Raw genomic sequence first — 52,207 nt, forward strand, 5'->3', positions numbered from 1 at the left:
GCCTTGCCGGTCGAAGCAATCGGGGGGCGCCAAAAATCATGCAGTCCCGGACGACACCCCACCCCGCCCCCGCCCCCGACCCCCCGCGCCCGCGCCCACGCCCACCGACTGGCGTCTCACCCGAGCTCCGGGGCCGCTGGCGGCCCAGCGCGGGAGCGCAGCTCGGGGCCGAAGGGCCCCGTCGGGGCGCGGGCCGTGACCTCCACGACCTCGCCCGCCACCAGGCACCCGGTGACCCGAGCGGCCTGCGCCACCGCCACCCGTACCGCCGCGGCACAGGCCGCCTCCGGTCCGTGGGCCCAGGTCGCGGCCGCGGCGAGGGCGGCCAGGTCGGCGGCCGCGGCGGCCCGGTGGCGGGCCACCACCGCCTGCCCGAGCAGGAGCACCCCGCCGAACACCGCCACCAGCACGGTCACCACCACGACACCCCACACGGAGGCGGACCCCCGGTCCCGGTCCCGCGCCCCTGTCACGGTGGCGGCCCCACGGTGTCCTCGGCCAGGGCGGCCGCCTGCGCGGTGAGCCGGACCGGCAGGGCCGCCGGGCCCGGGGCGGGGGCCGAGACGCTGACCCGCCAGAGGTCGCCCGTCCGGGACAGCTCCACCCGGGCCCCGGCCGGGGCGGCGGCCCGCGCCGCCGCCCCCGCCGCCCCCGCCGGCTCCGACCGGGCCGCGGCCCGGGCACCGGCCCGCGCCGCGTCCACGCACCGGATCTGGGCGGCGGCCGCCATCAGCGCCCACACCAGCAGCGCCGCGAACAGCACCAGCGCCGGAATCACCAAGGCCGCCTCCGCCGTCACATATCCCTCGTCAGAACGGCGCATCGAGTGCCTTCCCGATGGTCGATTGAAGTGCCGTCGAAACCACTTCGCTCGTCACCACCTTGTACAGAACCGCCGCGAACGCACACGCCGCGATCGTGCCCATGGCGTATTCCGAAGTGGACATTCCCGCGTCTCCTCCACGGCCGCTCAGCGCCGCCCGCACGCGAAGCCAGATGATCCTCATGACAACCTCCCGTTGGTTCAGCTTTTTGACGTGATCTCAGATGGTGATTTCAGATGGATGTTTGAGATGGAGATCCAGGCGGAGTTCCAGCTCCGCGTGGTGGTGCACGTATTGGTGCACGTGGTGTTTCAGGTGCCGGAGAGGAGACCGGAGGCCATTCCGATCACCACGGGCGCCACCCCGATCGCGAGGAAAGCGGGGAGGAAGCACAGCCCCACCGGTGCGGTGACCAGAACCGCCGCCCGCTGCGCACCGGCCCCCGCCCGACGCGTCCGGTCCGCCCGGAGCGCCACCGCGAGCCGGGAGACGGGTTCCGCCGCCGGCGCCCCCGTACGGGCGGAGCGCTCCAGGCATTCGGCCAGTGCGCGGGCCCCGGGTATCTCCGCCAACCTCCCCCACGCCGCGCCCGGTTCGCCGCCGAGTCGCAGTTCCGCCCCGGCCAGGGCCAGCCGTTCGCCCACGGGCCCGCCCAGCGACTCCCCCACCACTTCGGCGGCGTCCACCGGCCCTGCCCCGGCCGCGAGACAGGCGGCCAGCAGATCGGCTGCGAAGGGCAGTTGCCGTTCGATCTCCGCCGGGTCCGCCCCGGCAGCCGGCCGGGGCCTCGCCAGCCATCGGTGGACCCCAAAGGCCGCCGCACAGCCGGCCGCCGCTCCCGTGAGCCCGCCGATCAGGACCCAGGCCGCCACGAGCGCCCCGGCCGGACCGGCCCATGGGGCCACCGCGCCGCGCAGCCGGGGAGCGAACAGCGGCCGGCGCCGCGCCTGTTCCAGCGCGAGCAGGGCCGTCAGCCGCCGCCGGGCCGCCCGGTCCCGGAACCGGGCCGCCACCGCCGACGCCGTGCACAGGGCCGCGGCGAAGCACAGCGCCATCCCCAGCCTGTGGATCGCGAAGCCGTCCATCACCGCTCCCCCATCCGCACGATCCGCCGGCACCACAGCAGCCCCGAGGCCTCCAGGGCCCCGCCCGCCACCAGGCAGCCCCACCCCACCGGCGTGTGCAGGAGCACCCGCAGCGGGTCGGCCCCCAGCCCGGTGCCGATCAGCAGACCGACCACCGGCAGCAGGGCCAGCACCCCCGTCGTCGATCTCGCTCCCGCGAGCTGGGCGCGCAGCGACTCCTCCCGGTCCCGCTCGGCCCGCAACGCCCCCTCCAGCCGGTCCAGTCCGGCGGCCAGCCCCGCGCCCCCGTCCACCGAGACCCGCCAGCAGGCAGCCATCCCGGCCAGCCCCTCCGCGCCGGGCTCCCGCGCCGCCTGGCGCAGCGCCCCGGGGACGTCACCGCCGAAGGCCGCCGCCGCCAGGAGCCCGGTCTGGGCCGCTCCCGGGCCGCCCGGGCCCGACGCCGTCCGGCGCACGGCCGCGGTCAGCGCCTGGCCCGGCTGCGCGCCGGAGCGCAGCTCGCCCACCACCGCACCGCACAGGGCCACCACCTCGGCGGCCCGCGCGGCCCGGGACCGGGCCCGCTCCCTGGCCCGCAGCCACCGGCGCACCAGCGGCAGCGCCGCCGCACCGGCCAGCAGCGGGATCAGCGATCCGCCCAGCAGCGCGAGCAGCAGCCCGGCCACGGGGCAGGCCCACTCCCGGCGGCCCGCCGCCCCGGCCCGTAAGGCGAGCACCAGCCGCTCCCAGGGCGCGGGCCCGGCCGGCGCCACGGGACCCGCCCCGGCCAGCACCGCCTTGGCCCGCCGGGACACCCGGTCGCCCCCGGCCAGCGCCCAGGCGGCCGCCCCGGCGCACAGCACCCCGGCGAACACCGGCACCGGGACCACCGCCCCCGCGTTCACCGGGCACCTCCCAGCAGCGGGCGCAGCCGCTCCCAGCCCCGTTCCCGTACGAATCCCCGCGCGGCCCAGCGCAGCGCCGGCACGGTGAACACGAGCCCGGCGGGGTCCCGCTCCAGCACGTGCACCTCGGCGACCCTGCGCCGCCCGGCCCGGTCCCGTACGAGGTGGACGACGAGGGTCAGCGCGGCCGCCAACTGGCTGTGCAGGGCGGCCCGGTCGAGCCCGGCGGCGGTCCCGAGCGCCTCCAGCCGGGCCGGCACGTGGGCGGCGGCGTTCGCGTGGACCGTGCCGCAGCCTCCCTCGTGGCCGGTGTTGAGGGCTGCGAGCAGGTCGGCGACCTCGGCTCCCCGGACCTCGCCGACGACGAGCCGGTCGGGCCTCATCCGCAGCGCCTGGCGGACCAGGTCGGCGAGGGTGACCAGGCCGGCGCCCTCCTGATTGGCCGGGCGGGTCTCCAGCCGGACCACGTGCGGATGGTCGGGCCGCAGCTCGGCCGAGTCCTCGGCGAGCACGATCCGTTCGCCGGGACCGACCAGCCCCAGCAGGGCGCTGAGCAGCGTGGTCTTCCCGGTGCCCGTCCCACCGGAGACCAGGAACGACAGGCGGGCCTCGACCATGTCGCGCAGCAGCCTCTGCCCGCCCGGCGGCAGGGTTCCGGCCGCCACCAGTTCCTCCAGGGTGAACGCTCGCGGCCGGACCACCCGCAGGGACAGGCAGGCCGATCCGACGGCCACCGGGGGCAGCACGGCGTGCAGCCGGGTGCCGTCGGGCATCCGGGCGTCCACCCAGGGCCGGGCGTCGTCGAGACGGCGGCCGGCGGCGGAGGCCAGGCGCTGGGCGAGCCTGCGCACGGCCTCGGCGTCGGCGAAGGTCACCCCGGTCAGTTCCAGCCCGCCGCCGCGGTCCACCCACACCCGGTCGGGGGCCGCCACCAGGACGTCGGTGACCTCGGGGTCGGCGAGGAGCGGCTCCAGCGGGCCCGCGCCGACCAGTTCGGAGCGCAGTTCGGCGGCGGCGCCCAGCAGTTCGGCATCGCCCAGCAGCCGGCCCTGGGCCCGCAGGGCCGCGGCCACCCGCGCCGGGGTGGGCTCCGCCCCGCTCTCGGCGAGCCGCCTGCGCACCGCGTCGAGCAGTACGGCGCTCATGCCGTCACCGCCCCTCGGGCGGAGCCGAGCGCGTGCTGCCAGAAGCCGTCGCAGAAGCGGGCCAGTGCGCCCCGCCCGTGCGATCCCGGCGGCTCTCCCTCGGCCACCCGGCCGGGGAGGCCCACCTCGACGGGTACTTCGCCGGCCAGCGGCGCCCCCAGCAGTACGGCGACCGCTTCCGCGTCGAGCCCGCCGGGCACGCGGCCCCGTACGACCACGCGGACGTCGCGGGCCACCATCCGGACCCCGGCCGCCACCCGGCCGGCCGCAGCCACCGCCCTCAGCTCGCCCGGCACCACCATCAGCACCAGGTCCATCTGCGCCAGCACCTCGGCGACGGCCTCGTCGACCCGGCGCGGCAGGTCGACCACGACGACCCCGCCCCGGCGGCGGGCAGCGGCCACCACCGAGCGCATCGCGGCGGGCGGCACCACCACCCGGTCCCCTCGGTCCCAGCTGAGCACCCGCAGGGCGTGCAGTTCGGGCAGGGATTCCGCGAAGGCTCCGGCGCGGACCCTGCCGCGCGAGCCCGCGAAGTCGGGCCAGCGCAGTCCTTCGGCGGTTTCGCCCCCGAGCAGGACGTCCATGCCGCCGCCGAGCGGGTCTCCGTCGATGAGGATGGTCCGCTCCCCGGCGCGGGCGGCCCGCAGGGCCAGGGCGCAGGCGAGGGTGGAGGCCCCGGCGCCGCCACTGCCGCCGATCACGCCGACGGCGAGGGCGGGACGCCCGGCCCCTTCCACGACGTCGGCGATGCGGTCGACCAGCCGGCTCTCGGCGTCGGGGAGCGTCAGCACCTCCTCGGCACCGATCTCCAGTGCCCGCTGCCACACGTGGGGGTCGTCCTGGTCCCGGCCGACGAGGAAGACCCCGTCCCGCCGGGGTGCGCCCCGCACGCGCCGCGCGGCGTCGTCGCCGACCAGGACGAGCGGCGCGGACTCCCATCCGCCGCCGGTGGCGCTCCCGCCACCACCGTCACCACCGGCTCCGCTTTGCTCGGGCACCGCGTGGTGCACATGCGGCTCGACTCCCGCCGCGGCGCACAGCCTCAGCAGATCGTCGAGCAGCAGGGGGTCCTCGGTGATGATCAGCGGCCTTCCGCCACCGGGCACGGGCCCGCCGGCAGCGGGGAGCGCACCGCCCCCGCCCGCCACCACGAGATCCCGGACTTCACACGACTTCGATCCAGCCACGATCTCCGCCTCCTTCTCACCGCATATCCAGCGCCGCGGACTTCGCGGCCGGAATCACCGTGACGGGATCGGGAAAAAGAAGTGGATCTTGCTCGAAAACTGTGGACAACCGGTCCATTGTGAATAACCCGCTCACCCCAACAGGTGAGTTCCGGAGCGCGGCGGAACCACTACGCACAGTTACCGGTTCGAGAGGGTGAGGGTCTTCGCCACGCAGGCCCCAGGAAGAGGAAGGGGCCCGAGGAATGATCACTTGGGGTCGAAGAGGGGACGCGAACCGCGTCCGGACATGCGACGACCCCCGCCGGGGGGGAGAGCGGGGGTCGTCCCCACGGTCCGACTCGGGGGGGGAGGAGCCAGACCGGGTTAGCACGGTCGCGAACGATCCGTGACTTCCATGGTGTACCCGAGAGGCTTCTCAGGCAAACCCACGCGCCACACTTTACGCCGAATGGTGGGCGCATATGCTCGGGTCGTGGAAAACCAGCCCTTGCCGCACTCCTTGCCTCGTACCGCAGCCTTCTTCGACCTGGACAAGACGGTCATTGCGAAGTCGAGCACTCTGACGTTCAGCAAGTCCTTCTACCAGGGCGGCCTGATCAACCGGCGGGCCGTGCTGCGCACGGCCTACACCCAGTTCATCTATCTGGCCGGCGGCGCCGACCACGATCAGATGGAGCGGATGCGCGAGTACCTGTCCGCCCTGTGCAAGGGGTGGAACGTGCAGCAGGTCCGGGAGATCGTCGCCGAGACCCTGCACGATCTCATCGACCCGCTGATCTACGACGAGGCCGCCTCCCTCATCGAGGCCCACCACACCGCCGGCCGCGACGTGGTCATCGTGTCCACCTCCGGCGCCGAAGTCGTCGAGCCCATCGGGGAGATGCTGGGCGCCGACCGGGTCGTCGCCACGCGCATGGTGGTGGGCGAGGACGGCTGCTTCACGGGCGAGATCGAGTACTACGCCTACGGGCCCACGAAGGCGGAGGCCGTCCGCGAGCTCGCGGAGTCCGAGGGGTACGACCTCTCGCGCTGCTACGCGTACAGCGACTCGGCGACCGACATCCCGATGCTGGAGGCCGTCGGCCACCCGCACGCGGTCAACCCCGACCGGGCGCTGCGGCGCGAGGCGCTGGCGCGCGAGTGGCCGGTGCTGGTGTTCAACCGCCCCGTGCGCCTCAAGCAGCGGCTGCCCGGGCTCTCCATGCCGGCCAGGCCGGCGCTGGTCGCCGCGGCGGCCGTGGGCGCGGCCGCGGCCACGGCCGGGCTGGTCTGGTACGCCAGCCGGCGCCGGGCGCTCGCCGCCGCCGCTTCGGCCTGATCCGGGGGCGCTGCGACGACGGTCCGGGCGCTCCGGAGCGGCTCGGGGTGGTCCCGGTCCGCCCCGGCCCCGGACCCTCCGGCTCACGGCCCGAGGGGTGGGCCGGCCCGCCCTGACCTGCACCTTTTCCGGCCGTCCGATATGCCCGGACAAGGCGTGAAAAGCAAAGAAATATGGCCAGGGGTTTCGCTCTGCTCCGAAGCGGAGTACAAAGGAGTCAACGGCCCGCGAGACCAAAGAACATCCGAGAGGATCATCTTTAAAACGCAGTAAGGCCCACGGACCGAAGCATGAACGCCGAGCACCCACGCGACGTCGACCCGTCGATTACGGGCCAGCCGCACCAGGTGACGGGCAAAGTTCCCGACCTGATGGGCAACCATCGAGGACGCTTGGTAACTGGGCGTGAATGCCAGCGGCGACACCAGAGCAGTACGGTGTCGCCGCAACCCATTGTCCGGCCCCCCGCTCGGGCCGGCCGGCTCAGGCCGCGCCGCGCTGGAGCGCCTCGCAGACCGCCGTCGATTCGCGGACTCCGAGCTCGATCGCCCGCCCGCAGTGCGCGATCCAGGCCGACATCCCCTCCGCCGTCCCGGAGACGTAGCCCTCGAAGGCCGCCAGGTAGGCCTCCCGGCCCTGTTCCGCGTGACCGACCTCCGCCGGGCAGATCGCCTTCGGGTCCAGACCGCTGTTGATCAGCACGATCCGCTCCGCGGTACGCGCCACCAGGCCGTTGTACGAGCCGAAGGGGCGCAGGGCCAGCAGTTCGCCGTGCACCACCGCCGCCGTGATCAGCGCCGGGGCGGAGCCGCCCGCGATGATCAGGCGGGAGAGTCCGTCGAGCCGCCCCGCCACCTCCTGGGCGTCCGGGAGCGGAAGGGCGACCAGGGGCTCGTCCACCGGTTCGCCGGCCAGGCGGGGCCGGCCGACCACGTCGCCGTCGGCCGTGGAGCCCGAGGCCACCAGGTGGAGCCGCGCCAGGACCCGGAGCGGCGACTGGCGCCAGATGCTCAGCAGCTGGCCCGCCTCCGCCGTCAGGCGCAGCGCGGCGCCCACCGTGCGGGCCTCCGCGTCCGAGCCGAAGTCGGTGCGGCGGCGGACCTCTTCCAGGGCCCAGTCGGCCCCGGACAGCGCGGCGCTCCCGCGCGCACCGCGCAGCGCGGCCTCGGAGGTGATCTCCGCGGCCCGGCGGCGCATGACGCGGTGGCCGTAGACCCGGTCCACGGCCTTGCGTACGGAATCCACCGACTCGGCGACGCCCGGAAGGGCGGCCAGCGGGGCGAGCGGGTCGGCGGCGGCGGAAGCAGAAGCGCTACTCATAAGTAGGGAGCCTACGCACTGCTCCCCCATAGCACCGACCCCTCCTTGGAGTGGTCTTCTTCACTCAGGCATACAACACAAAGACACCAACCCACTACGCTTCGTGAACATGAAGATCGCTTTCGTGGGGAAGGGCGGCAGCGGCAAGACCACGCTGTCCTCCCTTTTCATCCGCCACCTCGCAGCCAATGAAGCCCCGGTCGTCGCGGTGGACGCCGACATCAACCAGCACCTGGGCGCCGCGCTCGGGCTCAGCGAGGAGGAGGCGGCCGCGCTGCCCGCGCTGGGCGCGCACCTGCCCCTCATCAAGGACTACCTGCGGGGCTCGAACCCGCGCATCGCGTCCGCCGACACGATGATCAAGACCACTCCGCCCGGCACCGGCTCCCGGCTGCTGCGGGTCGACGAGGACAACCCTGTCTACGAGGCATGCGCGCGCACGCTCGTACTCGACGGGGACCCCGTGCGGCTGATGGCCACGGGCCCGTTCACCGAGTCCGACCTGGGGGTGGCCTGCTACCACTCCAAGGTCGGCGCGGTCGAGCTCTGCCTCAACCATCTGGCCGACGGCCCGGACGAGTACGTGGTCGTCGACATGACGGCCGGCTCGGACTCCTTCGCCTCCGGCATGTTCACCCGCTTCGACGTGACCTTCCTGGTCGCCGAACCGACCCGCAAGGGCGTCTCCGTCTACCGCCAGTACAAGGAGTACGCGCGGGACTTCGGGGTCACCCTCAAGGTCGTCGGCAACAAGGTCCAGGGCCCGGAGGACATCGAGTTCCTGCAGGACGAGGTCGGCGAGGACCTGTTGGTCACCGTCGGGCACTCGGACTGGGTGCGGGCGATGGAGAAGGGCCGCCCGGCCGCCTTCGAGCTGCTGGAGGCGACGAACCGGCTGGCCCTGCAGTCGCTGCAGGACGCGGCCGACGACTCCTACGCGCAGCGCGACTGGGAGCGGTACACGGAGCAGATGGTCCACTTCCACCTGCGCAACGCGGAGAGCTGGGGCAACGCGAAGACCGGGGTCGACCTGGCGGAGCAGGTCGACCCCGGTTTCGTACTGCGGGAGCACGCGGGCGCGGACGGGACGCAGGCGGCGCGGGCCGCCGGCTCCGGGCTTCAGGAAGAGGCCGAGGCCGCCGGGCTGCTCACTCCTCGCTCTGACTCGCTTCGGCCGGCTCCGCAGCCGGCTTGACCCCGGCGGGGGCGGCCGGCTTCGCCGGCGGCCCCGCCGTCAGGAACTTGTTCCAGCCCTCCTTCGGCGCCTCGCCGACGTCGAGGGTGCGCATCCACTCGATGGTCTTCGGGTCCTGGGCGTCCAGCCAGTCCGCCAGCTCGCGGAACGGGACGCAGCGGACCTCCTTCTGCGTGCACATGGTCTTGATGGAGTCCTCGACGGCGCGCATGTAGGTGCCGCCGTTCCAGGACTCGAAGTGGTTGCCGATGATCAGCGGCGCGCGGTTGCCCTGATAGGTCCGCTCGAAGGCCTTGACCAGGCCGTCACGCATCTGCTCGCCCCAGTAGGCGTGCTGCGAGGGGTCGCCCTGCGTGGTCGTGCCGGACTGGTTGACGAGGTAGTTGTAGTCCATGCTGAGCGTTTCGAACGCGCGGCCCGGCATGGGCACCAGCTGCAGCGGGATGTCCCAGAGGCCGTCCGTCTTCTTCGGCCAGATCTGCTTGCTGATGCCGCTGGAGTCGTAGCGGAAGCCGCCCATCTCCTTCGCGGCGAGCATGAAGTTCTTCTGCCCCTCCAGGCAGGGGGTGCGGGCCCCGATCAGCTCCTTGTCGTAGTCGAACGGGAGCGCTTCCATGTCCTTGAGGGCGGGCGAGTTGGTCTTCCAGTTCTTGACGAAGGACTTCGCCTGGTTGATCTCGCTCTTCCACTCCTCGACGGACCAGGTCCCGACGCCGCCCTCGGGTCCGCAGAAGTGGCCGTTGAAGTGGGTGCCGATCTCGTTGCCCTCGAGCCAGGCGGCGCGCACCTGGGTGGCGGTGTCCTTGATGCCCTGCGGATCGCCGAAGCCGATGTCCGAGCGGCCCGACGAATGCTGGGGCGCGGTGTAGAGGGAACGCTTCTCCTCCGGGAGCATGTACACGCCGCTGAGGAAGTACGTCATACGGGCGTTGTACTTCTTTCCCACCTCGCGGAAATGCGAGAAGAGCTTCTGGCTGTCCTCGCCGGCCCCGTCCCAGGAAAAGACGACGAACTGCGGCGGCTTCTCGCCGGGCTTCAGCTTCTGCGCCTTCTGGACGTTCGGCTGCAGGCCCGTGTACGCGGTCGAGCCGTCGCCGATGAGCCGCTTGACGCTGCCCGGGGCCGGCGCCTCGGGGGCGGCGGCGCCCTTCTTGGCCGCCTGACCGCCCGGGGCCGGGCGGGGGGCGGGCTCCGAGGTGCTGCACCCGGCAACTCCCAGGACCAGCGCCGTGGCGACCAGACCGCCGGCGATCTTCTTCTTCGCGGCCTTCTTCGTGGTGGCAGTCATCCGCCCACCTCTTCCCTCGCAGTGCCATCGCAGGACTTCCGCGCCGCAACGTCCCATGCGGTCCGTTTTAAGGAAGGTGTGACAAGCCGGACTAAATGCCTAATCACTCTTGAGCGCTAATTCCTAGGCCATTTGCCCGCATTACCCACCACAGGTCTTTACTCTCCATTACCGTTCATTTACCGAGTGTTGATAATCCCGCCGCTTCACCCCTCCCCCGAGAGGAGACGGGACTGATGACAGCCACCCCCACCATCACCACCCCCCACCCCACCGCCCCTCCCCCCATCGCCAAGGACCTCCCCGCCGACCTCTCCGCCTCCCTCGCCGTCTTCCTGATCGCCCTGCCGCTCTCGCTCGGGATCGCCCTGGCCACCGGGGCCCCGCTCCAGGCGGGTCTGGTCGCCGCGGCGGTCGGCGGGATCGTGGCCGGCCGGCTCGGCGGAGCGCCGCTCCAGGTGAGCGGCCCCGCGGCAGGACTGACCGTCGTCACCGCGGAGTTGATCCAGCACTACGGATGGCGCACCACGTGCGCCATCACCGTGCTCGCCGGCTGCTGCCAGCTCGGCCTCGCCGCGCTGCGGACCGCCCGGTCCGCGCTGATGGTGAGCCCGGCCATCGTCCACGGCATGCTCGCCGGCGTCGGCGTCACGATCGCGCTGGCCCAGTTGCACATCGTGCTCGGCGGCACCCCGCAGAGCTCCGCCATGGCCAACATCCAGGCCCTGCCGACCCAGTTGGCCGATCTGCATCCCGGTGCGCTCGGCATCAGCGCGCTCACGCTGGTCACCCTGATCGGCTGGCCCCGGGTGCCCGGCCGGGTGGGGCGCGCCCTGCGCACGGTGCCGGCCGCGCTCGCCGCCGTCGCCGTCGCCACCGCCTTCGCGGCCCTCGCCGGGCTCACGCTGCCCCGCGTGGACCTGCCGTCCTGGCGCAGCCACGCGCTGCCCGAACTGCCCGAGGGGCCGGTCCTCGGCATCATCGCGGCCGTGCTGACCATCACCCTGGTCGGCAGCGTGGAATCACTGCTCTCGGCCGTCGCCACGGACAAGCTGATCGCCACCGAGCGGAGCACGGGCAACCGCCCCGCCCGGGCCGACCTCAACCGCGAACTGCGCGGCCAGGGCGTTGCGAACATCGTCTCCGGGGCGCTGGGCGGACTGCCCGTCGCGGGCGGCGCCGTCCGCAGCGTGGCCAACGTCAAGTCCGGTGCCGTCAGCCGGCGGTCGGTCATGCTGCACGGGCTCTGGGTCCTGCTCGCGGCCGGGCTGCTCGTCCCGGTTCTCGACCTGATCCCGCTCGCCGCACTGGCCGCCCTGGTCATGGCGCTGGGCGTCCAGATGGTCAGTGCCACGCACCTGCGGACCGTCACCCGGCACCGCGAGATCCTCGTGTACGTCACGACGATCGTCGCGGTGGTGCTCGGCGGGGTCCTGGAGGGCGTCGCCATCGGCATCGCGGTGGGGGTCGCCCTGGCCCTGCACCGCCTCGCGCGGACCCGGATCACCGTCGAACAGCTCGACAGCGGGGTCCACCGGGTCTGGGCACGAGGGCAGTTGACCTTCCTCGCGGTGCCCCGGCTGAGCCGGGTGCTCAACCAGATCCCGCACGACGGGCACGCGGTCATCGAGCTCGACGGCTCGTTCATCGACCACGCCGCGTACGAGACCCTCCAGGACTGGCAGGACTCCCATCTGGCCCACGGGGGCTCGCTGGAGGTCACCGGCCGGGCGGGGGCCAGGATCGCCGAGGCCGAGCAGGCCCAGTGGACCGACCGGTCCGAGCGCGCGGAGCGGGCCCATCGCGGTGCGCAGCGCGGGGGACACCAGTGCTGCCGGCCCTGGACTCCCTGGCAGAACCACTGCGACCACCGCGGCACGGTTGCCCGTACCGCCGGAACCGCAGGGACCGCGGGAAGCACCACCGCCACGAACACGGCCGCGCCGCCCGTCCCCGCCGCCCAGGGCGGCCCCCGGGGACGCGGGGCCGGTCAACTGGCCAACGGGATCAGCGCCTTCCAGCGGGACACCGCTCCGCACGTGCGGGACGAGCTGGCCCGGCTGGCCCGCGAGGGGCAGCGACCCTCGCAGCTCTTCCTCACCTGCGCCGACTCCCGACTGGTGACCAGCATGATCACGGCGAGCGGTCCCGGGGACCTGTTCACCGTGCGCAACGTCGGCAATCTCGTCCCGCTGCCGGGCGCGGAGTCCACGGACGACTCGGTCGCGGCGGCCATCGAGTACGCGGTGGACGTCCTCCAGGTCGACAGCATCACGGTGTGCGGGCATTCGGGCTGCGGGGCCATGCAGGCGCTGCTCAACTCCTCGCCCGGAGCCCCGATGACACCGCTGCGGCGGTGGCTGCGGCACGGACTGCCGAGCCTGGAGCGGATGGCCAGCCGCCACCACGCCTGGGCGCGGATCTCGGGCCGGCTGCCGGCGGACGCCGTGGAGCAGTTGTGCCTGACCAACGTGGTGCAGCAGCTGGAGCACCTGCGGGCCCACGAATCGGTGGCCCGGCGGCTCGCCGAGGGCACGCTGGAGCTGCACGGGATGTACTTCCACGTCGGAGAAGCGCAGGCATACCTGCTGTCGGAGGGGGAGGACTTCTTCGACTGCCGGGTCTTCGACACCGTCGGCGCGGGGTCGGTGAGCGGCTGAAGGCCGGCCGGCGAGTCGTCCCGCCGGGCTCCGCCGTCGACCGCCGGCCACCGGGAGCCGGCCGCGGGGAGCCCGAAGGGCGGCCGGAAACGGTCGTGGCCCGGGCCGCCGGGGGACTTTGAACCGATACCCTCCCGTATCCGTGCCACTGAGTGGCCCCTTTCCGCACCCTGCAGCGGGAAGGGGCCACTCGTGCGTGGGCCCAGCCGAATAATAGGTCTACACCAATTTCCGGCAACCCCTTGTCACCTGGGCCATTGACTGATGAGCTATGCCCGGGGACACAACGGACACCCTGGGAAAGGGAGATGTCGTGAGCAATGAAAGCCTGGCCAATCTGCTCAAGGAGGAGCGGCGGTTCGCACCGCCCGCCGATCTGGCCGCCGCTGCCAATGTGACTCAGGCTGCGTACACACAGGCCGACGCGGACCGGCTGGGCTTCTGGGCCGAGCAGGCGCGGCGGCTGAGCTGGGACACCGAGCCGACCGAGACGCTCGACTGGACCAACCCGCCCTTCGCGAAATGGTTCGCGGACGGCAAGCTGAACGTCGCGTACAACTGCGTGGACCGCCACGTCGAGGCCGGCAACGGCGACCGCGTGGCCATCCACTTCGAGGGCGAGCCCGGCGACAGCCGCTCGATCACCTACGCCGAGCTCAAGGACGAGGTCTCCAAGGCCGCCAACGCCCTGACCGAGCTGGGCGTGCAGGCGGGCGACCGGGTCGCCGTCTACCTGCCGATGATCCCCGAGGCGGTCGTCGCGATGCTCGCGTGCGCCCGCGTCGGCGCCGCGCACTCCGTCGTCTTCGGCGGTTTCTCCGCCGACGCCGTGGCCTCCCGCATCCAGGACGCCGACGCCAAGCTGGTCATCACCTCCGACGGCGGCTACCGCCGCGGCAAGCCTTCGGCCCTGAAGCCCGCGATCGACGAGGCCGTCGCCAAGTGCCCGCAGGTCGAGCACGTCCTCGTGGTGCGCCGCACCGGCCAGGACACCGCATTCACCGAGGGCCGCGACGTCTGGTGGCACGAGATCGTCGAGCGGCAGAGCACCGAGCACGCGCCGCAGCCCTTCGACGCCGAGCACCCGCTCTTCATCCTGTACACCTCGGGGACCACGGGTAAGCCCAAGGGCATCCTGCACACCTCCGGCGGCTACCTCACGCAGGCCTCGTACACCCACCACGCGGTGTTCGACCTGAAGCCGGAGAGCGACGTCTACTGGTGCACCGCCGACATCGGCTGGGTGACCGGGCACTCCTACATCGTCTACGGGCCGCTCTCCAACGGCGCCACCCAGGTGATGTACGAGGGCACGCCGGACACCCCGCACCAGGGCCGGTTCTGGGAGGTCGTGCAGAAGTACGGCGTCACCATCCTCTACACCGCGCCCACGGCGATCCGTACGTTCATGAAGTGGGGCGACGACATCCCCGCGAAGTTCGACCTGTCGAGCCTGCGCGTACTGGGCTCGGTCGGCGAGCCGATCAACCCCGAGGCCTGGATCTGGTACCGCAAGCACATCGGCGGCGACCGCTGTCCGATCGTGGACACGTGGTGGCAGACCGAGACCGGCGCGATGATGATCTCTCCGCTGCCGGGCGTCACCGAGACCAAGCCCGGCTCCGCGCAGCGCGCGCTGCCCGGCATCGGCGCCACCGTCGTGGACGACGAGGCGAACGAGGTCCCGAACGGCGGTGGCGGCTACCTGGTCCTCACCGAGCCGTGGCCGTCGATGCTGCGCACCATCTGGGGCGACGACCAGCGGTTCATCGACACCTACTGGTCGCGCTTCGAGGGCAAGTACTTCGCGGGCGACGGCGCCAAGAAGGACGAGGACGGCGACATCTGGCTGCTCGGCCGGGTGGACGACGTGATGCTGGTGTCCGGCCACAACATCTCCACCACCGAGGTCGAGTCGGCGCTCGTCTCGCACCCCTCGGTCGCCGAGGCGGCGGTCGTGGGCGCGAACGACGAGACCACCGGACAGGCCATCGTGGCCTTCGTGATCCTGCGCGGCAGCGCCTCGGAGACGGAGACCCTGGTCGCGGAGCTGCGCAACCACGTGGGTGCCACGCTCGGCCCGATCGCCAAGCCGAAGCGGATCCTGCCGGTGCAGGAGCTGCCGAAGACCCGCTCGGGCAAGATCATGCGCCGCCTGCTGCGCGACGTGGCCGAGAACCGCGCGGTCGGTGACGTCACCACGCTCGCGGACTCCTCGGTCATGGACCTGATCCAGAGCAAGCTGCCGGCCGCCGGCAGCGAGGACTGAGGTCCCGGCGCCACCCGTACGACACGGTGAAAGGGGCATCCGGCGCGGCGCGCCGGATGCCCCTTTCGCGCATAAAGTGATGATCACCGGATACGCCCTTGCGTACACCCTGTAAAGTATTAGAAGCGTAAAGAATTACTCCACAGGGTGCGCCGGGAAGTCTGGTCGGCAACGTGCTTCGTCATGCCGTCCAACCCACCCCGGAGGTGCCACCCGTGGCCGCGCCCACCCCCACCGACAACCACAGCCGCAAGCTCCTCGGCCGCCTCTCGCTGCCCGAGCGCCGCTTCGTGGCCGACGCCCTGCGCGCCGAAACGGTGGGCGGGGTACTGCTCCTCGTGGCCGCGATCGCGGCCCTCGTCTGGGCCAACGTCCCGGCCATCTCGGACAGCTACGACAGCGTCCGCTCCTTCCACATCGGCCCCGCCTCCCTCGGCCTGGACCTCTCGCTCCAGCACTGGGCCGCCGACGGCCTGCTCGCCGTGTTCTTCTTCGTCGCCGGCATCGAGCTCAAGCGCGAGCTCGTCGCGGGCGATCTGCGCGACGCGAAGGCGGCCGCGCTCCCGGTGATCGCCGCCGTCTGCGGCATGGCCGTGCCCGCGCTGGTCTACGTACTGGTCAACGTGCTCGGCGACGGATCGACGGACGGCTGGGCGGTCCCGACCGCCACCGACATCGCCTTCGCGCTCGCCGTCCTCGCCGTCATCGGAACCTCGCTGCCCTCCGCGCTGCGCGCCTTCCTGCTGACGCTCGCCGTCGTGGACGACCTGTTCGCCATCATGATCATCGCGGTGTTCTTCACCAGCGAGATCAACTTCCTGGCCCTCGGCGGCGCGGTCGCCGGCCTGATCCTCTTCTGGTTCCTGCTGCGCGTGGGCGTCCGGGGCTGGTACGTCTACATCCCGCTCGCCCTGGCCATCTGGGGCCTGATGTACAACAGCGGGGTCCACGCCACCATCGCGGGCGTCGCCATGGGTCTGATGCTGCGCTGCCACCGCAAGGAGGGCGAGCACCACTCCCCCGGCGAGCACATCGAGCACCTGGTCCGGCCCGTCTCGGCGGGGCTGGCCGTCCCGCTCTTCGCCCTCTTCTCCGCCGGCGTCTCCCTCTCCGACGAGTCCATCGGCCAGGTCTTCACCCGGCCCGAGACCCTCGGCGTGGTCCTCGGCCTGGTGGTCGGCAAGACGATCGGCATCTTCGGCGGCACCTGGCTGGCCGCCCGCTTCACCAAGGCCGAGCTCAACGAGGACCTCGCCTGGCCGGACGTCCTCGCCGTGGCCTCGCTCGCGGGCATCGGCTTCACCGTCTCGCTCCTCATCGGCGAGCTCGCCTTCACCGACGACCCCCTCCTCACCGACGAGGTCAAGGCCGCCGTCCTGATCGGCTCGCTCATCGCCGCGATCGTCGCCTGCGTGATGCTCAAGATGCGCGACCGCAAGTACAAGGCGCTGACCGAGGCCGAGGAGCTCGACGCGGACCTCGACGGCATCCCCGACATCTACGAGCAGGACAAGCCGGAGTACCACCTGCGGATGGCCAAGATCTACGAGGCCAAGGCCGCGGAGCACCTGCGCAGGGCCGAGGCGGCCGCGTCCGGAGCCGGCGAAGGGCCGGGCGGGTCCAGCGCCGACGGCGGCCGTCCGGCATGATCTGACTGACGAGGACAGCCGTCGCCGACGGACGACAGAGGGAGAGAGCGATGAGCGCAGTGGACCAAGGGGCCCCAGGAGCCGAGCGCACACTCGGTCAGCTGGTCGCCTCGGCCACCGCCGAGATGTCCGCCCTGGTGCACGACGAGATCGCCCTCGCCAAGGTGGAGATCAAGCAGGACGTCAAGCGCGCGGGGATCGGCAGCGGGGCGGCCATCGCCGCGGGCGTGCTCATCCTGTTCTCCCTGCCGGTGCTGAGCATCGCGGCGGCGTACGGGATCCACAACCTCGGGCTCGGCCTGGCCTGGTCGTTCCTGATCGTCGGCGGCGCGTTCTGGCTGCTCGCGGGCCTGGTCGGACTGCTGGCCATGGCGAAGTTCAAGAAGATCAAGCCGCCGGTCAAGACCATCGCCTCGGTCAAGGAGACCGCGGCCCTCGTCGGCACCGTCAAGCCGCACGCGCGGTCGGTCAGTGACAAGGCTGTGGGTGTGGCACGCTCGTCTTCATGACAGCGCCCTCGTCGGAATCCGGCACTCCCCCCACCGCCGCCACCGCGGTACGGATCGACATCCCCGGCGGGCGAACGGTGACCCACCGGGACGTCGCGGCCAACGGGGCGCGGTTCCACGTCGCCGAGCTGGGTGACGGGCCGCTGGTGCTGCTCCTGCACGGTTTCCCGCAGTTCTGGTGGACGTGGCGGCACCAGCTGACCGCGCTCGCCGACGCCGGCTACCGGGCCGTCGCGATGGACCTGCGCGGGGTGGGCGGCAGCGACCGCACCCCGCGCGGCTACGACCCCGCCAACCTGGCGCTCGACATCACGGGGGTCGTACGGTCCCTCGGCGAGCCCGACGCCGCCCTCGTGGGGCACGACCTGGGCGGCTACCTCGCCTGGACGGCGGCCGTGATGCGGCCCAAGCTGGTGCGCCGGCTGGTGGTGTCCTCGATGCCGCACCCGCGCCGCTGGCGCTCGGCGATGCTGTCCGACTTCGGGCAGACGCGGGCCAGTTCGCACATCTGGGGATTCCAGCGGCCGTTCGTGCCGGAGCGTCAGCTCGTCGCCGACGACGGGGCGCTCGTCGGGGAGCTGATCCGGGACTGGTCGGGTCCCCGGCTACCCGAGGAGGACGACATCGCGGTGTACCAGCGGGCGATGTGCATCCCGTCCACGGCGCACTGCTCGGTGGAGCCGTACCGCTGGATGATGCGGTCCATGGCGCGGCCGGACGGGCTGCAGTTCAACCGGCGCATGAAGCGGCCGGTGCGGGTGCCGACGCTGCACCTGCACGGCTCGCTCGACCCGGTGATGCGGACGCGGAGTGCGGCCGGGTCGGGACAGTACGTCGAAGCCCCGTACCGCTGGCGGCTGTTCGACGGGCTCGGGCACTTCCCGCACGAGGAGGACCCGACGGCCTTCTCGACCGAGCTGATCAACTGGCTGAAGGATCCCGAGCCGGACCGCTGAGCCGGACTGCCGAGGCGGGCCGCCGAGGCGGGACTTCGGTCCGGGCGTGACGCGTGGGGTGACTTGTATGACAAGCATTCAATTGCCTGGCGCATAGGCCAATTGGCCGCCCCCAACGCGATTACCGACCTTGGGGCCCGGGCACAGCTCGGAGTATGGGCTGGACGCACGACTACGGTGACACCGCACACGAACGCCGCTCGACGGTCACGCCGGGCACGCACAGGGGGCACGGCCACGACGGCCAGGACCTCCGACTCGGAATTCCGCGCATCCTGCGCCGCCGGGCCCGCTGGGTCTCGGCCCGGCTGCGGCACCAGCGCACGTAGGCCCGGCGCCCGAGGGGCGCGGTCAGAGGGCTCGGTCAGAGGGCTCGGTCGGCGGGACTCGGTCAGCGGAGCCCGGTCAGAGGGCGCAACCCTGGCTCTCCACCCGCCGGTCGGCCGTCCTGCCGATCCTGATGTCGTCGCGGATCTCGTCCGCCGTCAGGGCGTAGCCGGTGTTGGGGTCGTCCAGGGACTTCGCGAACACGACCCCGTACACCTTGCCGTCGGGCGTCAGCAGCGGTCCGCCGGAGTTGCCCTGGCGGACCGTCGCGAACAGCGAGTAGACGTCCCGCCGCACGGTTCCCCGGTGGTAGATGTCGGGGCCGTTGGCGTTGATCCGGCCGCGGACGCGCGCCGAGCGGATGTCGTACGCGCCGTTCTCGGGGAAGCCCGCCACGATCGCGTCGCTGCCGCTCACCGCGTCCTTGTCGGTGAACTCCAGGGCGGGCGCCTTCAGCTTGGGCACGTCCAGGACGGCGATGTCGCGCTCCCAGTCGTAGAGCACGACCTTGCCGTCGTAGAGCTTGCCCTCGCCGCCGACCTGCACGGTGGGCTCGCCGACGCCGCCGACCACGTGCGCGTTGGTCATCACCTTGCCCGGCGCGAAGACGAAGCCGGTGCCCTCCAGCACCTTGCTGCACGCGGGCGCGGTGCCGACCACCTTCACGATCGACTGCTTGGCCTGCTCGGCCACGGGACTGCGCGCGAGCTCCGGATCGGGCGCCCTGACCTCGGTGATCGGCTCGTTGGAGAACGGGCTGAAGACCTGCGGGAAGCCGTTGCGGGCCAGCGTGGAGCTGAAGTCCGAGAACCAGTTGTTCGCCTGGGCCGGGAGCACCCGCGAGACGCCGAGGAGGACCTTGGAGTTGCGGACTTCCTTGCCCAGCGTGGGAAGTGACGTACCGGCGAGCGCGGAACCGATCAGCCAGGCCACCAGCAGCATCGCGACCACGTTCACCAGGGCGCCGCCCGTCGCATCGAGCGCGCGGGCCGGGGACCAGGTGATGTGGCGGCGGAGCTTGTTGCCCAGATGGGTGGTCAGGGCCTGGCCGATCGAGGCGCAGACGATGATCACGACGACGGCGATGACGACGACCGTGGTGGACACCTGGGTGCCGTTGTCGGTGACCCGGTCCCAGATCAGGGGCAGCAGGGACACGGCGACGAGACCACCGCCGAGGAAGCCGATCACCGACAGGATGCCGACGACGAACCCCTGGCGGTAGCCGACGATCGCGAACCATACGGCGGCGAGCAGCAACAGGATGTCCAGCACGTTCACATGGGCCACCGTCTCATGCGCGCCAGTCGAGCGGGACTTCCCGGGACCGGTCCCAGGGGCGCTCCCAGCCCGCGAAGTGCAGGATCCGGTCGATCACTCCGGCGGTAAAGCCCCAGACCAGGGCCGATTCGACGGTGAAGGCCGGGCCGTGGAAGCCGCTCGGGTGGACCACGGTGACCCGGTGCTCCGGGTCCGTGAGATCGGCCACGGGCACCGTGAAGACGCGGGCGGTCTCGGCCGGGTCGACGGCGCCGACCGGGCTGGGGGTGCGCCACCAGCCCAGAACCGGGGTCACGACGAACCCGCTGACCGGGATGTAGAGGCGGGGCAGCACGCCGAACAGCTGGACGCCGGCCGGGTCCAGGCCGGTCTCCTCCTCGGCCTCGCGCAGCGCCGCGCGCAGCGGGCCGGTGGTGTACGGGTCGCCGTCCTCCGGGTCGAGGGCGCCGCCGGGGAAGGAGGGCTGGCCGGGGTGCGAGCGCAGGGTGCCGGCGCGCTCCATGAGCAGCAGCTCGGGACCGCGGGGGCCCTCGCCGAAGAGGATCAGTACGGCGGACTGGCGGCCGCCGCCGTCCTCGGGCGGCAGGAACCGGCTGAGCTGGGTGGGGCGGACCGTCCGGGCCGCCTCGACGACGGGGTCGAGCCAGGTGGGCAGGCCGTGGGCGCGCAGCGCGATGTCGGCGCGGCCCTGGCCGTCATGGCCGTACGGGGCCCCGTGCGCGGTGGCTGCGCCGGGCCCGGCGACGGTGTCCGCCCGGCGGTTCTGCGTGGCCTCTGTCATAGGCACCCCTGTCCGTGGTCCCCCACACATCGCCAAACGCGGTGCGGGTAGCGATTCGTTCCTTGCGGGTGCGGCGCCGTTGCCGGGGGCCGGCCCCGGGCCCCCGCCCCTCACACGCCGGCGGGGCTGGGTTGCCCCGGCAGGGCCTCGACGCGGCTCAGGCTCCGGCGGGGCCGGATCTACCGCGCCGGGGCCGGGAGGCCCGGGTAGTCCGGGGGTGGGGTCAGGCGCTGGCCGGGCTGGCCGCCCTTCTCGTACTTCAGCAGCTTCGCCGCCTTCACCGGGTCGGTTTCGCCCTCCCCGTAGGCCGGGCAGAGCGGGGCGATCGGGCAGGCTCCGCAGGCGGGCTTGCGCGAATGGCAGATCCGGCGGCCGTGGAAGACGACGCGGTGGGAGAGCATCGTCCACTCGCTCTTGGGGAAGATCGCGCAGATCTCCGCCTCGACCTTCTCCGGGTCCTCCTGCTCGGTCCACTTCCAGCGCCGCACCAGCCGGCCGAAGTGGGTGTCCACCGTGATCCCGGGGACTCCGAACGCGTTGCCGAGGACGACGTTCGCCGTCTTGCGGCCGACCCCGGGGAGCGTCACCAGGTCCTCGATCCGGCCGGGGACCTCGCCGCCGAAGTTGTCGCGCAGGGCCTGCGACAGGCCGAGGAGGGACTTTGACTTCGCCCGGAAGAACCCGGTCGGCCGGATGAGCTCCTCCAGATCCTCGGGGGCGGCCGCGGCCATGTCCTCGGGGGTCGGATAGGCGGCGAAGAGGGCCGGGGTCGTCTGGTTCACGCGCAGGTCGGTGGTCTGCGCGGACAGGACGGTGGCGACCAGCAGCTCGAAGGGATTGCGGAAGTCCAGCTCCGGATGGGCGTACGGGTAGACCTCCGCGAGCTCGCGGTTGATCCTGCGCGCCCGCCGCACCATCGCCAGGTGGCTCTCCGGCTTCGCCGCGGCCTTCTTGACCTTGCTCTCTGCCATCCCCGAAGGCTACGCCGCGGAGCCCTTCGCCCGTGGCCGGACGTGATCTCCGCCCCGCCGGGGTTTCTTGGCCGAAGCTTTGCCCTGAAGTGGGGGTGAAGGCTCCGGAGGGACCCACGTCGAGGCATGTTCGCCCACGGCTGAATTTTGGGTAGCGGTCACTCCCCCGGAGCCCTTGGCCTGTGCTCTCACCGGCCTGTTGGACCCCCGGCCGGTCCGGGGCCGAGCACCGACACCCGCCCAGGACCTCAGGTAACACCACCCCGATCGGCCTCTCGCCGCACAGCACACCCGTACGTCCGGCATCCTTGTGATGAACGTGATTGATCGCACTGTTTGAGCCGTCCGGCAAAATGGGGGAGCGATCCCTTGGCCGGTCGACATAGGAGAGAGACTCGTGGACGACGTACTGCGGCGTGCCCCGCTCTTCGCGGCGCTCGATGACGAGCAGGCCGCGGAGCTCCGCGCCTCCATGGGCGAGGTGACCCTCGCACGCGGTGACGCCCTGTTCCACGAGGGCGATCCCGGTGACCGGCTCTACGTCGTCACCGAGGGCAAGGTGAAGCTGCACCGCACCTCCCCCGACGGCCGCGAGAACATGCTGGCCGTCCTCGGCCCCGGCGAGCTGATCGGCGAGCTGTCGCTGTTCGACCCGGGCCCGCGCACCGCCACCGCGACCGCGCTGACCGAGGTCAAGCTGCTCGGCCTGGGACACGGCGACCTCCAGCCGTGGCTCAACGCACGGCCCGAGGTGGCCACCGCGCTGCTGCGCGCCGTCGCCCGCCGCCTGCGCAAGACCAACGACCAAATGTCCGACCTGGTCTTCTCGGACGTTCCGGGCCGTGTGGCCCGCGCCCTCCTCGACCTGTCGCGCCGCTTCGGCGTGCAGTCGGAAGAGGGCATCCACGTCGTGCACGACCTCACGCAGGAGGAGCTCGCGCAGCTCGTCGGCGCCTCGCGCGAGACCGTGAACAAGGCCCTCGCCGACTTCGCGGGCCGCGGGTGGCTCCGTCTGGAGGCGCGCGCGGTGATCCTGCTGGACGTGGAGCGGCTGGCGAAGCGCTCCCGCTGACGCCGGTCTCAGCGGTTTGAGGGGTCCTGCTCGGTCGGGCGGGGCCCCTTCGCGTTTCCGGGCGGCGCCGTTGCGGGGGCTCCGCCCCCCGAGGCCCCCGCGCCTCAATCGCCGGCCGGGCTGAATTTCCGCCGGCCGCGGGCGTTTATTCGAAGCTCCGGTCCGCAAGGACGGGCACAGTGGGGCCCATGGAGCACAGAGGGCTGGACACGTACGGGTACTTCGAGCGCGAGGGATCGCTCGGGACGGTGCAGGCGGAGTTCAAGGGCGTCGTCGCCGCCGCGCGCGAGAGGATCGCGGAGGCGTACGGGAGGCGGCTGCACAGCGCCTACCTCTACGGATCCCTCCCGCGCGGCACCGCCCGGCCCGGGCGGTCCGACCTGGACCTGCTGATCGCCCTCCAGCACGAGCCCGCGGACGAGGACCGGGACACCTCCGAGGTCCTCGCCCGGGGCCTCGACGAGGACTTCCCGGTGATCGACGGGGTCGGCGTCCTGCTGTACGGCAAGGACCGGCTGCTGAGCGAGCAGGAACGATTCGACCTGGGCTGGTTCCTCGCCTGCCTGTGCACCCCGCTGCTCGGCGCCGATCTGGCCGAGCACCTGCCCCGCTACCGTCCCGACAGCCTGCTCGCCCGCGAGACCAACGGCGACCTCGCCGCCCTGCTGCCCTGGATGCGCGACAAGGCCCGGGACGCCGCCACGCCGGAGGAGTACCGCAAGCTCTGCAGGAGCTTCTCGCGGCACCTGGTGCGGACCGGGTTCACCCTGGTCATGCCCCGGTGGGGCGGCTGGACCAGCGACCTCGTGGAGTCCGCGGAGGTCTTCGGGCGGTACTACCCGGACCGCGCCGACCAGATGCGGGCCGCGGCCGCCGCCGCGCTGGACCCGGTGGCGGACCCGGCCGTCCTGCGCGCGTACGTGGAGGACCTCGGGCCGTGGCTCGCGGACGAGTACACGGCCCGGCACGGCATCAAGGGGCCCCGGGGCGCGGTCTAGGCCGGGCTCACTCCGGGCTGCCGGGGATCAGCCCGTGGTCCTGGAGGTACTCGAGCTGCGCCCGTACGGACCATTCCGCCGCCGGCCACAGCGAGCGGTCCACGTCCGCGTAGACGTGGGCGACGACCGCCTCGGGGGTGGTGAGCCCGTTCTCCACCGCTGTCTCGATCTGCGCGAGGCGGTGGGCGCGGTGGGCGAGGTAGTACTCGACCGCGCCCTGGGCGTCGTCCAGGACCGGCCCGTGGCCCGGGAGCACCGTGTGGACCCCGTCGTCGACCGTCAGGGAGCGCAGCCGCCGCAGGGAGTCCAGGTAGTCGCCCAGCCGCCCGTCGGGGTGCGCCACGACCGTGGTGCCGCGCCCCAGGATCGTGTCCCCGGTCAGGACCGCCCGGTCGGCGGGCAGGTGGAAGCAGAGCGAGTCGGCGGTGTGGCCCGGGGTCGGGACCACGCGCAGCTCCAGTCCGCCGGTGCGGATGACGTCCCCGGCGGCCAGGCCCTCGTCACCGAGGCGCACGGCGGGGTCGAGCGCGCGGACCTTCGTACGGGTCAGCTCGGCGAAGCGCGCGGCGCCCTCCGCGTGGTCGGGGTGGCCGTGGGTGAGGAGGGTGAGCGCGACCCGCTTGCCGGCTTCCTCGGCGGCCTTGACGACCGCCCGCAGGTGTACGTCGTCCAGCGGGCCGGGGTCGATGACGACGGCCAGGTCGGAGCCGGGCTCGGAGACGAGCCAGGTGTTGGTGCCGTCGAGGGTCATCGCGGAGGCGTTCGGGGCCAGGATGTTCACCGCGCGGGCGGTGGCGGGCCCGGAGACGACCACGCCGCGGGGCTGGCCGGGCAGGGCGGCTGCGTCGGTCATGCGGTGGCTCCTCCGGGGCTCGCGAGGCGGACGCGCTTGGTGAACTCGTCGTGGCCGGGCCAGCTCAGCACCAGCTCTCCGTCCTCGATGGAGGCCCGGGCCAGTACCGGTGCCAGGTCTTGCCCCGAGGCCGCGGCGAGGGCCTCGGCGGCGCTCGCGTACGGCTCCAGGGAGCGCAGGGTGGTGATCGTGGGCGGCATCATCAGCAGCTCGCCCTTGTCGTAGCCGGCGGCGGCGTCGGCGGGCCGGATCCAGACCGTGCGGTCGGCCTCGGTGGAGGCGTTGCGGGTGCGCTGGCCGGCCGGGAGGGCCGCCACGAAGAACCAGGTGTCGTAGCGGCGCGGCTCGAACTCCGGGGTGATCCAGCGGGCCCACGCGCCGAGCAGGTCGGAGCGCAGGACGAGGCCCCGGCGGTCGAGGAACTCGGCGAAGGACAGCTCGCGGGCGACGAGGGCCGCGCGGGCGGCCTCCCAGTCGTCGCCGGTGGTGTCGTCGACGACGGTGTCCGCGGACTCGCCGGCGAGCAGGACCCCGGCCTCCTCGAAGGTCTCGCGCACGGCTCCGCAGACGATCGCCTGGGCGGTCGCGGGGTCGGTGCCCATCCGGTCGGCCCAGTCCTGGCGGCTCGGACCGGCCCAGGCGATGAGGTGGTCCTCGTCGCGCGGGTCGACGCCGCCGCCCGGGTAGGCGTACGCGCCGCCCGCGAAGGCCATGGAGGCGCGGCGGCGGAGCATGTGGACGGTGGGGCCGGTGCCGCCGTCTCCGTCCCGCAGCAGCATGACCGTGGCGGCACGCTTGGGCGGGACCGGGACGAGGGCGCCCTCGTTGAGCGCGCGGATGCGGTCGGGCCACTCCGGCGGGTACCACTGGCCTCCGGCGGGGGGCTCGGGCTGCGGCTCGGGCTGCTGACCATGCTGACCATTCGGCATGGCGGGATGCTACGGCCATCCGGCCCGATGTTCGAGGGTCACCCGCCTCTGGGCGCATCAAACGCCGGAGGGGCTGGATATTCCAGCCCCTCCGGCGTTTGAGCAGGGGATCAGGCTCCCGGTACCAGCTCTACCTGGATCTCGATCTCGACCGGGGCGTCCAGCGGGAGGACCGCCACGCCGACCGCGCTGCGCGCGTGGACGCCGCGCTCGCCGAGGACCGCGCCCAGGAGCTCGCTGGCGCCGTTCAACACGCCCGGCTGGCCGGTGAAGTCGGGGGCCGAGGCGATGAAGCCCACGACCTTCACGACGCGCGCGATCTTGTCGAGGTCGCCGGCGACGGACTTCACCGCGGCGAGCGCGTTGAGCGCGCAGGTCGCGGCCAGTTCCTTGGCCTGCTCCGCCGAGACCTCGGCGCCGACCTTGCCGGTGACCGGCAGGCTGCCCCTGACCATCGGGAGCTGGCCCGCGGTGTACACGTACGCGCCCGAGCGCACGGCCGGCTGGTACGTGGCCAGCGGCGGGACGACCTCGGGCAGGGTCAGGCCGAGTTCGGCCAGCTTCGCCTCGACGACGCCGCTCATGCCGCCTTCTCCCGCTTCAGGTACGCCACGAGCTGCTCCGGGTTGTTCGGGCCGGGCACGACCTGGACGAGCTCCCAGCCGTCCTCGCCCCAGGTGTCGAGGATCTGCTTGGTGGCGTGGACCAGCAGCGGAACGGTCGCGTATTCGAACTTCTTGGTCATGGAAGCGAGGGTAGTGCCTGCCGTGCTGCCCCCCGCCACCACCGCCGCCGACCCGGAGGAATTAGGCTCGGGCCCTGTGAGCAGGCTCCAGGTGGTCAGCGGCAAGGGCGGCACCGGCAAGACCACGGTCGCCGCGGCACTCGCGCTCGCCCTCGCGCGCGAGGGCAGGCGGACACTTCTGGTGGAGGTCGAGGGCAGGCAGGGGCTCGCGCAGCTCTTCGGCGCGGAGGCGCTCCCGTACGAGGAGCGCAAGATCGCCGTGGCCTCGGGCGGCGGCGAGGTGTTCGCGCTCGCCATCGACGCCGAGCGCGCGCTGCTCGACTACCTCCAGATGTTCTACAAGCTCGGCTCGGCCGGACGCGCCCTCAAGAAGCTCGGCGCCATCGACTTCGCGACGACCATCGCGCCGGGGCTGCGGGACGTGCTGCTGACGGGCAAGGCGTGCGAGGCCGTGCGCCGCAAGGACAAGGCCGGCCGGTACGTCTACGACCACGTGATCATGGACGCGCCGCCGACCGGGCGGATCACCCGCTTCCTGAACGTCAACGACGAGGTGGCGGGGCTGGCCCGGTTCGGGCCCATCCACAACCAGGCGCAGGCCGTCATGAAGGTGCTCAAGTCCCCCGAGACGGCCGTGCACCTGGTCACGCTGCTGGAGGAGATGCCCGTGCAGGAGACCGCCGACGGGATCGCCGAGCTCCGCGAGGCGGGCCTGCCGGTGGGGCGGGTCGTGATCAACATGGTCCGGCCGCACCACCTCGACGAGGACGCCCTGAGCGCCGCCGCCGGGGAGCGCCGCTCCGACGTGGCCAAGGCGCTGTCCCGGGCCGGCCTCGGCGGCGCCCGGCGCGGAGGGCTGGCCGAGCGGCTGGTGGACCCGCTGCTCTCGCAGGCCGTGGAGCACGCGAGCCGGGTGGAGCTGGAGCGCGCCCAGCGGGCCGTACTGGAGGAGCTCGACGTGCCGGCGTACGAACTGCCCCTGGTCGGCACGGGAATGGACCTGGCCGGGCTCTACGGGCTCGCCGCGGAGCTGCGGAAGCAGGTGGGCGAGGAATGAGCGAGGCCATGAAGGCGAGCATGGGGGCGCCGCCGCGGCTGGCCGTGGACGGGCTGCTGGACGATCCGCAGACCCGGATCATCGTGTGCTGCGGAGCGGGCGGCGTCGGCAAGACCACGACGGCGGCGGCGCTCGGGCTGCGGGCGGCGGAGCGCGGGCGCAAGGTGGTCGTGCTGACCATCGACCCGGCGCGCAGGCTGGCGCAGTCGATGGGGATCGACTCGCTCGACAACACCCCGCGCAGGGTCTCCGGCGTGACGGGCGACGGCGGCGAACTGCACGCCATGATGCTCGACATGAAGCGGACCTTCGACGAGATCGTCGAGGGCCACTCGGACCCCGAGCGCGCGCAGGCCATCCTCGCCAACCCCTTCTACCAGTCCCTGTCGGCCGGCTTCGCGGGCACGCAGGAGTACATGGCGATGGAGAAGCTGGGGCAGCTGCGGTCCCGGGACGACTGGGACCTGATCATCGTGGACACCCCGCCGAGCCGGTCCGCGCTGGACTTCCTGGACGCGCCGGGACGACTGGGGTCCTTCCTGGACGGGAAGTTCATCCGGGTGCTGATGGCTCCGGCGAAGGTGGGCGGCCGGGCGGGGATGAAGTTCCTCAATGTCGGCATGTCGATGATGACCGGCACGCTGAGCAAGCTGATGGGTGCCTCGCTGCTGAAGGACGTACAGACCTTCGTGGCCGCCATGGACACCATGTTCGGCGGTTTCCGCACGCGCGCGGACGCGACGTTCCAGCTGCTGCAGGCTCCCGGTACGGCCTTCCTCGTGGTGGCCGCGCCGGAGGCGGACGCCCTGCGCGAGGCGGCGTACTTCGTGGAGCGGCTGGCCGCGGAGAAGATGCCGCTGGCCGGGCTCGTACTGAACCGGGTGCACGGCAGCGGCGCCGACCAGCTGTCCGCGGAGCGGGCGTTGGCGGCCGCCGAGAATCTTGAAGAGGGCGGCATTGTCGATCAGGAGTCCGGGAAAGCTGGACTTCGTGACTCCCCCGACAGCGAGAGCGACCCTTACGGCGACGACCCCGACGGCGACGGCGACGCGGACCGCGCCTCCGACACCGATGTGGACGAGATCACCGCGGGACTGCTGCGCCTGCACGCGGAGCGCATGCAGGTGATCGCGCGCGAACAGCGCACGCGTGACCGCTTCACCTCGCTGCACCCCGAAGTGGCGGTGGCCGAAGTGGCCGCCCTGCCCGGCGATGTGCACGACCTCGCCGGGCTGCGGGCCATCGGAGAGCGACTCGCGGCCGGGGTACCGGCCGGAGCTTAGGCGTCCGTACGCAGCCCCCGGCTCGGGGGCGTTCGTACGCGGATGGCTCGGGTGATCTACCCGGCTGCCGCGTAGCTCTCGTACGGAACGTCGATCTCTCCGTCGACATCCACGGTGAGGATGCCCGTACTGCGCTCGTACTCCGTGCGGGCGGTCTCGAGCAGTCGCCGCCACGAGGTGACGGTGGGACGCCGGCGCAGCAGCGCACGTCGTTCCCGCTCGGTCATTCCGCCCCATACTCCGAACTCGACACGGTTGTCGAGCGCGTCGGCCAGGCACTCGGTCCGCACCGGACATCCGGTGCACACCGCCTTGGCCCTGTTCTGTGCCGCTCCTTGAACGAACAGTTCATCCGGATCGGTAGTGCGGCAGGCTGCCTGCGCACTCCAGTCGGTAACCCAGCCCATCCCGGCGCCGTCCTCTCCCGAATCGAGGCTCCCCCACGGCGGTAGCGGCATATTCACCGCTGCCAGTTGAGGACGTTACGGAAGGCGAGCACAGTGCAACACCCCCGACGGGCCCAATCTTGAATGGCCCGAACGGACTATGGGTAAGCGGCAGATCACCCGACGGAGTGATCCTGCGACATGCCCGACCATTCCGGCGATTTGGGTGAAATCGACGGGGCAGCCTGATCACAGGGGGCGAGATTCGGACATGCGTCCACCCCATTCGGGAAGGGTGAAAAACAAGCCGAGGGGTTGATGTCCCACCGCACTGCTGTGACAGTTGAGGACAGCTTAGGCCAAGGCATTCGCGTGTGTCCGGCGAATGAGAACGTAGGCTGCCCTCATGGGAAAGAAGCGCTCGGGCGGCGGGCTCACGGGGCCACAGCAGGCCGCCAAGTTCCTCGGTGTGTCCGTTCTCTCCGGAGTTGTACTCGCGGGCATCGCGATCCCGGGCGCGGGTGCCCTGGGTCTCGCGGCCAAGGGAACGGTCGAGGGGTTCGATGAGATCCCGGCCAATCTCAAGACGCCGCCGTTGAGCCAGCGCACCACGATCCTGGACTCCGAGGGCGGCTTGATCGCCACGGTCTATTCGCGCGACCGGCAGGTGGTCCCGCTCACGGCCATCTCCCCGTACATGCAGAAGGCGATCGTCGCGATCGAGGACTCCCGGTTCTACGAACACGGTGCGATCGACCTCAAGGGCATCCTGCGCGCGGTCAACCGCAATGCCCAGGAGGGCGGCGCGGCACAGGGCGCGTCCACGCTGACGCAGCAGTACGTGAAGAACGTCTTCGTGGAAGAGGCCGGCGACGACGAGACCAAGGTGCGCGAGGCCCAGGAGAAGAGCCTCGGACGCAAGATCCGCGAGCTCAAGTACTCGATCCAGGTCGAGGAGGAGCTCGGGAAGAAGAAGATCCTCGAGAACTACCTCAACATCACCTACTTCGGCCAGCAGGCCTACGGAATCGAATCCGCGGCCCAGCGCTACTTCAGCAAGCCGGCCAAGGACCTGACCCTGGAGGAATCGGCGCTGCTCGCGGGCGTCGTGCAGTCGCCGAGCCGGTTCGACCCGGTGAACGACTCGCAGGAAGCGATGAAGCGCCGCAACGTCGTCCTCCAGCGCATGGCCGACATGAAGGACATCTCGCAGGCCGAGGCGGACGCGGCGAAGGCGAAGCCGGTCACGCTGAAGGTGACCAAGCCGAAGAACGGCTGCATCACCGCCGTCAAGGGCGCCGGCTTCTACTGCGACTACGTCCGCAACACGTTCCTCGACGACGCCGCCTTCGGCAAGACCCGCGAGGAGCGGGCGAAGGTGTGGAACCAGGGCGGCCTCACGGTCCGCACGACCCTGGACCCGCAGTCGCAGGACGCCGTCAACGAGTCCATCAAGGACCACGTCGACCAGGACGACAAGGTCGCGACGGCCGTCACCCTCGTGCAGCCCGGCACCGGCCGGGTCCTGGCGATGGGGCAGTCCAAGCCGTACGGCTTCGGCAAGAACGAGACCCAGATCAACTTCTCGGTGGACAAGAAGATGGGCGGCTCGAACTTCGGCTTCCCGACCGGCTCCACCTTCAAGGCGTTCGTCGCGGCCGCCGCCATCGAGCGCGGTCTGCCGCCGACGAAGATGTACAACTCCCCGTACGACATGGACTACCCGAGCCCCGTGCAGACCTGCGGCGACAAGCCCTGGGTCAACACGTCCAAGGACCGGGTGGAGAACGAGACCGAGTCCGAGGTCGGCCCGTACGGGATGAAGGAGGCGATGGCCAAGTCGGTCAACACCTACTTCGTGGAGATGATCTCCGAGATCGGCCTGTGCCCCGTCACCGACATGACCAGCAAGCTCCGGGTGGTCCCGGCCAACGGCACCAAGCTCCCGGAGGTCCCGGCCATCGCGCTGGGCACCGAGGGCATGTCCCCGCTGACCATGGCCAACGCGTACGCCACCTTCGCCAACCGCGGCATGTACTGCACCCCGGTCGCCATCGAGTCGATCACCGACTCGCACGGCAAGGCGCTGACGGTGCCGAAGTCCAAGTGCGACCGCGCGATGTCCGAGAAGACCGCCGACACCATCAACACGCTGCTGCTCGGCGTGGTCGACTCCGGTACGGGTCAGAACGCGGGTCTGACCGACCGGCCGAGCGCGGGCAAGACCGGTACCACCGACAGCCGCTACAACGCCTGGTTCGTCGGGTACACCCCGAACATGTCCGGCGCGACCTGGGTCGGCTCCGGCGGCTCCAAGCAGGTCTCGATGGAGAACATCACCATCGGCGGCAAGTACTACGACAAGGTCTTCGGCGGCGGACTGCCCGGCCCGATCTGGAAGCAGGCGGTCTCGGGCGCGCTCTCGGGCCGCGAGGCGCCGAACTTCACCACGGTGGCCATCGCCGACACCCCGAGCCCGGCCGCGGGCGGCAAGCCCAACACGGGCAGGAACAAGCCCGGCAAGCCGGGCCGCGACGGCAAGCCCGGCGACGGGCAGCCGGGCGGCCAGCAGACCGCCGGCGCCACGGGCGGAACCCCGGGCGGCAACACGGGCGGCACCGACGACCCGCTCGGCGGGATCGTCTTCCCGCCGGGGATCATCGGCGGCCGCGAGCGCTAGTCGCGCGGGACACCCGTAGCCAGAGACACCCCTGGCTGGAGGAATGAGCGAGGGCCTCCACCGGATCACCCGGTGGAGGCCCTCGTTTCGTCTCTTGGGGCCTGCTAGGAGAGGTGCTTCTTGACCGCGGCGGCGATGCGCCCGCCCTCCGCGAGGCCGGCGACCTTCGGTCCCACGATCTTCATCACGGCGCCCATGGCCCGCGGCCCCTCGGCGCCCGCCGCCTTGGCCTCCTCGACGGCCTGCGCCACGATCGCGGTGAGCTCGTCGTCGCTCAACTGCTTGGGCAGGTAGGTGTCGAGGAACTCGCCCTCGGCGGTCTCGCGCGCGGCCTGCTCGGGACGGCCACCCTGCGCGAAGGCCTCCGCGGCCTCGCGGCGCTTCTTCGCCTCCTTGGCGATCACCTTGAGGACTTCCTCGTCGGAGAGCACACGTGCTTCCTTGCCCGCGACCTCCTGGTTGGTGATGGCGGACAGGGTCAGGCGCAGCGTGGACGAGTGGAGCTCGTTGCGCGCGCGGATGGCGGTGGTGAGGTCTTCCTGGAGCTTGGCCTTGAGCGTGGTCATGCCCCGAGTCTGCCAGGTGCGGGGGCTCCGGCGCCCGTCCGTTTCCGGGTGTGCCCGCGGGGTCTGCGAACATGAGGGCATGCGTGCGCGTTACGGAGTACCCCTGAAGGTCACCGCCGGTATCGCCGCGGCGGGGGCCGCCGGTGTGGCCTATGCCGCCGGTTTCGAGGCGCGGTCCTTCCGCCTGCGACGAGTCACGGTGCCGGTGCTCCCACAGGGGGCGCGCCCGCTGCGCGTCCTGCAGGTCTCGGACATCCACATGGTCGGCGGGCAGCGCAAGAAGCGCGCCTGGCTCCAGTCGCTGGCCGGACTGCGCCCCGACCTCGTCGTGAACACGGGAGACAACCTCTCCGACACGGAGGGCGTGCCGGAGGTGCTCGACGCGCTCGGCCCGCTGATGTCCTTCCCCGGCGTGTACGTCTTCGGGTCGAACGACTACTACGGCCCCCGGCTGCGCAACCCCGGCCGCTACCTGCTGGAGAAGGCGCAGGGCCGGCACGGGCTGAACGGCAACGCGCCGGTCGTCGGCGCCGTCCACAACCCGTGGGAGGGCATGCGGGACGCCTTCGACGCGGCCGGCTGGCTGAACCTCACCAACACCCGGGCCCGGCTCAAGCTCGACGGGATGGAGCTGGCCTTCACCGGCCTGGACGACCCGCACATCAAGCGCGACCGGTACGAGCAGGTCGCGGGCGGGCCGGAGGCGGACGCCGACTTCTCGATGGCGGTCGTCCACGCCCCGTACCTGCGCGTCCTGGAATCCTTCACCGTCGACCGCTACCCGCTGATCCTGGCCGGGCACACGCACGGCGGGCAGCTGTGCGTCCCCTTCTACGGCGCCCTCGTCACCAACTGCGACCTGGACACCAAGCGGGTGAAGGGCCTCTCCACGCACGAGGCGGAGGGGCACCGCTCCTACCTCCACGTGTCGGCGGGCTGCGGCACCAACCGCTTCACCCCGGTGCGGTTCGCGTGCCCGCCCGAAGCGACACTGCTGACACTGACCCCGAAGGCCTAACGCGGGCCGGTCCGGCGGGTACGTTGACCGGATGATCGCACCCGCCGGCGCTGTCGCCGCCCTGCGCCTTCCGACCGTCGCCTTCCGCGCGCTGATCGCGGCCGCGGCCTTCACCGGCCTCGTCATCGAGTGCGCGTACGGCAGCGTGCCCGTCGTCCTGAGCTTCTTCACGATCTGGACGAACATCCTGGTGGCGGTGGTCTTCGCCCTGTCGGCCGTCCGCGCGTACCGGCGCGAGCCGGACCTCGACCCCCTCTGGCGGGGCGGGGTCCTGCTCTTCATCCTGATCACCGGGCTGGTCTTCCACCTGGTCCTGGCGAACCCGTCGAGCCCCTTCAACGTGGTCGAGGACCTGGACAAGCTGTCGGGGGCGAAAGCCGTCTCCAACCAGCTCCTCCACACGGTCACCCCCATCGGCGCCGTCCTGGACTTCCTCTTCCTGACCGCCCCGCGCACCCTGCGCCCGCGCCACGCCGCCCAGTGGCTGGCCTACCCGCTGGCGTACGTGATCTTCGCGCTGATCCGCGGCGCCCTCCTCTCCCCCGGCACCCCGCACCGGTACACGTACCCCTTCATCGACGTCGCCCAGTACGGCTACGCGCGCGTCACCCTGAACGCGGTGATCCTGGGCGTCGCCTTCTACGCCCTCGGCCTCGCCCTGGTCACGGCGGACCGCTACCGGCCCCCGCGCGAAAACCGGATTTCGTCTCCGGCCGAGGGTCCGCTAAAGTAATCGATGTCGCCAGGGCAGCAAGCGCTGCAAGGGTGGACATCGGGGTGTAGCGCAGCTTGGCAGCGCGCTTCGTTCGGGACGAAGAGGTCGTGGGTTCAAATCCCGCCACCCCGACTTCGCAAGACCAGGTCAAGGGCCTGATCCGCATCGCGGGTCAGGCCCTTCCTGCGTTTCCGGTGATCATTGGGGGGCCGGCTGCGCGCTACCGCCCCATGGGAGCGCCCTCGGGCTCCTCGCTGGAGAAGGCGTAGTCGGACTGCTCTCCGTACTCCGGCTCGAAGGTCAGGCCGAAGGCACTGGACGTGCCGCTCGTGCGGCCCAGGGTGAACTCGGGGGAGAATCCGAACATCGCGTTCTTCATGGTCGTGGGGCCACCATCGGGACCGCGGAGAGGTTCGAATGTGAGCTCCGTCTTCCCGCCGACGCTGAGCCGGGGCGTCTCCCCGTCCGTCAGGGAGACGCTCGCCCGCGCCACACCGAGGTACTCGCCGTAGAACTGCGACAGTTCGCCGAACGCACCGCCTTCGCGCCCGGACAGAATGCGCTCGAGTGCGTCGACCTGCTCGTCGCTGGCACCCTCGTCGACGACGATGCCGACCTTCCAGTTGCCGGACGTCAGGTTGGAGGGGAAGTGGTTGTAGAAGGCGAAGGTCACCCCGGACAGGTCGACGTCGTCCAAGCGACCGTCCGCCACATGGAAGGCGGCGCACCCGAGGCATTCCTCGCGTCCCTGCGGGTCGTGCGGCTTCGCGTCGACGGCACACCCGCAGACCATTGCGCATGAGCAACCAGCCAGGTAGTTGCCCGAGATGTTCCACGTCATGACTGCTCCCGCTCGCTGGATGGTTTCCGCCGTCCGACGGTGCGGACGGCGCCGGCATCGGGAGCGGCGGGCGGGGAGCGCTCGGACCGTGCGGCGGGCACGCGCCAGGCCGTGGAGCCGAGGCCGACCCGGACAGCGGCGGCGTACGTCGCCCAGCTGCCCCAGTCAGGGATTCCGTCCGGCGCAATGGCAGCATGCATCTTCGACTCACCCCGGCGGACGCCGTCCCGGCACGCGGAGCCAGTCCTTCCCTTCAAGGCTAGGCCTGCCCGCCCCGGGTGTACAGATCGCTTCGGCCCCAGCCGCCTCGGCCGGCTCCGCCCCCGGCGTACGGCACGGGCAGGGAGGCGTACGCGGGCCTGGTCCGCTCAGTGGATCGGGCCCTGAGCGGTTTGCCGGGTCAGGAGGGCCAGGCGGTCCGCCGTCGGGGAGCCGGGGGTGAAGGTGTAGGCGACGAGGAGTTGGTCCGGGTCGCCGGGGAGGGTCAGGGTTTCGTAGCCGAACTCCAGCTCGCCGGCCACGGCGTGCACCAGCCGCTTCACCCCGTACGTCTTCTCCTTGACCTGGTGGTCGGCCCACAGGCGGCGGAAGTCCGGGCTCTTCACCGAGAGTTCGCCGACCAGGGCGGACAGGGCCGGGTCGTCCGGGTGGCGGCCGGCGTCCAGGCGCAGGTACGCCACCGTCTCGGCGGCCACCGCGGCCCAGTCCGGATAGCAGACGGGCGCGCTGGGGTCGAGGAACACCTGACGGGCCTGGTTGCGTTCGGCGGAAGGTTTCGCCGAGAAGCCGGCTATGGCGTCGGCGAGCTCGTTCCAGGCCAGGACGTCCATGCGCCGGCCCAGGACGAAGGCCGGGGTGCCGGACATGTTGTCCAGGAGGAGGCGCAGTCCCGGGCGGACGTTCTGGCGATCGCGGGTCGCGGCCCGGCGGGCGGCCTTCGCCGGGCGGATCAGGTCCCGCAGGTGCGCCTGCTCGGTGTGGTCCAGCCGCAGCACCCGGCCGATCGCCTCCAGGACCGCGTCCGACACGTTCTGCCCGCGGCCCTGCTCCAGCCGGATGTAGTAGTCCACGCTCACCCCGGCGAGCTGCGCGACCTCCTCGCGGCGCAGCCCCGGCACGCGGCGCCGGCCGTACGAGGGCAGGCCCACCTCCTCGGGCCGGATGCGGGCGCGCCGCGATTGCAGGAAACCGCTGAGGTCGTTGTCCATGCCCGCGAGCCTAGGGCGTCGCGTGAGGCCCAGCCTGGTACTGGCAGACCCAGGACGAGCGCAGCCCTGGGTAGCGGTGGTCGCGCGTCGCAGAGTGATCGCGTCAGGGGGCGCAGAGAAGCCCCTCCCACCGTGATCAGGAGCAACGACCATGAGCTACGACACCCTCTCCGGCCGTACCGCGGTCGTCACCGGAGCCGCCAGCGGTATGGGCGAGGCCATCGCGCGGCTGCTCGCCGCCAACGGAGCCCGCGTGGCGCTGCTGGCCCGCCGCGCGGACCGGCTCGAAGGGATCGCCGCCAAGATCGTCGCCGGGGGTGGGGCGGCGCTGGCCGTCCCCGTGGACGTCACCGACCAGGCGTCGGTGGACTCCGCGGCCTCGGCGGTCCACGAGGCGTACGGGCCGGCCGACCTGGTCGTCAACGCCGCCGGGGTGATGCTGCCGAACCCCGTGGAGGACGGCCGCATCGACGAGTGGACCCGCATGATCGACACCAACGTGACGGGGGTCCTGCGGATCGTCCGCGCCTTCACCGCGGACCTGACCGCCGCCGCGGCCGCGGGGCGGCCCGCCGACCTGGTCAACATCTCCTCCATCGGCGCGCACCTGACGTTCCCCAACTACGCCGTCTACGGCGCCACCAAGGCCGCGCTCACCCATCTGTCGACGATGCTGCGCACCGAGTTCGGGCCGCGCGACGTCCGCGTCACCAACATCGAGCCCGGGCTGACCCACACCGAACTGGGCCTGCACATGGACAACTCCGCGCTGTCGGACGAGCTCCAGGGCATGTTCGACGCAATCGGCTCGCTGGCCGCCGAGGAGATCGCCGACATCGTCGGCTTCGTCGCCACCCGTCCCCGGCACGTCAACCTGCGGCAGGTGATCGTCCTGCCCACCCGGCAAGCGTGACCGGCGTCTACCGGTCCCCCGGCTTCAGTTGGCGCAGGGTGTAGCCCCTGTGCGTGGGGTCCAGGGGTTTGGTGGCCTGTTTGAAGAGGTGTTCGGCCCGTTCGTACGAGAGCCTGCGGCGGCCCGTGTCCGGGCACAGGTCGGGCTCCGCCGGGGTGCGGGCGGGGCCCGGGCGGCGGTCGGAGAGGAACACCGGGCCGCGGGTCCGGCCGGCCAGGAGCTGCGGGAGGAGCCGGGCGGTTCCGGAGCGCCAGGTCAGCCAGGTGCCGCCCGCGCGGGCCCGGCGGTCGTCCAGGTCCAGGTCCTCGACGTCGAGCGACAGGGCCGCCTTGGCTCCGGAGGCGGACTCGTGGAGGAGCCGCCACAGCGTGCGTTCGCGCAGCGGCAGGTCCGCGTCGGTCCACAGCGCGTCGAGCTGCGCCTGCTCGAGCGGCGCGGTCCGGGGGCGGGTTTCGGCCCGGCGGTCCAGGCCCGCCGCGAGGTCGTCCAGGCGGGCCCAGGCACCGAAGGACCGGACCGCCGAGCGGTGCCGGTTCCAGGTCTTGGCCGCGGCCCCGCCCCACGCCGTCGCGAAGACCCTGCTCACCTCGTCGGCCGTCAGGGAGTCGAGCGGCAGCTGCTCGCCGAGGGACAGGCACAGGCGGCGCAGGGTCTGGGCGTACGAGCGGACCGTCGCGGGGTCGAGGTCTTCGCGGCCCAGGAAGGCCCGGGCGGTCTCGCCGAGGCAGGCTCCCGGCGGGCCGGTGGCGCCGGCCTCGTCCGCGCGCCGGTGCAGGAAGGCGCGCTCGGCGGCGTTCCTGGTGAGGGACGCGGCCCGCTGGAACTCCAGGCGTGCTTCCCCGTGCCGGCCCAGCCGGGCCAGCAGGTCTCCCCTGACGCTGGGCAGCAGGTGGTAGTCGCGCAGCGCGGGGTCGGCGATCAGGGAGTCGACGAGGTCGAGCCCGGCCCGCGGCCCGTACGCCATCCCGAGTGCGACCGCGCGGTTGAGCCGCACGACCGGGGTGGGCAGCAGCCGCTCGAGCGCCTCGTACAGGGCCGCGATCTGCGCCCAGTCGGTGTCCTCGCTGGTCCGTGCCTGGGCGTGGCAGACGGCGATGGCCGCCTGGAGCACGTACGGGCCGGGAGCGGCGCCGATCTCCCGGGCCCGCAGCATCGCGGTGAAGCCGCGGCGGATGAGCAGCTGGTCCCAGCGGCCCCGGTTCTGCTCGTGCAGCTGGACGGGCTCGCCCGACGGGCCGGTGCGCGCGGCCGACCGGGACGCCTGGATCTCCATCAGCGCGACCAGCCCGTGCACCTCGGCCTCCCGCGGCGCCAGCTCGGCCAGCAGCCGGCCCAGCCGCAGGGCTTCCAGGCAGAGCCCCGGGCGCATCAGGTCGTCGCCGGAGGTGGCGGAGTAACCCTCGTTGAAGATCAGGTAGATGACGTCCAGTACGGAGGACAGGCGCCGGGCCAGTTCGGCGCCCTCCGGCAGGTCGAAGGGGACGCGTTCCTCGGCCAGGGTCCGTTTGGCTCCGGCGATGCGCTGGGTGACCGTCTGCGCGGTGACGAGGAAGGCCCGGGCGATCTCCTCGGCCGTGAGCCCGCCGAGCAGACGGAGCGTGAGGGCGGCCCGGGCCTCGGGCGGCAGCACGGGGTGGCAGGAGATGAGCATCAGCCGCAGGACGTCGTCCTGTTCCGGGTCCTGATCGGGGTCCGGGTCGTGGTCGGCGTACTGCGCGCGGCCCAGCTCGTGGGCGAGCTGCTCCTGCTTGCGTCCGAGGCGTTCGGAGCGCCGGATGTGGTCCACGGCCCGGCGTTTGGCGATGGCCGTCAGCCAGGCGCCGGGATTGTCCGGGACCCCCGTGGCGGGCCACTGTTCGAGCGCGGCGACGAGCGCGTCCTGGGCCAGCTCCTCGGCGAGGCCGACGTCGCGGACCATGCGGGTGAGGCCGGCGATGATCTTTGCCGACTCGAGTTTCCAGACCGCGTCGATCGTGCGATGGGCATCCGGCACAGGGCTGATGACAGCACCCGCCCGGCTGGTGTGCAAGCCGGGCGGGTGGTCGATCGTTCCCGTTCGGGGTCCGGGCGGGTCGTTCGGGTCAGGGGCCGAAGACCTGCTGGATCACGCTCTCGCCGTCGCCGACGATCCGGCGGAAGCGGCGGGCCAGTTCGATGGCCTCCTCCTTGGACCGGACCTCGATCAGCGCGAAGCCGGCCACGGCCTCCTTGGCCTCGGCGAACGGCCCGTCCATGACGGTGATCTCCTCGCCGACCGAGGTCAGCCGGACCCCGCCCGGCTCCAGGCCTCCGGTGGCCAGCAGGACGCCGGCCGCCGTCAGCTCCTCGATGAACTTGCCCATCTCCGCGTACAGGTTCTCGTCGGGGACGGTGTCGTTGGGCTTGGTGGTCATCAAGTAGCGCATGAGGGCTCTCTCTTCTCGTCGTGCGGTTCTCGTGCGGTTCTCGTGCGGTTCTCGTGCGGCTCTTCCTGCGGTTCTTCCCGCGGTGCTTCTGCCTCTACGTCGAACAGGACCATGTGACAGGGAACGGCGACATTCCCTGTCACATCACCGGATCGACGTAGGGGCAGAAGCACCGCACGACGATCCCCGGAGGAAACCCGCCATGACCACCACCGCTCAGCTCCCCGCCACCGCTGCCGCCCCCACCGCCTCCCCCTCCACCCGCACCCTCCTCGGCGTCGCCGTCGTGGCGCAGCCGCTCTGGGCGGTCGTGGCCCTGGCCCAGGCCGCCACCCGCGAGGGGTACGACATCACCCGCCACCCGCTGAGCGCGCTGAGCAACGGCTCGCTCGGCTGGCTCCAGATCACCAACTTCGTGCTCGCCGGCCTCCTGACCGTCATCGGGGCCACGGGCCTGCGCCGGGCCATGCGGGGCACGCCCGGCGGGGTCTGGGCGCCGCAGCTGGTGCGGATCAGCGGGATCGGCATGATCGCCGCGGGAGCCTTCGTGATGGACCCGGCCGACGGTTTCCCCGTCGGCACCCCGTACGGGATGCCCGCCACACTCAGCTGGCACAGCTACGCCCACTTCGCCGCCGGGTCCGTCACCTTCACCGCGCTGATCGCCGCCTGCTACGTACTGGGACGCCACTTCGGCCGCGCCGGGGACCGCCGCGGCGCCATCGCCTCCCGCGTCGCCGGCACCGCCCTGCTCCTCGGCAACGGCTGGGCGATGAGCGGCGGCACGGCCGGCACCCTGACCCTGGCCGTCGGCGTGATCACCGCGATGGTCTGGATCGCCGCCACCGCCGCCCGGTTCCGCCGCGGCCTCTAGACCGCGACGAGAAGGGGACGAGGGCCCGGGCCGCATCGCGGACCGGGCCCTCGAGGCGTGCCCGGCGCCCGGATCCGTAAGGGATCGAAGGAATCGAAGGAATCGGCGGGCTCCGGAACCCCGGGGGCCCGCCGCGCGACTACCTGCGTGCGTGACACGACGCCGGTGGAAGCGGAGGGCTTGGGGATGGGCGGGCTGGACGTGCGGATGGAGGGGGTGGGGTGCCGGCACGGGCGGGTCGAGGCCGTGGCCGGCGTCGACCTGGAGATCGCGGCCGGCGAACGCGTCGCCCTGACCGGGACCAACGGCTCGGGCAAGACCACGCTGCTGCGCGCCGTACTCGGACTGCACCGGCAGGTCACCGGCACGATCCTGGTCGGCGGCCGGCACACGGACGCGGCCTGGCGGCGGCGGGCGTGCGCCTGGATCCCGCAGAAGCCCGCCGGCGGACGCTTCCCGCTGCTCGGCGGCGAGCTGCTCGCCAGCAGCGGTGACCCCCTGGCGGCCGCCGAAGCCGCGGACCGGCTGGGCGTGGGGCCGCTGACCGAGCGGCCGCTGCACACCCTGTCCGGCGGGCAGTTGCAGCGGATGTACCTGGCCCGGGCCATCGGATGCGTGGCCGCCGGGGCCGGGGTGCTGCTCGCCGACGAGCCCACCGCCGCCCTCGACTTCGCCGGTCAGGACGAGGCGGCCGACGTACTGACCGCGCTGCCCGTGACCCTCGTCGTCGTCACGCACGACCGGGCGCTCGCCGAGCGCTGCGACCGCGTACTGGAGATGGCCGCCGGCCGGCTGCGGGAGGTCCGGTGAGCGCGGTGGACATGGCGGGCACCACCCTCGCCGCCGGGGCCGACCTCGGCACCCTGCTCCAGCTGGTCCCCGTGCAGCGGGCGGGCATCGCCCTGCTGCTGGCCGCCGTCGGGCTGCCCGTGATCGGTGTGGTCATCGTCGGGCTGGACATCATGCCGGTGCGGTTCGCGATGATGCACGTCGCGCTGCTGGGCATCGCCGTCGGCCTGCTCACCGGCCTGGACCCCATGCTGTGCGCGCTGGTCGCCTGCGCCCTGGCCGGAGCCGGGGTCGCCCCGCTGGCCCGGACCCCGGACGGGCTGTCCGGGGCGATGGGGCTGCTGATGAGCCTCGCGATCGCCGCCGCGCTCCTGGTCCTGGCGGTCTCCGGGGTGAACGCCTCGGGCGCCTTCGCCCTGCTGTGGGGCTCCATCCTGTCCGTCGGCACCGCCGACCTCGTGGTGCTCGGGATGCTGGCCGTCCTCGTACCCGGACTGTTCTGGTGGCGGCGGCGCGATGTGGCGCTGCTGCTGTACGACCGTGAGCTCGCGCAGTGTTCGGGGGTGCCCGTGCGGGCGCTGACCGCCGTCCTGCTGGTGCTCGTCGCGGTCGCGGTCGCCGGGGCCATCAAGCTCACCGGCGCCCTGCTCGTCGACGCCCTGACCCTGCTGCCCGCCCTGGCGGCGCGGCGGCTGGGCACCTCGCTGAAGTCGATCACGGGGTGGGCGGTCGCGATCGGCGTCTTCGTCAACCTCACGGGCTTCCTCATCGCCCTCTGGCTGGACTGGCCTCCCGGTCCGGTCCTCGTCCTCACCGCGGGGATGCTCGTCCTCGCGGTCCACCTCGTTCCCGAACGGAGAATCAGCTCATGGCGCCGCGAACCCGCGTCCGCAGCACTTCCCTCCTCGCACTGAGCACGGCACTCGGCCTGGCCCTGGCCCTGGTGACCGGCTGCGGCGACAGCGACAGCGACAGCGGCACCGGTGGGACGGGCGGTGCCGGCGCCGCCAAGAGCGGCAAGCCCGTCGTCGTCGTGACCACCACCTGGGAGGGGGCCTTCGCCAAGGCCGCCGGCGCCGAGGACGTCAAGGTGATCGTGCCGCAGTCCGTGCACCACGCGCCGGACTACGACCCCAAGCCCTCCGACCTCGCCGCCGTCGGCAAGGCCGACTTCGTGCTGTACGCGCCGTTCGAGCCGTACGCCGCGAAGATCAAGGAGGCCGCCGGATCGAAGGCGAAGCTGGTGGAGGTCGGCCTCGACAACGACGCCGACAAGGTGAAGACCGAAGTGGCCCGGCTGGGCAAGCTGTTCGGCACCGAGGACGCAGCCGCGAAGTGGACGGCGGCCTTCGACGCCGAGTACGGCCGGGTCTCGAAGGACGTGCAGGCCTCGTGGCCGGGCGGGAAGAGCCCTGCCGTGGTGAGCCAGGTCTTCTCCACCTGGTCCGCGAAGCTCGCCGGGGCCACGCCGGTCGGCACGTACGGGCCCGAGGCGGTCACCCCGGCGCAGCTGGCCGAGCTGTCCGCGAAGAAGCCGGCGCTGGTCCTGGACAACGCGCACATGTCGACCGGGACCGTCCTGCCCGACTCGGGCGCGAAGCAGGTGGAGATCGTCAACTACCCGGGGACCGACCTCGACCTGCTGCCGGTCTACCGCAACGCCGCGGCCGAGCTGAAGAAGGCCATGGGCGGGTCGGCCTCCTGACGCCGTAAGGCCCGGCGAAAGGCCCGGCGAAAGGCCCAGCGAAAGGCCCAGGGCGGGGTGGTCCTCGACGGACCGCCCCGCCCTGCGCGTTCCCTCCGTTACGCCGCCACCGCGCCGGCCTGCGCCAGGCGCTCGCGCAGGGCCGCCCGGTCGGGCTTGCCCGCCGGGGTCAGCGGCAACTCGCCCAGTACGAGGAGCCGTTCGGGGTGCTTGCGGCGCTCCAGGCCGCGCCGCGTGAGGTGTTCGCCCAGCGAGCCGAGGGTGGGGGTCTGCGAGCCGCGCGGTACGACGCATGCGGCGAGCCGCTCGCCCATCAGCTCGTCCGGCACGCCGACGCACACGATGTCCCGTACCTGGGCGTGGGAGGACAGCTCGCGTTCGACTTCGGCGGGGCTGATGTTGGCGCCGCCGCGGATGACGACGTCCTTCAGGCGGCCCACGACGTGCAGGACGCCCTCCTTGTCGATGAAACCGAGGTCTCCGGTGCGGACCCAGCCCTCGGGCGTGCGGTACCGGGCGTCCAGGTCGGGCGAGGCGACGTAGCACATGGGGGTCATCGGGCCGCGCGCGATGATCTCCCCGACCTCGCCGTCCGGCAGTTGTTCGTGCGTCTCGGTGTCGGCGATGCGGATGTCGGCGACCCGGGGGTCGGGGCGGCCGGCCGCTACGCCCGGGCCCGCGTACTCGGCTTCCGGGGTGGCCGCGCCGAGTCCGGTGTGGCAGTTGACCCCGTCGGCCGAGCCGTAGAGATTGACCACCGGACAGCCGAAGACGCGGCTCGCCTGCTCGGCCGTGGTCTCGTCGAGGGGGGCGCCGCCGACGATCACGGCGGTGGGGGCGGGGAGTTCACCCTCCTCGTTCTCCCCGGCCTCCGCCTCCAGGCGGTCGAGCATCATGCGGATCATCGTCGGCACGCCGAAGACGTGGGTGGGCCGGTGCTCGCGCAGCGCCGCGAGGGCCGCCTCGGGGGTGAAGTGGTCGAGCACGACGAGCGTTCCGCCGTGCCGGGCGAGGGTCACCGCGGTGCCGCTGGAGCCGAAGGCGGTGGCGAGCGGTACGAGGAACAGGCAGCGGGGCGGCGTCCCGTCGGGCATCAGGGAGGCGAGGAAGTTGCCACGGCCGCCGGCGAGCGCGTTGTGGGAGTACGCGATCATCTTCGGCTCGGCTTCCGAGCCCGATGACACCAGGATGCGGGCGGCGCTGTCGGGATCGGGCCGGGCGGGCACGAAGGCGGCCGGGTCGGAACGCAGCAGCGAGGCGAGCTGAATCGTTCCTTCAGGCGCCGTTCCCGCCGGTCCGGCGGCGATCACGTGGCGCAGCGCGGGCAGTTCCGCGGCGAGGTCCTGCAGATCCGCGGCGTGCCGGTTGCCCCGGTGCTCCACGGCGGCGACGACGGCGACGGCCTCGGCCCGGCGCAGCAGGCACCGGGCCTCCGCGCTGCCGCGGCCCACGGGGAAGGGCAGCACCACCGCGCCGAGGGCCGCCAGGGCCAGATCGGCGATCACCGCGTTGCGCCCGCTGGGGAGCTGCACGCCGACCACGTCCCCCGGCCCTATGCCGAGCTCCTTGAGTCCGGTGGCCAGACAGCGCACCTTGCGGTCCAGGGCGGTGTAACAGAGCTTGCCCTTGGAATCGATGACCGCGGTGTGGTGCAGGTCGGCGATCTGGCGGGCCCGGAAGAGGCTGTAGAGGTCGAGGTCGGGACAGGTCCCGTCGACGGCCCAGGAGCGGCGCAGGCCGGCGGGCAGCAGGTCGTGCAGGGCGACGGTCATGCGAAGCTCCAGGGGTCGGGAACGGCAGGGGCACCGTGCGCGTCCCGGCTGATCGAGCCGGCGAAGCGCGGGTCGTGGTGCAGATCGGCGAGGTCGGTGGTGACGGCGGTCGCCGCCAGGCCGCGTCCGCGCAGCGCGCGCAGGGCGTCCTCGGTGGACAGGCCGGCGAGGCCGTGGGCGGCGGCGGTCGCCGCGCAGGCGCCGGCGTCCGCGTCGGCGGGGGCTATCCAGCCGTCGGCGGTCCGCAGCGGCGTACGGAATCCGGCGGGCCGGCGGGGGTTGTCCCCGGCCCGGGAGCGGCGCAGGGCCGGGAGGGTGAGGACGTCGGCGGCGCCCAGCAGCGAGGAGTCCACGCGCACCCCGCGCCCGGTGCGCTCGCGCAGCAGCAGCCCCGCGAGGACCGCCTCGGCGCCGAGCAGCCCGCCCAGGACGTCGAGCAGGGTCATCAGGGAGGGCGCGGGCACCTCGCCCTCGCGGCGGACGGCCTCCCCCACTCCGGTACGGGCCTGGACCATGAAGTCGGTGCCCATCGGGGCATCGGTGATCCGGCCCGTCCCCCAGCCGCCGGTGTACGCGTACACGAGCGCGGGGTTCACCGCCGCGAGGTCCTCGTGGTCGAGGGACAGCTCGGCCGCCTTCCCCGGGGCCCAGTTGTGCAGGAAGACGTCGGCGCCGGCCGCCAGCTCCCGGAGCCGGAGCCGGTCCTCCGGCGACTTGATGTCGATCTCCACGGCGGCCTTGCCCCGGTTCAGCGCCAGCCAGCGCGCGGAGACCCCCGAGCAGGCGGGCGGCATTCCGCGCAGCGGGTCACCGCCCGGCGGCTCGATCCGGACGATCTCGGCGCCGAGCAGCCCGAGCAGATGGGCCGCGAGCGGCGCCTGGATGCGGCGGCCGGCCTCCAGCACGGTCAGCCCGGCCAGGGGCTTGGCCGGCCGCGGGGCGGCGGGCGCGGAGTGCGGGAGGCCGCTGCCGGGGCCGTACGGGAGCCAGGGCTCGGAGCCGTACGCGGTCCCCGCGCCGTACGGGGCCAGGGTCCACGGGGCAGCGCCGTCCTGCTCGGCGGCGCGCTCGGCGAGGCTCCGCAGCCGGCAGACCTCGGCTCCCGAGGCCGCCGCCGCGTCCCGGATCCGCTGCCAGCCGTGTGCGCGGGTGGTGGCGTGCAGGGCCGCGGGGAAGGGGGCGCAGGCGGTGGCGTACCGGAACTGGAAGGGCCGCCAGCCGGCCCGTATCGCGTCGGCGGGGGCTTCCAGGGCCCGCCAGAATCCGGCCCAGGCGCCCGGGTCGAGGGTCTCCAGCTCGAAGAGGGTGCCGTCTGCGGAGGTGAAGGGCGGGCCGCCCGGGGCCAGTTCGGCGGCTTCGCCCTCGTCGGCGCCGGTCGCCGCGAGGTACTGGGAGACGACCAGCAGCCCGGCCCGGTCCACGTACGTGGCCGCGCCGGCGGACGAGCCGCCCCTGGCCTGCGCGAGCAGGCCGGCGAGCAGGCCCTGGGTGGTGAGGACGGCCGTGGCGGTGAGGGCGTAGTCGACGGCGAGGCCGCGCGGGTCGCCGTCGCGGCGGCCGTGGACGGCCATGATGCCGGTGGCGGCCTGGGCGGTCGCCTCGTCGGTGATGCCGGTGCCCGCGCCCGTGCCCGACGGCGTGCCCGTACCGTCCGCGGTCGCGGACCAGACGATGGTGGCGGTGGCCCCGGAGGCGGGAAGGTCGCCGCCGACGCCGGTGCCGCTCAGGGTGACCCGGCCCGACCGGTCGTCCCCCGGCGCGGCCGGTCCCGTACCGGCGGCGGCTCCCAGCAGCTTCAGGTGCTCGGCCACCGGTCCGGTGAGGGCGGCCGGCCCCGAGGTGGTGAAGTGCAGGCCGTCGAGTGGCCGAGCGGTCTGGGTGACGGCTGGTGACGCCATGCCTCTCCTCTTCTCCGGGTCCCGGCGGTGGGCCGGGACCGCTGCTGATCCGTTCGCGGGAACCAAGGGGCGGGCGCGCCCGACCAGTTCCTCGGGGAGGCAGTCGGACTGTCGTTCCCACGGGTTCCCGGCGGGCTGGAGGAAAGTGGTGGAGATCCGAGTGGCGGAAAACCGGGGGACGACGGTCACCAGCTCCCACGAACTCCCGTCCACAGCAGTGGTGTTGAAGGATCAGGTGGCCGAGTTCGTACGGCAGCGGGTCATCCCCCGCGAGCCCGTGCTGGACGCGGGCGGCCCCCCGGCCGCGAAGGCGCTGCGGGAGGCCCAGGACGAGGCGAGGGCGGCGGGCCTGTGGGCGCTGCCGCTCCCCGCCGAACTGGGCGGCCAGGGGCTGGGCTTGGCCGCGTACGCCGCCCTGGCCGAGGCCGAGGGGGCGAGCGACCACGGGCCGGCGGCACTGGGATCGGCGACGCTGCTGGACGCCACGATGCTGCGGCGCCACGGCGGCGAGCGCGTGCGCGCCCTGTACCCCGGGCGGCTGACGGCCGGGGAGCTGCGCGCCTGCTACGCCATGACGGAGCCCGACGTGCCGGGCACCGACCCGTTCCTCACCGCCACCCGCGGCGTCGAACAGGCGGACGGGAGCTGGCTGGTGAGCGGCCGCAAATGGTTCACCTCGCACGCCGCAGAGGCGGACCTGGTCACCGTCCTGGTCCGCACGGACGGGGAGCCGGCCGACCGGGAGGGGCTCTCCCTGCTGGTGGTCCCGGCCTCCGCGCCGGGGTTCCGGGTGGTGCGCGAGCTGCCCGTGTTCGGCGCGTCCGGGCAGTGGGAGATCGAGTTCGACCGGGTCCGCGTACCCGCCGACCACCTCCTCGGCGAGCGCGGCCGGGCCCTCGACATCGCCGGGGAGCGGCTCCAGCTAGGCCGCACCCTGCGCTGCCTGCGCTGGCTGGGCCAGGCGCAGCGCGCGTTCGACCTCATGTGCGAGCGGGTGGGTTCCCGTACGGGATCGCGCGGGCCGCTCGCCGGCCATCAGCTCGTCCAGCAGCACGTCTTCGAGGCGCTGCTGGCCCTGCGCACCACCCGTCCCCTCGTCCACGAGGCCGTGGCCAGGATCGATGCCGGGCTGGACGCGCACGTCGAGGTGGGCCTGGCCAAGGTCGCGGCGGCGCGCATGCTCCAGCAGGTGACGGACTCCGCGATCCAGATCCACGGCGCGGCCGGCCTGGGCCCCGACACCGCGCTCCCCGCCCTCTACCGCTCCGGCCGCACCGCCCGCATCCTCGACGGCCCGGACGAACTCCACATCACGTCGGTGGCCGGACGCGTCCTGCGGGGCTACGGGGCGTAGCGCGGGTACGCGGGACAGCGCGGGCACCCGTGACAGGGCGGGCCTCCGAGGCAGCTCGGGGATCCCCGACAGCGCCGGGTCAGACGTCCCGGATGTCGAGCAGGCCCGTCAGCTCGGCCAGCCCCAGCGCCAGGAAGAAGGTCCCCCACACCAGTTCGTGCCGGACCGCGATGCCCTTCTCCGCGTCGTAGCAGCCGTCCAGCAGCCTGCCCCGCGACAGGTGCGCCCCGGCCAGCCGTTCCAGGATCGCGGCCGCGCGGGCCGCGTACCGCGCGGCGTCGGGGCCCGGGACGCGGGCGAGCTTCAGCAGCGCCACGGCCGTGATGGCTGCGGCCGAGGTGTCCAGGGGGCCGTCGGGCAGCGCCGCGTCGGCCGGCGGGACGAGGGCCGCGTCCGGCCCGGCCCAGATGTCGGCCAGCAGCTCGGCCGACTCGCGCGGACTCCCCGTCAGCCGCACGGCGACCTCGGGCCGGTGCAGTACGTCGGCCAGCGCGAGCAGCAGCCAGGCCCGGCCCCTGCTCCAGCCGGCCGGCGGCTCCGCACACGCCCGCCACCCCCGACCCGCCACGAACTCCCGGGCGGGAACGAGCCCGGGACCGGGACCGCCGGCCGGGTCGGGAGGTGTGAGGCAGAGGGTCAGGTGGCGGGCCAGGTGGGATGCGGCCGCCTTGGCACCGGTGAGGCCCGCCGAGGCCAGGAGGGGGACCGTGCCCGGGACCCCGTCCACACGGGCCAGCAGCCGGGGGCCGCCGAAGGCCGATCCCCAGGGGACCAGGCCCAGTTCCGCGTCCACGGCCGCCAGGCAGGCTCCGGCAGCCCGCGTACGGAGCTCGCGCGCGGCCGGGTCACCGGCGGCCAGTGCGGTGCCGTACCAGAGGATCAGCCCGCGCGTGGAGGTGTCGGTGTCCACCCAGTCGGCCAGCCGCGCGGTGCACGCGGAGGCGGCGGCGCGGTCCGCCGGGGCTCCGGTGTGCCGGGCCCGCAGCCAGAGCAGCCCCGCCCAGAAGCCGCCGGCCCACGAGCCGCGGCCGGTGGTCGTCCAGCGGCCCGTCTCCGGGTCGGCGTACAGCGGGAACCGGTCCCCGGCTTCGGCCGCCCCGGCGGCGACCCGGTCGAGGACCTCCGCCAGCGCCCGTCCTGCCCACCGCGGCCCGTCCCCGGTGCCGAGTCCCGTGGCCGCGGCCGCCCGTTCGGGCCCCGGCCCGCGTGCGCCGCTCATGCCGCGGCCACCGCTCGCGCGCGCCGTTCCCGTACCGCCCAGGTCGTGGCGACGGCGCAGGACAGTGCGAACTCGGCGGCCACCAGGAGCCAGCCCGTCCCGTACCGGCCCGCGTCCGCGAGGGGGCCGAAGAGGGGCGGTCCCACGGCGAAGCCGGTGAAGAATCCGGCGGCCACCAGCGCGGAGTCCTGGCCGGCGCGGCCCGGGGCGGAGCGCTGCATCACCAGCACCATCGAGACGGCGTTGGCCGACACCGCGAACACCCCGACGGCCACCGCGCCCACCCAGACCAGCGGCCGCGCGGCCTGCGCCGCCGCCAGCAGTGCGGCCGCCACCACGGCTCCGGCCGCCAGCCCGCCCGGCAGCCACTGCGCGCGACCGGGCCGGGCCGCCTTCGACCAGCCCACCCGTCCGCCGATGCCCGCGACGCCGAGCACCGCGACCAGGGCCCCGGCCGCGGTGGCTCCCATGCCGAGGCGCTGCGCCCCGAACAGGGCCAGGTACGTGTTGACCGAGGCGATCCCGCAGCCCAGGAACAGGGAGAAGACCGCCAGCCAGGCGATGTCGCCGCGGGGCACGAGCGAGGAGCGCGGCGGCGCTGCCTTCGGCGGAGGGTCTGCGGGCAGGGCGCGGTGCGCCCAGAGCGCCGCCAGCGCGGCGAGCGCCGCCGCCGTCCACACCGCCCCGCGCCAGCCGGCCGCGGCGGCCAGCGCCGTGAGCGGCAGCCCGGCCGCGAAGGCCCCCAGCTGGACGCCGGACTGCTTCATGCCGGTCACCGGCCCGCGCCGGTCGGGGGCGACGGCGGCCAGGATCGCCTTGTTGGTCGCCGGGTTGGCCAGGGCTTGGGGCAGCCCGCCCAGCGCGACGGCGGCGAGGAGGAAACCGGGACCGGGCGCGGCGCCGATCAGCGCGAGCGTCGCGGCGGAGACCGAGAGGAGGAGCACGAGGGAACGGCGCGGGCCGGTCCGGTCCACGAGGCGGCCGCCGAACGGCGACAGCAGGGCCGCGGTACCGAAGCCGATCGTGGTCGTCAGGCCGAGTACGGCCGGGGAGACGCCCAGTTCGGCCACCAGCCTCGGGCCGAGCGCGCCGAAGAGGAACAGCTGCAGCATCGAGAAGGCCATGGCGCCGGTGAGCAGCGCCGTCAGCATGCGATGGCCTCCGGCGGTCGCCCCGGCGGCAGTGTCGACGCCCGTCCCGGCGGCCTGCCCGGAGACTGCCCCGGCGGCCGGCACAACGGTCGGCCCGGCGGCCGGCATGGCCGTCGTCGCCCGCGGCCCGGATGCGTCCGCGGCCCCGGTCCCTCGCTCCCCCGGCGCCTTCGCCGGTGTGCTCCGCTCCCCCACCGCGCGCTCCGTTCCCACTGCCCCGCCTCCGGTCCGGATCAGGAGTCGGACGGGTGAACGGCCGGGTTCCCGGGGGGTGTTGTGGCGTACGCCACAGCCCTGGCGCCCGCCTAGAGCGGGGCATGAGAAAAGCTGATGCCCTCTGTCCTCGCCCCGGGGTCGGTGCAACGATGACCACGCCATGACTCCGAGTCGATGTTGCCGCGCGGTGCGGGCTGCGATGTTCGCGGCCACCTGCGTGCTGCTCGCATCCCTCGGGCACGTCCTCATGTCCGGGGCCGCCGTGCCGTGGCGGGCGATGGGGGCGGCGTTCGCCGTCACCGCCGTCGCCGGCTGGGGGCTCGCGGGGCGTGAGCGCGGCCTGTTGGCCATCACCTCCGCGACCGTCGGGGTCCAGGCCGCGCTGCACGGCGGGTTCTCGCTCGCCCAGGCGATGGCCGACCGCCTCGCGGTTCCTGCGGCCGCCTCCGCCGGCGCACCCTCCGCCGCCTCGGGTTCCCTCGGGTCGTTACGGGGCCCGGGGGCCTCGGCGGCCGCGGACTCCCTGGGCGATCTCGTCCAGCGGTGGGTCCCGTACCTGCTCTGCTCCCCGCCCGCGCTCCCGGCCGTACCGCCGCCGGGCACCGGCAGCCATTCCGAGCACGCCATGCACTCCATGCACTCCATGGACGCAGCGCACGCGCTGTCCGACGGCTCCGCGGTCTCCATGGCGATGCCCGTGCCCGCGGACATGGCCGCCGGGCACGGCATGGTCTCCATGTCGCCGCTCGGCATGCTCGCCGGCCACCTCCTCGCCGCCCTGCTCTGCGGGCTCTGGCTCGCGTACGGGGACCGGGGCGCCTTCCGCGTCCTGCGCGCCTTCGCCGCACGGCTCCTCGTACCGCTGCGGCCGCTCTTCCGCCTGCCCGCGCCGCCGCACCGGCCGCGTGTCCGCTGCCGCCGGGACCACCGGGCACGGCCCCTGCGCAGCCTCCTGCTCGCCGACGCCCTCACCTCACGGGGTCCGCCTCCCGGGACCGCTGTCATCTGACAGCCGGCTCCCCGACGCGCCACGGGCCCACCGCCCCGCGCCTCGGGCATCGGCCATGCCGTCCGGCTGGCCGTACCCGTTCACGGGCTCCGACGTGCCCCCGCACAGCAGGCACCGGATCCCGGATCCCAGAAGGACATCAGGCGATGACCCCTGCCCTGCTCACCCGCCCGACCGCCGCGACCAGCGCCGCGAGCACTCCCACGCCCAGCGCCGCGACCACGGCGGTCACCGCCCCCGAGGCCTCCGCACGCCACGCCGCCGGCCCCGACGAGGCGGTCACCCTGCTCGCGCTCGCCGCCCGCGACGGCGATCCCGCCGCCGTGGACCGGTTCGTCCGCGCCGTGCAGCGCGACGTCCGCCGCTACGTCTCCTACCTCAGCGCCGACCCGCAGTCCGCCGACGACCTCACCCAGGAGACCTTCCTGCGCGCGCTCGGCAGCCTGCACCGCTTCGAGGGCCGCTCCTCCGCCCGTACCTGGCTGCTCTCCATCGCCCGGCGGACCGTCGTGGACAGCCTCCGCCACAAGGCGGCCCGCCCCAGGATCGCCGACAGAGACGACTGGCAGACCGCCGCCGAGCAGACCCAGCCGCGCGGCCTGCCGGGCTTCGAGGACGGAGTCGCCCTCGCGGAACTCCTGGCGGAGATCCCCGACGAGCGGCGCGAGGTCTTCGTCCTCACGCAGCTCCTGGGCCTCCCGTACGCCGAGGCGGCCCTCATGCTCGGCTGCCCGATCGGCACCGTCCGCTCCCGCGTGGCCCGCGCGCGCTCGTCGCTGATCGACCTGCTCACGGACGCCGAGGCCCCGCTCGCCGCCTGACCGGCCCAGGCCCGCACCCGTGCGCGGCGGAGGCGGCAACGCAGCCGCCCACCACCCCGGATCCCCGACACAAGC

General features: G+C 73.0%; 49 protein-coding genes and 1 tRNA gene. 24 read left to right on the forward strand and 26 right to left on the reverse strand.

The annotated features are described in order from the left end of the window. Window positions 1–116 precede the first annotated feature (116 nt). The 7 genes from ACWGDE_RS05765 to ssd all read right to left on the reverse strand — a co-directional run bounded on the left by ACWGDE_RS05765 (window position 117) and on the right by ssd (window position 5,092). Window positions 117–473, reverse strand: a complete 357-nt coding sequence (locus ACWGDE_RS05765; protein WP_453387713.1) for an Rv3654c family TadE-like protein — start codon at window positions 471–473, stop codon at window positions 117–119. Beyond that, window positions 470–823 (reverse strand): TadE family type IV pilus minor pilin, encoded by a 354-nt coding sequence (locus ACWGDE_RS05770; RefSeq protein WP_453387714.1) that lies wholly within the window; start codon window positions 821–823, stop codon window positions 470–472. The genes ACWGDE_RS05765 and ACWGDE_RS05770 overlap by 4 nt, the downstream gene beginning before the upstream one ends. Next, on the reverse strand, window positions 810–1,007 hold the full coding sequence (locus ACWGDE_RS05775; protein ID WP_453387715.1) for a DUF4244 domain-containing protein: 198 nt from the start codon (window positions 1,005–1,007) through the stop codon (window positions 810–812). The genes ACWGDE_RS05770 and ACWGDE_RS05775 overlap by 14 nt, the downstream gene beginning before the upstream one ends. A gap of 128 nt (window positions 1,008–1,135) precedes the next feature. Then, on the reverse strand, window positions 1,136–1,909 hold the full coding sequence (locus tag ACWGDE_RS05780; RefSeq protein WP_453387716.1) for a type II secretion system F family protein: 774 nt from the start codon (window positions 1,907–1,909) through the stop codon (window positions 1,136–1,138). After that, window positions 1,909–2,793 carry a type II secretion system F family protein gene (locus tag ACWGDE_RS05785; RefSeq protein ID WP_453387717.1) on the reverse strand — a complete coding sequence of 295 codons (885 nt, stop codon included), beginning with the start codon at window positions 2,791–2,793 and terminating at the stop codon, window positions 1,909–1,911. Before ACWGDE_RS05785 ends, ACWGDE_RS05780 begins: the two co-directional genes overlap by 1 nt. Further along, complete coding sequence (locus ACWGDE_RS05790; RefSeq protein ID WP_453387718.1) at window positions 2,790–3,938, reverse strand: TadA family conjugal transfer-associated ATPase; 1,149 nt, start codon at window positions 3,936–3,938, stop codon at window positions 2,790–2,792. The genes ACWGDE_RS05785 and ACWGDE_RS05790 overlap by 4 nt, the downstream gene beginning before the upstream one ends. Next, window positions 3,935–5,092 carry a septum site-determining protein Ssd gene (gene ssd, locus ACWGDE_RS05795; RefSeq protein ID WP_453387755.1) on the reverse strand — a complete coding sequence of 386 codons (1,158 nt, stop codon included), beginning with the start codon at window positions 5,090–5,092 and terminating at the stop codon, window positions 3,935–3,937. Before ssd ends, ACWGDE_RS05790 begins: the two co-directional genes overlap by 4 nt. 487 nt (window positions 5,093–5,579) lie before the next feature. On the opposite strand from ssd, the gene ACWGDE_RS05800 reads away from it, so the two are divergent. Then, window positions 5,580–6,449, forward strand: a complete 870-nt coding sequence (locus ACWGDE_RS05800) for an HAD family hydrolase (RefSeq protein WP_214947686.1) — start codon at window positions 5,580–5,582, stop codon at window positions 6,447–6,449. A gap of 483 nt (window positions 6,450–6,932) precedes the next feature. On the opposite strand, the gene ACWGDE_RS05805 is transcribed toward ACWGDE_RS05800, so the two are convergent. Continuing rightward, a complete protein-coding gene (locus ACWGDE_RS05805; RefSeq protein ID WP_453387719.1) occupies window positions 6,933–7,769 on the reverse strand; it encodes an oxidoreductase in 837 nt (278 codons plus the stop codon). Window positions 7,770–7,878: 109 nt separating this feature from the next. Between ACWGDE_RS05805 and ACWGDE_RS05810 the strand changes: the two genes are divergently transcribed. Then, window positions 7,879–8,964: an ATP-binding protein gene (locus ACWGDE_RS05810; protein ID WP_453387720.1), complete on the forward strand. Its 1,086-nt coding sequence runs from the start codon at window positions 7,879–7,881 to the stop codon at window positions 8,962–8,964. Here ACWGDE_RS05810 and ACWGDE_RS05815 read toward each other — a convergent pair. Then, the gene (locus tag ACWGDE_RS05815) at window positions 8,918–10,252 is read right to left on the reverse strand and encodes a hypothetical protein (RefSeq protein WP_453387721.1); all 1,335 of its coding nucleotides are present in this window, start codon (window positions 10,250–10,252) and stop codon (window positions 8,918–8,920) included. The genes ACWGDE_RS05810 and ACWGDE_RS05815 overlap by 47 nt on opposite strands. A gap of 236 nt (window positions 10,253–10,488) precedes the next feature. On the opposite strand from ACWGDE_RS05815, the gene ACWGDE_RS05820 reads away from it, so the two are divergent. From ACWGDE_RS05820 to ACWGDE_RS05845, 6 genes are all read left to right on the forward strand, one after another. Beyond that, window positions 10,489–12,912 carry a SulP family inorganic anion transporter gene (locus ACWGDE_RS05820; RefSeq protein ID WP_453387722.1) on the forward strand — a complete coding sequence of 808 codons (2,424 nt, stop codon included), beginning with the start codon at window positions 10,489–10,491 and terminating at the stop codon, window positions 12,910–12,912. 271 nt (window positions 12,913–13,183) lie between these two features. After that, the gene (gene acs, locus ACWGDE_RS05825) at window positions 13,184–15,181 is read left to right on the forward strand and encodes an acetate--CoA ligase (RefSeq protein ID WP_453387723.1); all 1,998 of its coding nucleotides are present in this window, start codon (window positions 13,184–13,186) and stop codon (window positions 15,179–15,181) included. A 215-nt stretch (window positions 15,182–15,396) separates the two neighbouring features. Continuing rightward, complete coding sequence (nhaA, locus tag ACWGDE_RS05830; protein WP_453387724.1) at window positions 15,397–16,830, forward strand: Na+/H+ antiporter NhaA; 1,434 nt, start codon at window positions 15,397–15,399, stop codon at window positions 16,828–16,830. A gap of 50 nt (window positions 16,831–16,880) precedes the next feature. Then, a complete protein-coding gene (locus ACWGDE_RS05835) occupies window positions 16,881–17,339 on the forward strand; it encodes a phage holin family protein (protein WP_453387725.1) in 459 nt (152 codons plus the stop codon). Then, the gene (locus ACWGDE_RS05840) at window positions 17,336–18,295 is read left to right on the forward strand and encodes an alpha/beta fold hydrolase (protein ID WP_453387726.1); all 960 of its coding nucleotides are present in this window, start codon (window positions 17,336–17,338) and stop codon (window positions 18,293–18,295) included. Before ACWGDE_RS05835 ends, ACWGDE_RS05840 begins: the two co-directional genes overlap by 4 nt. 155 nt (window positions 18,296–18,450) lie before the next feature. After that, window positions 18,451–18,624: a hypothetical protein gene (locus tag ACWGDE_RS05845; RefSeq protein WP_453387727.1), complete on the forward strand. Its 174-nt coding sequence runs from the start codon at window positions 18,451–18,453 to the stop codon at window positions 18,622–18,624. A gap of 76 nt (window positions 18,625–18,700) precedes the next feature. Here the strand turns inward: ACWGDE_RS05845 and ACWGDE_RS05850 are convergent, their stop codons facing one another. The 3 genes from ACWGDE_RS05850 to nth all read right to left on the reverse strand — a co-directional run bounded on the left by ACWGDE_RS05850 (window position 18,701) and on the right by nth (window position 21,655). Next, entirely contained in the window at window positions 18,701–19,903 is a 1,203-nt protein-coding gene (locus ACWGDE_RS05850; RefSeq protein WP_453387728.1) for a MarP family serine protease, read from the reverse strand. A 13-nt stretch (window positions 19,904–19,916) separates the two neighbouring features. Further along, window positions 19,917–20,684, reverse strand: a complete 768-nt coding sequence (locus ACWGDE_RS05855) for an NUDIX hydrolase (protein ID WP_453387729.1) — start codon at window positions 20,682–20,684, stop codon at window positions 19,917–19,919. A gap of 179 nt (window positions 20,685–20,863) precedes the next feature. Continuing rightward, window positions 20,864–21,655: an endonuclease III gene (gene nth / locus ACWGDE_RS05860; RefSeq protein ID WP_453387730.1), complete on the reverse strand. Its 792-nt coding sequence runs from the start codon at window positions 21,653–21,655 to the stop codon at window positions 20,864–20,866. Between the two features lie 397 nt (window positions 21,656–22,052). On the opposite strand from nth, the gene ACWGDE_RS05865 reads away from it, so the two are divergent. Then, window positions 22,053–22,727, forward strand: a complete 675-nt coding sequence (locus ACWGDE_RS05865) for a Crp/Fnr family transcriptional regulator (RefSeq protein ID WP_003981529.1) — start codon at window positions 22,053–22,055, stop codon at window positions 22,725–22,727. 188 nt (window positions 22,728–22,915) lie between these two features. Continuing rightward, entirely contained in the window at window positions 22,916–23,725 is an 810-nt protein-coding gene (locus tag ACWGDE_RS05870) for a nucleotidyltransferase domain-containing protein (RefSeq protein WP_453387731.1), read from the forward strand. A 7-nt stretch (window positions 23,726–23,732) separates the two neighbouring features. Here ACWGDE_RS05870 and ACWGDE_RS05875 read toward each other — a convergent pair whose 3' ends face one another. The 4 genes from ACWGDE_RS05875 to ACWGDE_RS05890 all read right to left on the reverse strand — a co-directional run bounded on the left by ACWGDE_RS05875 (window position 23,733) and on the right by ACWGDE_RS05890 (window position 26,252). Next, the gene (locus ACWGDE_RS05875) at window positions 23,733–24,578 is read right to left on the reverse strand and encodes an MBL fold metallo-hydrolase (RefSeq protein ID WP_453387732.1); all 846 of its coding nucleotides are present in this window, start codon (window positions 24,576–24,578) and stop codon (window positions 23,733–23,735) included. After that, the gene (locus tag ACWGDE_RS05880; protein ID WP_453387733.1) at window positions 24,575–25,507 is read right to left on the reverse strand and encodes an NUDIX hydrolase; all 933 of its coding nucleotides are present in this window, start codon (window positions 25,505–25,507) and stop codon (window positions 24,575–24,577) included. The genes ACWGDE_RS05875 and ACWGDE_RS05880 overlap by 4 nt, the downstream gene beginning before the upstream one ends. Before the next feature lie 110 nt (window positions 25,508–25,617). Continuing rightward, window positions 25,618–26,091 carry a RidA family protein gene (locus tag ACWGDE_RS05885; protein WP_453387734.1) on the reverse strand — a complete coding sequence of 158 codons (474 nt, stop codon included), beginning with the start codon at window positions 26,089–26,091 and terminating at the stop codon, window positions 25,618–25,620. Then, window positions 26,088–26,252, reverse strand: coding sequence for a DUF4177 domain-containing protein (locus tag ACWGDE_RS05890; protein WP_112447450.1), 165 nt, complete (start codon window positions 26,250–26,252; stop codon window positions 26,088–26,090). The genes ACWGDE_RS05885 and ACWGDE_RS05890 overlap by 4 nt, the downstream gene beginning before the upstream one ends. Window positions 26,253–26,328: 76 nt before the next feature. On the opposite strand from ACWGDE_RS05890, the gene ACWGDE_RS05895 reads away from it, so the two are divergent. Further along, window positions 26,329–27,309 (forward strand): ArsA family ATPase, encoded by a 981-nt coding sequence (locus ACWGDE_RS05895; RefSeq protein WP_453387735.1) that lies wholly within the window; start codon window positions 26,329–26,331, stop codon window positions 27,307–27,309. Beyond that, entirely contained in the window at window positions 27,306–28,592 is a 1,287-nt protein-coding gene (locus tag ACWGDE_RS05900) for an ArsA family ATPase (protein WP_453387736.1), read from the forward strand. The genes ACWGDE_RS05895 and ACWGDE_RS05900 overlap by 4 nt, the downstream gene beginning before the upstream one ends. A 56-nt stretch (window positions 28,593–28,648) precedes the next feature. On the opposite strand, the gene ACWGDE_RS05905 is transcribed toward ACWGDE_RS05900, so the two are convergent. Next, the gene (locus ACWGDE_RS05905; protein WP_453387737.1) at window positions 28,649–28,999 is read right to left on the reverse strand and encodes a WhiB family transcriptional regulator; all 351 of its coding nucleotides are present in this window, start codon (window positions 28,997–28,999) and stop codon (window positions 28,649–28,651) included. Between the two features lie 385 nt (window positions 29,000–29,384). Here ACWGDE_RS05905 and ACWGDE_RS05910 point away from each other — a divergent pair, with 385 nt between their 5' ends. Then, on the forward strand, window positions 29,385–31,658 hold the full coding sequence (locus ACWGDE_RS05910) for a transglycosylase domain-containing protein (protein ID WP_453387738.1): 2,274 nt from the start codon (window positions 29,385–29,387) through the stop codon (window positions 31,656–31,658). Between the two features lie 104 nt (window positions 31,659–31,762). On the opposite strand, the gene ACWGDE_RS05915 is transcribed toward ACWGDE_RS05910, so the two are convergent. Further along, entirely contained in the window at window positions 31,763–32,224 is a 462-nt protein-coding gene (locus ACWGDE_RS05915) for a GatB/YqeY domain-containing protein (protein ID WP_453387739.1), read from the reverse strand. Window positions 32,225–32,303: 79 nt separating this feature from the next. On the opposite strand from ACWGDE_RS05915, the gene ACWGDE_RS05920 reads away from it, so the two are divergent. From ACWGDE_RS05920 to ACWGDE_RS05930, 3 genes are all read left to right on the forward strand, one after another. Then, complete coding sequence (locus ACWGDE_RS05920; RefSeq protein WP_453387740.1) at window positions 32,304–33,242, forward strand: metallophosphoesterase; 939 nt, start codon at window positions 32,304–32,306, stop codon at window positions 33,240–33,242. A gap of 31 nt (window positions 33,243–33,273) precedes the next feature. After that, entirely contained in the window at window positions 33,274–33,975 is a 702-nt protein-coding gene (locus ACWGDE_RS05925; RefSeq protein WP_453387741.1) for a Pr6Pr family membrane protein, read from the forward strand. A gap of 40 nt (window positions 33,976–34,015) precedes the next feature. After that, window positions 34,016–34,089, forward strand: a tRNA-Pro gene (locus tag ACWGDE_RS05930). Window positions 34,090–34,177: 88 nt separating this feature from the next. On the opposite strand, the gene ACWGDE_RS05935 is transcribed toward ACWGDE_RS05930, so the two are convergent. Then, a complete protein-coding gene (locus ACWGDE_RS05935; RefSeq protein WP_453387742.1) occupies window positions 34,178–34,798 on the reverse strand; it encodes a DUF1326 domain-containing protein in 621 nt (206 codons plus the stop codon). A 368-nt stretch (window positions 34,799–35,166) separates the two neighbouring features. Further along, window positions 35,167–36,006: a helix-turn-helix transcriptional regulator gene (locus ACWGDE_RS05940; protein WP_453387743.1), complete on the reverse strand. Its 840-nt coding sequence runs from the start codon at window positions 36,004–36,006 to the stop codon at window positions 35,167–35,169. Between the two features lie 151 nt (window positions 36,007–36,157). Between ACWGDE_RS05940 and ACWGDE_RS05945 the strand changes: the two genes are divergently transcribed. Continuing rightward, entirely contained in the window at window positions 36,158–36,919 is a 762-nt protein-coding gene (locus ACWGDE_RS05945; RefSeq protein ID WP_453387744.1) for an SDR family oxidoreductase, read from the forward strand. Window positions 36,920–36,926: 7 nt separating this feature from the next. Here ACWGDE_RS05945 and ACWGDE_RS05950 read toward each other — a convergent pair whose 3' ends face one another. Both ACWGDE_RS05950 and ACWGDE_RS05955 read right to left on the reverse strand, forming a co-directional pair. After that, window positions 36,927–38,912 (reverse strand): sigma-70 family RNA polymerase sigma factor, encoded by a 1,986-nt coding sequence (locus ACWGDE_RS05950; RefSeq protein WP_453387745.1) that lies wholly within the window; start codon window positions 38,910–38,912, stop codon window positions 36,927–36,929. An 88-nt stretch (window positions 38,913–39,000) separates the two neighbouring features. After that, entirely contained in the window at window positions 39,001–39,324 is a 324-nt protein-coding gene (locus tag ACWGDE_RS05955) for a YciI family protein (RefSeq protein WP_453387746.1), read from the reverse strand. A gap of 202 nt (window positions 39,325–39,526) precedes the next feature. Between ACWGDE_RS05955 and ACWGDE_RS05960 the strand changes: the two genes are divergently transcribed. The 4 genes from ACWGDE_RS05960 to ACWGDE_RS05975 all read left to right on the forward strand — a co-directional run bounded on the left by ACWGDE_RS05960 (window position 39,527) and on the right by ACWGDE_RS05975 (window position 42,692). Beyond that, a complete protein-coding gene (locus ACWGDE_RS05960) occupies window positions 39,527–40,198 on the forward strand; it encodes a DUF998 domain-containing protein (RefSeq protein ID WP_453387747.1) in 672 nt (223 codons plus the stop codon). Between the two features lie 186 nt (window positions 40,199–40,384). After that, window positions 40,385–41,008, forward strand: coding sequence for a metal ABC transporter ATP-binding protein (locus ACWGDE_RS05965; protein WP_453387756.1), 624 nt, complete (start codon window positions 40,385–40,387; stop codon window positions 41,006–41,008). Between the two features lie 11 nt (window positions 41,009–41,019). Continuing rightward, window positions 41,020–41,901, forward strand: coding sequence for a metal ABC transporter permease (locus tag ACWGDE_RS05970; RefSeq protein WP_453387757.1), 882 nt, complete (start codon window positions 41,020–41,022; stop codon window positions 41,899–41,901). Continuing rightward, window positions 41,856–42,692 (forward strand): metal ABC transporter solute-binding protein, Zn/Mn family, encoded by an 837-nt coding sequence (locus ACWGDE_RS05975; protein ID WP_453387748.1) that lies wholly within the window; start codon window positions 41,856–41,858, stop codon window positions 42,690–42,692. Before ACWGDE_RS05970 ends, ACWGDE_RS05975 begins: the two co-directional genes overlap by 46 nt. Window positions 42,693–42,790: 98 nt before the next feature. Here the strand turns inward: ACWGDE_RS05975 and ACWGDE_RS05980 are convergent, their stop codons facing one another. Together ACWGDE_RS05980 and ACWGDE_RS05985 are read right to left on the reverse strand one after the other, a co-directional pair. Then, complete coding sequence (locus ACWGDE_RS05980; protein ID WP_453387749.1) at window positions 42,791–44,464, reverse strand: class I adenylate-forming enzyme family protein; 1,674 nt, start codon at window positions 44,462–44,464, stop codon at window positions 42,791–42,793. Then, window positions 44,461–46,362 carry a CoA transferase gene (locus tag ACWGDE_RS05985; RefSeq protein WP_453387750.1) on the reverse strand — a complete coding sequence of 634 codons (1,902 nt, stop codon included), beginning with the start codon at window positions 46,360–46,362 and terminating at the stop codon, window positions 44,461–44,463. The genes ACWGDE_RS05980 and ACWGDE_RS05985 overlap by 4 nt, the downstream gene beginning before the upstream one ends. A gap of 217 nt (window positions 46,363–46,579) precedes the next feature. Here ACWGDE_RS05985 and ACWGDE_RS05990 point away from each other — a divergent pair, with 217 nt between their 5' ends. Continuing rightward, window positions 46,580–47,716: an acyl-CoA dehydrogenase family protein gene (locus ACWGDE_RS05990; protein ID WP_453387758.1), complete on the forward strand. Its 1,137-nt coding sequence runs from the start codon at window positions 46,580–46,582 to the stop codon at window positions 47,714–47,716. 79 nt (window positions 47,717–47,795) lie between these two features. On the opposite strand, the gene ACWGDE_RS05995 is transcribed toward ACWGDE_RS05990, so the two are convergent. Then, on the reverse strand, window positions 47,796–48,935 hold the full coding sequence (locus ACWGDE_RS05995) for a sugar ABC transporter permease (protein ID WP_453387751.1): 1,140 nt from the start codon (window positions 48,933–48,935) through the stop codon (window positions 47,796–47,798). Beyond that, window positions 48,932–50,086, reverse strand: coding sequence for an MFS transporter (locus ACWGDE_RS06000; protein ID WP_453387752.1), 1,155 nt, complete (start codon window positions 50,084–50,086; stop codon window positions 48,932–48,934). Before ACWGDE_RS06000 ends, ACWGDE_RS05995 begins: the two co-directional genes overlap by 4 nt. Window positions 50,087–50,501: 415 nt before the next feature. Between ACWGDE_RS06000 and ACWGDE_RS06005 the strand changes: the two genes are divergently transcribed. Next, the gene (locus ACWGDE_RS06005; RefSeq protein WP_453387753.1) at window positions 50,502–51,311 is read left to right on the forward strand and encodes a hypothetical protein; all 810 of its coding nucleotides are present in this window, start codon (window positions 50,502–50,504) and stop codon (window positions 51,309–51,311) included. 146 nt (window positions 51,312–51,457) lie between these two features. Next, complete coding sequence (locus ACWGDE_RS06010) at window positions 51,458–52,132, forward strand: sigma-70 family RNA polymerase sigma factor (protein ID WP_453387754.1); 675 nt, start codon at window positions 51,458–51,460, stop codon at window positions 52,130–52,132. The last annotated feature ends 75 nt before the right edge of the window (window positions 52,133–52,207 follow it).

This window comes from Streptomyces sp. NPDC054956 (assembly GCF_053609185.1).

Bases quoted from the DNA above. Each gene is read 5' to 3' on its own strand.
- ACWGDE_RS05770 (WP_453387714.1), bottom strand. From the start codon at position 823: ATGCGCCGTTCTGACGAGGGATATGTGACGGCGGAGGCGGCCTTGGTG.
- ACWGDE_RS05775 (WP_453387715.1), bottom strand. From the start codon at position 1,007: ATGAGGATCATCTGGCTTCGCGTGCGGGCGGCGCTGAGCGGCCGTGGA.
- ACWGDE_RS05780 (WP_453387716.1), bottom strand. From the start codon at position 1,909: ATGGACGGCTTCGCGATCCACAGGCTGGGGATGGCGCTGTGCTTCGCC.
- ACWGDE_RS05790 (WP_453387718.1), bottom strand. From the start codon at position 3,938: ATGAGCGCCGTACTGCTCGACGCGGTGCGCAGGCGGCTCGCCGAGAGC.
- ACWGDE_RS05800 (WP_214947686.1), top strand. From the start codon at position 5,580: ATGGTGGGCGCATATGCTCGGGTCGTGGAAAACCAGCCCTTGCCGCAC.
- ACWGDE_RS05805 (WP_453387719.1), bottom strand. From the start codon at position 7,769: ATGAGTAGCGCTTCTGCTTCCGCCGCCGCCGACCCGCTCGCCCCGCTG.
- ACWGDE_RS05810 (WP_453387720.1), top strand. From the start codon at position 7,879: ATGAAGATCGCTTTCGTGGGGAAGGGCGGCAGCGGCAAGACCACGCTG.
- ACWGDE_RS05815 (WP_453387721.1), bottom strand. From the start codon at position 10,252: ATGACTGCCACCACGAAGAAGGCCGCGAAGAAGAAGATCGCCGGCGGT.
- ACWGDE_RS05820 (WP_453387722.1), top strand. From the start codon at position 10,489: ATGACAGCCACCCCCACCATCACCACCCCCCACCCCACCGCCCCTCCC.
- acs (WP_453387723.1), top strand. From the start codon at position 13,184: ATGCCCGGGGACACAACGGACACCCTGGGAAAGGGAGATGTCGTGAGC.
- ACWGDE_RS05835 (WP_453387725.1), top strand. From the start codon at position 16,881: ATGAGCGCAGTGGACCAAGGGGCCCCAGGAGCCGAGCGCACACTCGGT.
- ACWGDE_RS05840 (WP_453387726.1), top strand. From the start codon at position 17,336: ATGACAGCGCCCTCGTCGGAATCCGGCACTCCCCCCACCGCCGCCACC.
- ACWGDE_RS05845 (WP_453387727.1), top strand. From the start codon at position 18,451: ATGGGCTGGACGCACGACTACGGTGACACCGCACACGAACGCCGCTCG.
- ACWGDE_RS05855 (WP_453387729.1), bottom strand. From the start codon at position 20,684: ATGACAGAGGCCACGCAGAACCGCCGGGCGGACACCGTCGCCGGGCCC.
- nth (WP_453387730.1), bottom strand. From the start codon at position 21,655: ATGGCAGAGAGCAAGGTCAAGAAGGCCGCGGCGAAGCCGGAGAGCCAC.
- ACWGDE_RS05870 (WP_453387731.1), top strand. From the start codon at position 22,916: ATGGAGCACAGAGGGCTGGACACGTACGGGTACTTCGAGCGCGAGGGA.
- ACWGDE_RS05875 (WP_453387732.1), bottom strand. From the start codon at position 24,578: ATGACCGACGCAGCCGCCCTGCCCGGCCAGCCCCGCGGCGTGGTCGTC.
- ACWGDE_RS05880 (WP_453387733.1), bottom strand. From the start codon at position 25,507: ATGCCGAATGGTCAGCATGGTCAGCAGCCCGAGCCGCAGCCCGAGCCC.
- ACWGDE_RS05885 (WP_453387734.1), bottom strand. From the start codon at position 26,091: ATGAGCGGCGTCGTCGAGGCGAAGCTGGCCGAACTCGGCCTGACCCTG.
- ACWGDE_RS05890 (WP_112447450.1), bottom strand. From the start codon at position 26,252: ATGACCAAGAAGTTCGAATACGCGACCGTTCCGCTGCTGGTCCACGCC.
- ACWGDE_RS05900 (WP_453387736.1), top strand. From the start codon at position 27,306: ATGAGCGAGGCCATGAAGGCGAGCATGGGGGCGCCGCCGCGGCTGGCC.
- ACWGDE_RS05905 (WP_453387737.1), bottom strand. From the start codon at position 28,999: ATGGGCTGGGTTACCGACTGGAGTGCGCAGGCAGCCTGCCGCACTACC.
- ACWGDE_RS05910 (WP_453387738.1), top strand. From the start codon at position 29,385: ATGGGAAAGAAGCGCTCGGGCGGCGGGCTCACGGGGCCACAGCAGGCC.
- ACWGDE_RS05915 (WP_453387739.1), bottom strand. From the start codon at position 32,224: ATGACCACGCTCAAGGCCAAGCTCCAGGAAGACCTCACCACCGCCATC.
- ACWGDE_RS05920 (WP_453387740.1), top strand. From the start codon at position 32,304: ATGCGTGCGCGTTACGGAGTACCCCTGAAGGTCACCGCCGGTATCGCC.
- ACWGDE_RS05925 (WP_453387741.1), top strand. From the start codon at position 33,274: ATGATCGCACCCGCCGGCGCTGTCGCCGCCCTGCGCCTTCCGACCGTC.
- ACWGDE_RS05935 (WP_453387742.1), bottom strand. From the start codon at position 34,798: ATGACGTGGAACATCTCGGGCAACTACCTGGCTGGTTGCTCATGCGCA.
- ACWGDE_RS05940 (WP_453387743.1), bottom strand. From the start codon at position 36,006: ATGGACAACGACCTCAGCGGTTTCCTGCAATCGCGGCGCGCCCGCATC.
- ACWGDE_RS05945 (WP_453387744.1), top strand. From the start codon at position 36,158: ATGAGCTACGACACCCTCTCCGGCCGTACCGCGGTCGTCACCGGAGCC.
- ACWGDE_RS05955 (WP_453387746.1), bottom strand. From the start codon at position 39,324: ATGCGCTACTTGATGACCACCAAGCCCAACGACACCGTCCCCGACGAG.
- ACWGDE_RS05960 (WP_453387747.1), top strand. From the start codon at position 39,527: ATGACCACCACCGCTCAGCTCCCCGCCACCGCTGCCGCCCCCACCGCC.
- ACWGDE_RS05965 (WP_453387756.1), top strand. From the start codon at position 40,385: ATGGGCGGGCTGGACGTGCGGATGGAGGGGGTGGGGTGCCGGCACGGG.
- ACWGDE_RS05970 (WP_453387757.1), top strand. From the start codon at position 41,020: ATGGCGGGCACCACCCTCGCCGCCGGGGCCGACCTCGGCACCCTGCTC.
- ACWGDE_RS05975 (WP_453387748.1), top strand. From the start codon at position 41,856: ATGGCGCCGCGAACCCGCGTCCGCAGCACTTCCCTCCTCGCACTGAGC.
- ACWGDE_RS05980 (WP_453387749.1), bottom strand. From the start codon at position 44,464: ATGACCGTCGCCCTGCACGACCTGCTGCCCGCCGGCCTGCGCCGCTCC.
- ACWGDE_RS05985 (WP_453387750.1), bottom strand. From the start codon at position 46,362: ATGGCGTCACCAGCCGTCACCCAGACCGCTCGGCCACTCGACGGCCTG.
- ACWGDE_RS05995 (WP_453387751.1), bottom strand. From the start codon at position 48,935: ATGAGCGGCGCACGCGGGCCGGGGCCCGAACGGGCGGCCGCGGCCACG.
- ACWGDE_RS06000 (WP_453387752.1), bottom strand. From the start codon at position 50,086: ATGCTGACGGCGCTGCTCACCGGCGCCATGGCCTTCTCGATGCTGCAG.
- ACWGDE_RS06005 (WP_453387753.1), top strand. From the start codon at position 50,502: ATGTTCGCGGCCACCTGCGTGCTGCTCGCATCCCTCGGGCACGTCCTC.
- ACWGDE_RS06010 (WP_453387754.1), top strand. From the start codon at position 51,458: ATGACCCCTGCCCTGCTCACCCGCCCGACCGCCGCGACCAGCGCCGCG.